Raw genomic sequence first — 57,671 nt, forward strand, 5'->3', positions numbered from 1 at the left:
ACAGCCTTGATGAGATTGCGTCCATGGATACAGCGGAACTTGCCGACTACTTGCAGATAAAGGGTAAGAATCGGTTCAATTCTCCTGAGAAAGTAGCTGCCTGTATCCAAAAAGCGGCTCGTTCATCATACAGACTCTAAGTTACGCGACCTTCGTATTTTGCCCGCAGGGCTTCGTTGCGCTCGTCAGCACCCTCGATATTCTGGCTCATATAAATCGGGGGCTCGTAATTACGCTCCAATAATAATCGCAGGGTCTCGGCATTCAGCGATTGAGCGATAAACACATTGGCCACCGAAGAACCGCCACAGACCTTCACCGGCAGTTCCGGAGAGCTGAGGATGGCGTCACCGTGGGGAACGCAATTGTCGATTACTACATCAGCAACTTCAAACAGACGCTTGCCGCTGGGGTGTCGGGATTGCGACTTGCTGGAATGATCCACCGAAGTGACCGCCGTCAAATGCAGCCCCCGGCGCTTGGCCTCCATGGCGATTTCCACCACGGAACCGTTGATACCGGAATTGGAACAGATGATAAAGCTGTCCTGAGGACGAATGTCATGGAGTTTTAGGAGAGCGAGACCGTTGTCAGGGTTACGCTCGGTGGCCGGATCCTTCAGCTCCTCCGCGGAGATAACGCCGCTCAGGGCCAGTTGATCCAAAAGCACTGCGTTAAAAGGAACCATGCCGCCAGCCCGGTGGGCCAATTCAATTGCAAAGGATTTGGAATGCCCCGGCCCGTATACCTGAACAACGCCGTCATTGGCAATTACATCTGCCATCACCGCGGCCGTTTTCTTGATGTTTTCCATCTGTTCAGTTCGGACCCGCTCAATAATTTTTTGCGCTTCGTCAAAAAACATTTGTGGATTTATACTCATCTTTACACTCCCTCTATAATTTTTTTTATTACCTGTTTATTTTGATACAGACATCTATACCACTAGAGGCAAAAGTAATTGTTGTTGTACTGGATTAGCCAAGTCTTTGACTAATACCGTACTCTCCCCCAGTACTTTCTAATTAACTGTTCATTAGGCGAATCACTGTGATTAAGATTTCCACTCAAGAGCACTGGCGGTTGAATCCCTTTCTCTATAAGCGCTTCAATTGCCCGCACAATAATTAGATGAATAATAAATGTTGCGCTGATATTCGATGTAGGGCCAATCGGTGCCTCCAGACCTTCAAGTTTAACGCTGGCATCACCCAACTCGCCGCAATTGTCAATGACCAAATCCGCCACATCTGTTAACTTTTTTCCACTGGAGTGGCGAGAATCCATTTTGTCGCAATATGCCCTGGACAGGATAGCGATAACAGGCACCTGTCTGCGCTGAGCTTCCCAGGCCACATCAATTGGCGCCGCATTACGTCCTGAATTAGATATTACGATTAAGCAATCTTGGGGGAGCGGTTTGTGGTAGTCGAGAATGATTTTGCCCCACCCTTCCATTCGTTCCGCAAACTTAGCTTTGCTAGCCTGCTCATTACCAGTCAGACTGGGTTCCAGAATTACATTAACCGGAGCCAACCCCCCGGCCCTAAAGGCGATTTCCTCTGCGACCATATGAGAATGTCCGGTCCCAAATGTATGAAGCACACCGTCATCAGCCAGGCGATGTGCAACCAAGTTCCCTGCCTCAATGATTGCCTCCATTTGCGTGTTCCGGACCCTGTTTAGAACTTCATCAACTTTGCTGCTAAAGGCAGCCGTTGCTTTCACTAAGACCTCTCCCTTCTGGAAAACGGATACTCATGTCCTGCTCTACAGCATAGGTCAGATTTCTGCTGAGGCCGACCTGTTTTAAAGCAGCGGGCACTTGCCAGTCCCGGTATTGGGCAAGCCGGAGCAAGCGTGCATCGATGTCGGCGTTTAGCTCCGCAATTGCTTCCGGGTTGGTCCAGAGTCGAAACTTTCCCTCCCGGACTAGGGCGGCCAAATCTCGCTCGTCCTTTGCCGCGCGCTCAAGCTCTATGGCATACAAGCCCAGAGCTCCAGTGTGATGCCCATCGGAAGTGGCCACCAAAGGCAGATTGCAGCGTCGTTGCAGCTCGGCAATCGGTTGCTGCATATATTCCCGAATACTGGTGCTGTATACTTCAATGGCATCAAATCCTGCCGCCAGGATATCCGGGCGGACTTCGGTGGACCAGCGGAAGGGATGGGCAAGAATCGCCGCCCCCTGATGCTCTAGGACAGCCTTGATTAGCTCTGCAGGAGGCATCAGCGGATAAAACAAGCTGGCATCAGGAACTCCCAGGACAACAATATGCTCCTCCCAGCTGATGCTGACCTCTATACCACCGAAGATACGAATCGTCGGATAGCAGCGTTGCAATTCGGCCAACTCTTCCCGGGACCACAGATAATTATGCTCGGCCAGCACAATTGCGTCCAGGCCGGCGTCGATTGCCGATTCCACCATGGCCTCCGGGGTGGCCTTGCCGCAGTCTGAGTACTTGCTGGTGTGAACATGCAAGTCTACACGCATGACATTATATTTCGGTGCGGTACAGATTTGTGGCAGACTTATCGGGTGTTTTATGCCATACTCCCCGCACACAACAATAAGTTACATTGTAGTCTTTATCCAGAACTGTAATATCGGCATCTTTGCCCGGCTCCAGTGTCCCTTTGCGTTCCAAAACACCGGCAACCCGGGCCGGATTGGTGGCCGCAAGACGGGCCGCCAGCACCGGATCGTGCCCCAGGGTTTCGACAATAGTCCGGAACCCCACAGGCATCAGGCAGGTACTGCCGGCAATCGTGCCATCGGGCAATCGGCTGACACCTTTATCATCAATATTGATTTGGCGCCCCAAAAATTGATAATCTCCCGCCGGCAGACCTGCTGCCAAAACAGCATCGGATATCAGATAGAGATTATCTTGACCCTTGCAGCGCAGGGCAATTTCAATCGCCAGCGGATGAACATGGATACCATCGGCGATAATCTCGCATGTTACCCGGTCATCAGTCAGATAACTGCCGGTCACTCCCGGCTCCCGGTGATGGAGAGGAGTCATCGCGTTATACATGTGATTGGCCACAGTGATTCCGGCGTCAATCCCCTCCGTCATTTGTTCAGCAGTGGCGTCAGTATGGCCACCGGCCACCACATAACCCCGCCTGCACAATTCTGCAATCAATTCCAGACCGCCGGGTATCTCGGGAGCAATTGTAACCCGTCGTATTAGTCCCGGCGCCTGCTCTTCAAACAGAGATAATGTTTCCAGACTGGGCGCCAATAAATATTGCTCTGGCATTGCACCTTTTTTGGCTTTATTTAAGAATGGGCCTTCCAAATGCAGCCCCAGCATCTCGGCCCCGGCTTCATTACCGGCTTCAAACATTTCTGTTTGTCTGTCGGTTGCCCCTTTTACCGCGGCAAGGGCAGACAGAAACACTTCCATCTCCGAGGTGGCGGGAGTTGGGTAAAAAGATGTGGTGCCATTATAGGCAAGAATCTTTGCCATCTTCAAGGCCGCTTCCGGCGTGGCGGTATCCCAGCCGCCGGCGCCGTGAATGTGCAAGTCGACAAACCCGGGAACAATCAGATCATCGCCCATATCATAGTTTTCTAAGCCACGCGGCGCCACCCCGGGCTGGATGCTGACAATACGGCCACCTTCAACAACGATATGGCCGGAAATCATCGCCTGGGGTGTGACTATTCTGGCGCCCGAGAGTGCAAATTTTTGTTGTTGCACCAACATGCGCCTCCTTTCATCTTCGCAGGTACGCTGCCAGCTGGGGCAGACGTTCCAGATACTTTTCAATCATTTTTGCGTTATATTCAGCGCTTTCATCTAAATTGCCGCTCATCAGCACAGGCGCCTCTAGACCGGAGTCGGCCAATATTTCTACAGTCTCAGCGATTAATGCCTGGATAATATAAATTCCTGTCAAGCTGGAAGTGGCGCAGAACGGCGCTCCCACTCCCTCCCGACGCAAAATCGCGTCACCGGGAATGCCGCAATTGTCAATCACCACATCCGCCAGCTCATAAAGCTTTTTCCCGCTTTCATGGCGGGAGGACACCGCTTGGGAATGGGCCAGGGATGTGATAGCCACAACATTTAATCCCTGCTCCCGGGCCAGCATCGCCGTCTCTATTGGCACCGGGTTGCGGCCAGAATTTGAAACAATGATTATTGTCTCCCCTTTGTGCAAAGGCTGGTTGACCAGGAGTGCCCGGGCTAGCCCCGGCACTTTTTCCACGGCGCTGCTCTTGGCGCCGCCTTCATGCAACAACAACCCCGGCTCAAGGATGGCATTAATCAGCAGCAGACTGCCGGCACGGCTGTAAGCTTCCTCAGCAACCATCTGAGAGTGACCGGTGCCAAAGACATGGATGAGGCCGCCGCTCTTGATAGACTGGGCGCAAAGCGCCGCTGCCTGACAAATGTTGTCGCTTTGGGTTGCGCGCACTTTGTTGAGAAATTCCAACGACTGCTCCAGATAATTATTGGCGGACATGCTAACCCTCCTGCTCCTGTTTGCTGAGCCCAGTTAGAATTGCGGCGGCCGCGTCAGCAAGTTTTTCTCCAAACCCCTGGGCCAGGGGCGAAGAAAGGGTTTCATAGCCGCCCTGTTCATAGGCAATCGAGTCGGGGATATACCCCAGGTAACCATTACTGTAGCCAGCAATAATATTGTGTCTAAAGGGAGAGTTATCCTCAATCCTCTGCCCCAGCGCTGAAAACAGTTCTCCCGGGACAGTCACCAATCCAATACCCCCCAAACGCCAGGCAACAAGCTCCGCCTCTGTTTCAAGCTGGTCCTGGATCTGCGCACGCTGCATCTGGACCATGGCCCCTTCCATTCCGGTTTGGGCCTGACGGAGTTCAGCTGCTGTAGCGCCCTGGGCCATAAGCTCGTCAAGACGCTGCTTCCATTGGGCCAGCTCCGCTTCGCTATCTTGCTTGCTCACCGGCGGTTTTAGCGTAGCGGGCAGCGTTTGCACTGTTACCGCCAAATCCGCATCAGCGAATTCAAGTTCTGCACTGAGGGCGACCACATGGGCGCCCAGGATCATCCCCAATCGCTCAACTTCCGCATGGTTCTGCCCCCGACGGACAAAGCGAGTGCTGATATCTCCGCAGGCGCCGTTAATAAAGCCAACGGTGGTCCGGGGATAGATTTTCTTGATGAGGGAGGCAGCTGCCCCGGGATACTCGGCAGATACCAACAGGTTGTCCGCACCCAAAACAGTAGGATGGCAGGGAAAGTTGAAGAGCAGCGCTTTTAAATTGCCCGCGGCGTCTTCAAACCCAACCACCGTTAGCTGGGTATCCATCGTGGCCTCAGCTTGACGCCGATTGGCGCCAATCCCCTGGACAGAAGTTGTCGCTGAGCCTGCCCGCACCGGTTCCAGATTTTCTTTGGCCATGAGCAGACTGCCGGCCAACGCTTTTAATAGCCAATTAATATATTCGGGATCGGGCGGGTTGCCGAGACCGGCCCGGGAAAATGTCGCTGGCCCGGAATGGGTGTGACTGCAGGCCACAATTATCTGCTGCTCTGGAATTCCCGTCAGCCGGCTGGCCTCCGCCTGTATCATTTCGACCTGCTCCCGATTCAACATGAGAATATCGGCAGTGATCAAACCAGTCATAACATCTCCATGGGCAAATACAAAGCCGCGGGCAAACAGATTCGTTGCGACTCCGTTGCCCGGCAGCTTGCGTGCGCCGTAACCACCCATATGCACGGGTATATTCGGCGTAATGTCTATCTCACTACAACCAAGCTTCATTACAAACCCTTCTTTTTCATAAGTTCGAGAAAATCCTGAGGTGTGTCGGAAGTCATCATTTGGGAGGACAGTTTCCCTGCTTTTTCGGCAATAGCCCGATAAACAGAGGCCTGTTCTTCAGTTACAGCCACCGAGCGGGTGACATGCACCGGTTTGGTACCGGGTAGCATCGCCTGGTTGCCTACATTTACCTCCTGGGGCTCGACGCCCGCCTCCAAAAGCGCTAAAGCGTCTTCAGGGAACTTGGCGATGATCATTATTTTCTCTTTTGCAGCTTTTTCGCTTTTGACGTATTCTACCGTTTCCGCTATCGAGAGCACCGAGGTCTTAATCCCCCGGGCAGCCTGGGGCAGAAGCATCTTCTGCACAGGGTCGTTGGCAACTTTATCATTGGTGCAAATCATGTGGTCGGCACCAACCCTGCTTACCCAGGAAGTGGTAACCTGTCCGTGAATCAATCTGTTGTCAATCCGCAAATGTACGACCGGCATCTTTCCAACCTCCTATTTAATTGTTCCCGGAAAATACATCCGAGAGTTTCTGCACGCCCTGTCCGGCAGCTGTGGCACATAAATCGGCGACATCGGCCAAATCCTTGCCCATGCGTGCAGTCAGCACTTCCAGCAGCATCGGCAGACTGACACCAGTGACAACGTCCACATTAAACTCCTCATGGAGCAGATAAGCCGCAGTGTTGGCCGGACTGCCGCCAAAAAGATCGGCAAGCACCAGCACACCGTCACCGCTGTCCAGCTCCTTGACTGCCGCCCGAAGCGTTTCGCCGAAACTTTCCGGACTCATCTCCGGCTGCAATCCTTCCGCCCGCACCTGCTCTTGTGCACCCATGATCATTTCAGCGGCGTTGAGCAGTCCGGCTGCCAAGTCACCATGACTGATAATCAGCACTCCTAACATAATAAAACACCATCCCAACAGTTACAGTTTATTAATAAATGGGGTGGGATATACCCACCCCACTATAGGTTAACCATCTTTGTTTAGAAGAAACCGACTGCGCTGCCGACGAAGGCAATGACAACCAGAGCGAGCAGCACCTGGAGCGGCTTCCAGTTGCGGCCCTTGAGCAGCCAGTAGGCAAGGCCAACCAGGGCGAGGGGGATCATGTATGGCAGAATCTGGTCGAGAACTTCCTGCAGCCGGACAACGTTCTCGGTCAATTCGCCTTCGATTTCAACTTCTTGGGTCCACTCCAGGGCGGAGGTAATTCCCAAGATACTGGGGATGAAACCGCCGATAACGGTGATACCCATGATAGTTGCCCCTTCGGTCAGGCGGGCCAGACGGCCGCTGCCGGAGACCTCAGTGACTACGTTCATACCCTGCTGATAGCCGAGTTTGAACAAGCCAAGCTGGGCGAAAATACCCCAAGCGATACCAAAGGCCACCACAAGCCAGAAACCGAGGATATTGCCTCTGAGGGCGAAGTCCGCTGCAAAGATGAAGATCAACGGACGGGTAAGGATGGCATAGAGGGTGTCGCCAATACCGGCGAAGGGGCCCATCAAACCAACCTTCAAACTGTCGACAGCATCGCCGTCTGCGCCCTCTTCTTCCATCGCCACAGCTGCGCCCATGATTGCGGCGCCCATTGGCGGGTGGGTGTTGAAGAAGTTAAGGTGACGTTGCACTGCGCCAATCAAATCATCTTTGGACTTGTTGACTTTCTGAAGGATCGGCAGAATACCCCAGGCAAAACCCAAGGCCTGCATCCGCTCATAGTTCCAAGACCATTGCAGCGTAAGGATATAACGCCACATTGAGCTCCGTGCTTCTTTGGATAAACGCTTTTTATCGTTATTAGGCATTCTCAGTTCCTCCCTTCACCTGCATAAAGAGAGCTGCCAAGGCGGTGGCGGCAATCGCGATACCAATAACGGGCACGCCCAGGTACGCAAACAGTACAAAGCCGATTGCCAGGAAAGGCAGGTACTTCTTAACGGGTAACTGAGCTAACAATAGCGCAAAACCAAGGGCCGGCAGGATAGCGCCGGTGGTGCGCATGCCATTCATGAACCACTCAGGCATCCATTCCATGAAAGAGGTGACAGCGCCTTCGCCCAGCCAGATGGCCAGGAACACGGGGATCGCCCGGGTCAGGCCCCAGGGAATGTGCCCCAGAAGGTGCATCATGGTCATGCCACGGAAATTGCCCTTTTCTACGTGCTTGTCAGCAGCGTGGATAAAACCGGTGGTAACGGCGCGGCCGAAAACGTCCAACTGAATCATCAACATGGCCGCGGCGACAGCAATTGTCAAACCGGTTTCAATGCTACCGGTGGAGACACCAAAGGCGGTGCCAAGAATCGCGCCGACTTGGAAGTCTGGGATTGAAGTTCCCCCATAGGTGTGCATACCCAAGGACATCAGAGTCAGAGTTCCACCGACGTACAAACCAACACTTACATCACCAACAATAATTCCTGTAATCGTTCCAGCAACAAGCGGTTCTTGCCAGCTGATACCGGGGGACAAGTTGATAACGATACCAACATACGCCCAAATCGCCAGTATTAACGCAATACCAATGCCTAAGGTTTCGACGTCCAAATTTACTCCTCCCTTATTCAAGAATTTTGTCCTGACAGCAGATAGGTCCTAGCTTACCCTGAGAATCACCTCCCCAAGATTAACGTAACAGGTGGACATGAAACTTGTATCGGTCAGCCCGATACAGGGATTTAACAAACTCGATGACTCTGCCATTCTGATCTAGGGTTGAGCGCTCTAACAGCAAAAGCGGGGCGCCCCGGGTCACGTTGAGCATTGCCGCCTCCCGCTTGGTGGCGACAGTTGCTTCCAGACTTTGCTTGGCGCTTTCGAAAGAAATATTGTATTTGGTTGTCAAAAGAGCATACAGGGACTGCCCTTTTAAATCGTCTTCAGTTAGTTCAGGGAATCGTCCCTGGGGTAGATGACAGCGCTCATAGGCCATGGGTTCGCCATCTGCCAAACGCAAACGTTCCAGCAAGATGATTCCTTCCCCTTCAGCAATCCCCAATTTGCGAGCAGTATTCTCGCTTGCCTGCTCCTGTTTCATTGCCAAAATCCGGGTCGAAGGCACCATGCCCCGTTGCCGCATATCCTCCGTAAAGCCGGTAAGCTTCAACAACCCCTGCTCCACCTTGGGCGGGGACACGAATGTTCCCATCCCCCGTTTACGGACCAAAAAGCCGTCGTTGACCAAGGCAATCGTCGCTTGCCGCACAGTCATGCGACTGAGTCCGTATTTTTCCGCCAACTCCCGCTCAGAAGGTAATTTATATTCCGGGCCATACTGACCGCCTTTAATTGTATCGGCAATCAGTTCCCGCAACTGATAGTAAAGGGGCGTCGGGCTGGATTCATCTAGTTTTTGGTCTGGCAGTTCAATCAGCGGCATGCCCACACCTCCAGCCAGTCATCTAGTGGTCTATACCTCTCACATATACTATTCGTGAATTATTACCGATTTCCTGCTTGCAACAAAAATTTTTTTATGTTTTTTTAGCTGAGTCATAAGCGGCCTGTACAAGCAATTGCGTCTTCACGCCTTCAGCCAAATCCGGGGTGCCCACAGGCGCTGACCCCGTCTGCACAGAGCGCAAAAACCAGGCCAGACTGGCAAAATGACTGTCCAGCATCCACCCCATCGACAATTTGGCAGGCGGCACAAGCGGTTGCAAATGTCGCTCAAACTCATCAGCTTCGCCTTCAGGGATAAATTCCCGTCCGGATACATCATAACAATGGGGAACAGGTTTGTCGGGAGTGATGTGAACTGCACCATTGCTTCCGTAAATCTCAAGCCGTAATCCTTCACCGCCCACAGCAACCCGGGATACTTCAACTGTCCCCCGGGAGCCGTTTTTCAAACCCAAAACCACCAAAGCATGATCGTCCACATCCACCTTCTCCATGCCTTGGGGCCACTTGCGTTCCTTAACTACAGTCTCGGTCCAAGCCTGCACCGATTCGGCCTCCGCCAACATAAACCGCACCAGGTCCAGGAGATGGCAGCCCAAATCCATCAATGCTCCGCCCCCGGACATTTCGGCCTGTAAACGCCAGCTCCCCGGTCTGGCCGGATTGAGATACCCGGCATGGTAGAGCTGAAATCGAAATGAGTGAATACGCCCCAGCAATCCCTGGGCAATCAGCGTCCGGGCCCGGGCCACCGCCGGCAAAAATCGCAGCACAAAGGCCCCTTGCAATAATTGCTCTGTGCCCACCAGCTCCTGCTCCAGGGCGGCAGCCTCCTGACCGTCGGCGGTTAGGGGCTTTTCATAATAAATGTGCTTTCCCGCTTTTGCCACAGCTATAACTTGCTCTTTATGCAGCCTGTTTGGCGTGCAAATATCTACCACATCCAGCTCCGGAAGCCCCAGAAAGCGGTCCAAGTCTTGTTCCACGTGCTTAAAACCAAGCTTATGTCCAAAATCTGTTTTGCCAGGATCGGTGGTGAGAAGCGCCGCCAAATTGAGGGGTGGCACCGGCGGTGACAAAACAGGCATACAACTGATTGCCTGAAGATGGGTGCGGGCAATTCCCCCCAAACCAATCAAACCGTAGTTAATCTGCATTGTTTGCCTCCCCGGCCGTCAATTGGGCGAGAATTTGTGGTCCGGCACTGGTGCCAATCCGATTGGCGCCAGCTGTAAGAAATTCTTGAACCTGTTCCAATGTCTTAATTCCGCCCGAGGCCTTAACTTGTATGCGCCCCTCGGCAAGCTGCGAAAACAGCCGCACATCTTCAACCTGGGCACCGGCAGGGCCAAAGCCCGTTGACGTCTTAATAAAATCGGCGCCGGCAGCAATTACCTGCTGGCAGGCCTGGCGTTTTTGTTCGGCGCTGAGATAACAAGTCTCCACAATTACCTTGACCGGCGCTTTACCCTGGGCGGTCGCCACCACCGCCTCGATATCCCGGCGGTAAAAATCTAGATCGCCGGACACCAGGGCGCCGATTTGCGCGACCATGTCAATTTCCCGGGCTCCGTCGGCCAAGGCCTGCTTAGTTTCCGCCACCTTGGCGGCAGTGGACGCCCCCAAAGGGAAACCGATTGCAGCGCCCGGCGCCACCCCGGTGCCCTGTAAACAGTCTGCGACCACTGGCAGCCACTGGCTGAGGGCCGATACGAGAGCGAAGTTATGTTCAACAGCCCGGGCACAAATCTCTTTAACTTGCTGGGCGGTGTATTCGGGCCGCAAGACGACCACGTCAATCTTCCTGGCCAGCGTATTCGCATCGAGGATCATGTGTTTTGCCTCCTACTTATGTATTATTCTCTTACCGGCCAACAACGTTGCCAAGACCTGATATTCACTGTCTAAAATCACAATGTCCGCAACCTGGCCCGGGGCGAGACTACCCCTGTCATCGAGACCGGCTATTCGGGCGGGCGTGGCGGAGGCCATTGTAATAACATCTTGCTCACCATAACCCAATGCCAACATATTCCGAACGGCCTGATCCATAGTCAAAATCGAGCCCGCCAGCGTATTGGCCCCAATCACGGCCTTGCCATTTCGGACCACGGCAATCTGTTCCGAAATTATGTATTCTCCCGGAGGGCATCCGGTTGCCCGCATCGCGTCGGTAATCAGACAAACCCTCCCTGGCCCCAGGCAGCACATCAGCACATCAATTGCCAGGGGATGGACGTGATGGTAATCGCAAACCAATTCGGCGCTGACATCAGCCCCCGCCAGAACGCCGCCAACCACCCCAGGGTCCCGATGGAGGAACGGGCGCATGCCGTTGTAAAAATGTGTAATGTGGCTTGCACCCAAATCAACCGCCCGGGACAAATCCCGGTGGCTGGCATCGGTGTGGCAGATGCAAACGCTAATCCCCGCTGCCCGCAAACGTTCGATTACTATATCCGCCCCGGGCAACTCTGGCGCCAGCCCGACAAAGCGAAACAGGCCGGGGAAACGCTCCACCCAGGACGCCAGCAGCTGCCAGTCGGGCATCCGCAAATACTCAGGCCGAAAAGTACCCCTGCGGGCCTCGCTGACAAAGGGACCTTCGAGATAAACTCCCGGCATCCAACTGCCCTCAGGGTTAGGGTCACTGCTATACGCCGCGAGAGCGGTAACTGCCCGTTCCATCTGCGCCAAATCACCGGTGGTAATAGTGGCTAGTAAAGTGGTGGTGCCATGTCTGGCAAAAAAAGCCGTGACTTCACCGATGCGCCCAGGCGGGCAATCATAAAAGTCCAGGCCTAGGGCTCCATGGACATGTAAATCGACAAACCCGGGCGCAAGCGTCGCGTCGGGGAAATCAAATTGCTCCGCTCTTGGCACCAATTTCCGGGCCTGCTCCGCATCAGGGCCACAGTAGATAATCCGCCCGTCCCGGACGGCAAGGGCCGCAGGACTGACTTTTTCGTTAGGCGTAAGCGCCCGCTTTGCCGTCAGCAAAAATTCTGTCATATGTCCCTCTCCTGCAATAATCCGGTGGTCTATACCTCTATACTAATTTTTATTCTACGCACATTCATATATTCCTGCCGCCAAATTAAAAATATGTAGAACCCCGTCGAATTATGTAGAGCGCCTGCCTTTCAGCAGACGCTCTGTCTTTTTCCCATGTCTATCGTGTTTAACTTAGCAATTTTGAAATCTTTTCCGGAGACAAGACCTTGCCGCTAGCCTTTACAACGCCATCAACCACCAGACCAGGGGTCATTAAAATACTCCATTATCTCCTTAACATCAGTTACTTTCTTGACCTCCGCCTCAATGCTCAGTTTTTCCAGGGCTTTACGGACATTTTGCTCCAAAGTAACACAGCTTGGGCAACCAGAGCCTAAAATTTCAATCTTCATTTTTACTCACTCCTTGCATTTTTTTAGACTATATGACCGTAGACCATTCCGGCAATCGTGGCCATTATCACTACCAGACCGACAAATGTCGCAGTTTTTTTGGTGCCAAGCACACTGCGAATCACCAGGATGTTGGGCAGACTCAGTGCGGGACCCGCCAACAATAGGGCCAGCGCCGGACCATCGCCCATGCCGGAGCCCAGTAAGCCTTGGAGAATCGGCACCTCGGTCAGCGTAGCAAAGTACATAAACGCGCCCACCACCGAAGCAAACAGGTTGGCCTGCAGAGAATTGCCGCCTACCAAAGTGGCAATCCACTCACCGGGGATGATGCCGGCATCGGCTTCCGGCCGCCCCATTAAGAAACCGGCCATCAACACACCGACAAAGAGCAACGGCAGAATTTGCTTGGAGAATCCCCAGGTGGTGTCCACCCAAGATGACAACTCCTCCCTGTTAAACCACCTAATCAACATTAGCGCGAGTACTGCCAGCAAACCTGCAGTCAGATACCATTTAATTGACCAAATAGCATTGAAAAAACCCACCGGTTCGGCCGGGCGCCCCCAGGCGGCGAAGACTAGAATCAAGACCATGGTTAGGAAATAAAGCCCGTTTTGAAGCCCAGAGCGTTTTGCCGCATCTGCCTCCAAAAGGTCGGCTGCAGAGGATGTGCCACGCTCCGCTTCTTCACGCCTAAAGATCATAGCCATCAACAGGCCAATAATAATCGAGAACACAATCGCGCCAATTGCCCGGGCCACCCCCAGCTGCCAACCGAGAATGCGCGCGGTGAGAATAATTGCCAGCAAGTTGATTGCCGGGCCGGAGTACAGAAAAGCGATGGCCGGACCAATCCCCGCCCCCCGTCGGTAAATTCCGGCAAACAGCGGTAAAACTGTACAAGAGCACACCGCCAGGACAATCCCTGAAACCGAGGCCACCGAGTAGGACACCCACTTCTTGGCCTGGGCCCCAAAATACTTAATCACTGCCCCCTGACTGAGAAAATTGGCAATTGCGCCGGCGATAAACAGGGCCGGCACCAGGCAATGGAGCACATGTTCCCGTGCGTATTCCTGGAGCATGTGGAACGCTTCCAGTATCGATGCCGAAACCCGGGGATTGCCAAAGGGCACATAATAGGCGGCCAAAAACACCGCCACCATCAAACCCAGTCGTTTCCACTCAATTTTCACTTGTTGCTCTCCCCTTCCAGTTCAATCCGTTTCGCCTCCAGATCGGCCTTTAGCACCTGATCAAGACAGGTGAGAAATCCGCGCACGCAGGTGGTACGCAGGCTATAGAAAACCATCAAACCTTCCTTGCGGCTCTCGACAATGCCTGCTTCTTTTAGCACCGCCAGATGTTTGGACACTGAAGACTGACTCTCCTCAAGGCGGGCAACAAGATCGCAAACACAAACCGCTTCACCCGGCACCAACATGTCAAGAATACGCAAACGAGTGGGATGGCTGAGGGCCTTAGCAACAGCGGCCCGTAGCTCAAAGATATCGGACATAGTTCACCTCCATATATTCCATTATAGGAATATAGTAATATAGTTCCCTGGGAGTTGCAAGCAAAAATGCCCCGCCAGAGGCAGGGCATTTCCATTACATGTCCAGTTTGTCCCGCAGCGCTGGCAGCAGCTGGTCGATTGCCACCCGCTCTTGCTCCATGCTGTCCCGCTCCCGGATAGTCACAGCCTGATCGTCAAGGGTATCAAAGTCCACGGTCACACAATATGGTGTGCCGATTTCATCCTGTCGGCGATAGCGCTTGCCGATACTACCGGTTTCATCATAATCCACGGCCATGTGCTTTGCTAGCAGCGCGAACACCCGCTGGCTGACTTCCGCCAGCTGTGGCTTTTTCGATAGGGGTAAAACTGCTGCCTTGATGGGAGCGATATCGGGATGAAACTTCAGCACCACCCGCTCCGGTTCCTGGGTATAAGCATCCACAAGGAAAGTGAGCAGGGCCCGGTCCACGCCCGCCGAGGACTCAATACATATAGGCACATAACGCTGGTTGGTGGCGGTGTCAAAATAACTCAAATCTTTGCCGCTGTGGTTTATATGCTGATCCAGGTCGAAGGTGCCCCGGTGGGCAATTCCCTCCAACTCCTGCCAGCCAAAGGGGAATTTATATTCCACATCTTCGCAACTGCGGGCGTAATGGGCCAATTCGTCCGCTTCATGGGGACGCAGGCGCAGATTTTCCGGATTCACACCCAAATCCTTATACCATTGGAAGCGCTCTTCTACCCAGTATTTATAATACTCATCCGCCTGGTCATGGGGCACAAAATATTCCAGTTCCATCTGCTCAAACTCCCGGGTGCGGAAGATAAAGTTTCCTGGAGTAACTTCGTTGCGGAAACTCTTGCCGATCTGGGCAATACCGAAGGGCGGTTTTTTGCGACTGGTGTTTTGAGTGAGGGCAAAATTCACAAAGATGCCCTGGGCAGTTTCCGGGCGTAAAAACACCTCTGCCGCGCTGTCTTCCACCGGCCCGGCATGGGTTTTGAACATCAGATTAAATTTACGGGCAGGGGTGAGCTCGCCGCCACAGTCGGGACAGGTTTCAGTCTGCTCAAGGTGATCGGCCCGATACCGGCGCCGGCATTCACGACAATCCACCAGCGGGTCGGTAAAATTATCCACATGGCCAGAAGCCCGCCAGACATCGGGATGCATCAATATGCTGGTGTCGCTGCCCACCACATCCGAGCGCATCTGCACAACCGCCTTCCACCAGGCCTGTTTCACGTTTCGCTTGAGTTCTGCCCCCAGCGGACCATAATCCCAGCAACTACTAAAGCCGCCATAAATCTCACTGCTTTGAAACACAAAGCCCCTCCGCTTTGCTAATGATACAATTTCGTCCATTTTCTTTTCTGACATCTAATTGCCTCCTTTCATATAAAAAACCGTCCCTGAATCAGGGACGGGTCCTTTGCCCGCGGTGCCACCCTGGTTGGTCGCTATGGACCCACCTCACCTGACCCGTTATCGGGGGTCAACCGGCCGCTGTTAACGGCAGCTCCAGAGCGCCTTCTCCTGTAACTTCGGGCTTGCACCGTCCCCGAATCGCTGAGTGGCCAGGATACTCTTCTCCTTCTACGCCTTGGCAATATTTTACCCCTTGGCGCGGTAATTAGTCAAGGAACAAAAAAGAGCGGATCAACCGCTCTGATTTGTCAACTCTCGCCGTTTTGCAGCCGCATCAGGATCTCGCCGTAGCCACCTTCACCATATTCAAGACAACGTTTGACTCGACTGATGGTTGCGGTGCTGGCGCCGGTAGATTCCTCAATCTTGTGATAGGTAAACCCTTCTTTGAGCATACGCGCCACTTCCAGACGCTGGGCCAGAGATTTGACCTCATTGACTGTACATAAATCCTCAAAGAAACGATAACATTCATCCATATCCTGCAGAACCAAAACCGCGTTGAACAGTTGCTTGATGTGACGCTCCTCTAATTTTTCCAGTTGCACACTTGACACCCCCGTAGGATGTGAATTATTTCTTTAAGATTATATTCGTTTTAAAGCGTTAAACTCCTGCTGCATGCAAAGATTTTTCCGGACTTTTTTCTCCACTTGCATTTATATATCAATATAAGGCAAATGTCAAACTCGTCACCTAAATGTAAAGATTGTCCTGCAAGTTTTGCAACTTTTCGAAGCTGGCGGTAAGATTGTCCGAATCACCTTTGACTTCCAGCGCGGCACAAATGTCCGACGACGAAAACTCAGCCACGAGCGGCGCAAAGGCAATCTCGCCGCTGCCCACAGGCAAATGCGTCCCCTGATCAAACGGCAAATCAGATCGTGCGTCGCTGAGGTGCAGGCCGGTTATCCGCAGACCGGCACTAAACGAGATTATCTCATCGACACCATAACCGTCATAGACATTATGGGATACATCAATCAGCACCCCCAGCTCCGGGAATCTCTGAACAAACCTCCGAAAGTCCGCAAGTCCGTCGAAGATAAAAATATCCCCGCTGACGTGGGTCTCCAGGGAGAACGTCACACCCCGGGCAGCAAATCGGGGCAACCAGCGCTCCACCAAACCTGCCAGTTGTTCCTTTGAATGCTTGCGACCCACCTCGGTCAGACGTGGCGGATGGAAGGAAACATCCTCAAACCCTGATTTAACAGCCCGGTCCAGTCCCAGCGCCAACCGCTTATCCAGGCGACGACAATCTCGCGCATCTACCAGCGGCCGAACACCGCCAATATGATAGGTTAGGCGAAAATCAGTAAAAGCTGCCGGTATAGCGTCCAAATCTAAACCCAGCTTCTGCTCATAAAGCCAGGGTGTTATTTGGATGCCCGGGCAACCAAACTCTTGCGCAAGGCGGGCGAGAAACTGCCACTTTTCCTGGGCATCCCCCAGGCTGATTAGGTTTTCGAGATTGTCATCGCCAAAATCATCCATGGCAAGATACATTAATCCTTCCCCCCGAAAAAAAGTCCGGACGCTTTAAAACCAGCGCCGGACCCGAATAGTTGTCCCCTTGCCGGGCACGCTCTTAACCTCCGCCTCATCCACCAACATACCGACAATGGTAAGCCCGGAACCATATCCCGACACTCCGGCCAGGTCACCATAATATTCTTCCAATTCCTCCCTGCGCGGTTGCTGCAGCAGCCCCTCCACCTGTCGGACAGTTTCACGGTCCATACCAACACCATCGTCATCAACCTTGATTTCGATATTGTCCGCCCGGGCCCTGACCTGAACATCAATTTTTCCCGCTCCAGCGTTAAAAGAGTTGCTGACTAATTCGTCAAGAATTCCCCGTGCCCATCTGCGTTCACTTGCCTTGATCTTAGTCATCCCTTCTCAACCCCCTGTATATTGCTACAATTGCAGTGGCGATCAAGCCGCCCGAGAAACCATTATTATAGAGGTTAAGCCCGCCATGAACCGCCCCAACGTTATGCACAACAATCATGTGTAAAAACCCTGCTGCGACCGCTGTCAGATTGCCAAATTGCAGGGTCAACGGCGCCATGGTCGTGGCAAACAAACCGGCCAGCTGGGCACCCGGACTATCAACCGGGAAGTGAAACACCCAGGAAGCCAACCACACCCCGAACATCAGGGGCACAATATTCCGCGGATGCTTGCCAAAGGCGCCAAAGCCAATCATCGTCAGGACACCGCCGGCGGTGGGACCGTTCACATCACCGCCAATCAACAACAAGTAACCAAGACCGACAAGACCGACCAACCCCATATTAATCAAAGCCGGACCAAACCCCGCCAGACTGATAAAATCCGTGACCAAAGTGCCGGGGTGGGCAAGGATTTCCCGATACCCGCTGAATCGGCCCCGGTTAAAAATCAAGCCCAGGATAATCAAGCTTAGGCAAAGTCCCAGCACCAAAAAGGAATAGGTGGTCGTGCCCTCGGTGTCCCACAATAGCTTGGCCGGCACTTCGCTGCCCAGTCCCCGCAGGAATGAGACAACAAACAGGCCGACAAACCCGGCGGTAAAGCCCAAGTTATATAGGTTGAAACCCTGATGGTTTCGCAGCAGATGGGCCGCCAACGGTGAAAGGATAAACCCAGCCACTATTCCAATAATAATTCCCGCGGGCAACCCAAGGCCAGAGCCAAAAGCGGTCTGGGACACCACCGGCCCCAAGGCAGTGCCAAACAGAGCCGGCAGGATGTGCCTCCGTAACCCGCCCCCCTCTACTTTTGCATATAACCAAACCCCGAAGAAGATGGGGAAGATGTTAAATATATTCTTGCCAAATAGACCAAAGCCCACCATAGTCATAATCGCTGCCATAGTTGGCCCCGTAATATCGACATGGAGCACAGTAAGGAGCAGCAGGCCAATCAGGCCGACAAGAGCCGCATTAACCAGAGCCGGGCCGGGCCCGGCCAGCGCCACATAATCACTGAGCAAACGACTGGGATGGGTAATTATCTGGTTAAGCCCGGAAATCGTTGTCCCCCGACCCCAGACAAGACCGACAACCAGCATCGCCACCAGCAACCCTAACAAAACCAGGCGCCTTAAGTCATCTTGGATTAACGGGCCAAAACGTTCTTTCCACAATTTTCGCATTCAAAGGACCCCTTATTTCTGTCTGGTCCAATTTTTCCCCCTGGCCATGGGAATTATGAATCCTGTTCTTTTTCTTGCTTCAATGCCGAAAAGCCTGCGGTCAGAAACAGCATTGCCGATGGGAAGAAATAAAGCGGGGCAGTAATCAGACCGCCAGCAGCTGTGGCAATGAGCAATTTTCCGCTGCGTCCGGGTTTGCTTTCCCGGCTCAGCGTCGCCCAGAGGGCAATGGCGCTGAACGCACTGAGCATAATTACCTGATAATAGTTAGTACTTACACCATCAACTGTCCCGGGTTCTCCATAGCCCGCCAAAGTAATTAGGGCAACCACAAAACCCAATCCGGCGCCAACAAAACCCTGCCAATTTTGTTTAAAGTTCATGCCTGCTCTCCTTTCGCGTTTCATACATAAAGAGACTCGCCACAAGCGCTATAAGCGCCAATATAATATAGATACTGAATGCCGACTGAAAATCCTGCTGGGTGTAGATAGGGACACCATCGCGAATTGTACCATCCCACAAATTGTCCAGACGCCAGCCAATCAGTACGTTGGCTAGGGCAGTGGCCAGAAACCCGGCAATATTGACAATGCCTGTGGCGGTTCCGGAAAGCTCAGGATGGTTGACCTGCTTGGTGTTGGCGAAGCAAAGCATAAACGAGATTCCCAGCATGCCAACTATAAAGTATAAGGGACCGACCAATACCAACGGCGGCATGCCCCCGGCGAAAACCACCAAGTACAGCCAAAACCCGCTTACCGCTGCCGCCGCACCGACAATCGGCAGCTTTGTGCTGCCCAGCTTGTCCGCCGCCCACCCCACCAAGGGAGAGCCGGCAAGAATCCCGAGATTGAGCAAGAGCACATAGCGTGAAGCTTGCGCAGTGTCGATGCCGTAGACCTGGGTCAGATATGGCACCCCCCAAAGTCCTGAAAAGGACATCACCCCGCTCATCAAACCAGCGATAACGAAAAAATTAATCCAGGTACCGGGAGTGGAGACGACAATCTTGACACTTTTTAACAAGCCAAATCTGGGTCGGGCTGAGCCGTTACCCTGCCCGACAAAACCTGCACAGGCCGGGCTATCCACCACAAACAACCAAATCGCGGCAACCAGTAGCAGGGTAATGGCGCCAATGAGGATGAAAGAGTGACGCCAGCCAATCGCCAGTACCAACAAGACCAAAGGTGTAGTCGCCAATATGCCGCCCAGGTTGCCAACAAACGAGGACATACCGGTCATAGTTGCATAGCGATTTGGAGTAAACCACACCGCTTGGATTTTCAGAAGCGATAGGAAGATAACTGAAACACCCAACCCCACCAAGAGTCGGGCGGCATAGGCCATACCCACTCCCGGAGCGAGACCAAAGATGATTGAACCCACCCCGGCCAAAAGCATCCCCCAGAACGTGGTCATCCGGGGACCGACAAAATCGCTGAACAATCCTGATGGCAATTGCATCAGGCCATAGGCGAAAAAATACATCGAGGCGAGATTGCTGAGCTGGGTACCAGTAAGTCCCAGGTCCCGGGTCAAGTCGTCGGCGACAACTGCCGTGGAATAACGATGAAAGAATACAATCAAGAAGGCAAACGCCAGAATGCCCCAGTTCATCCAACGGCACATTTCGAAACTTCTGTTCTTCATCCTCTACCACCTTCCAAAGGAAAGACCCCTAGCTGGGGTCTATAATTTCAGCAAACTCTTTCCGCAGCAGCTCTTCTATCTGTTTGCCATCGGTATAATTTTGGACTTCTTTCCAGATTTCCTGACACCGTTTGCTGTCTAAGGAGCGGATCAGGTTTTTAACCACCGGAATGCTGCTGGCGCTCATACTAAACTCATCCATTCCCATGGCCACCAACAAAGGCGCGGCAAGGGGTTCGCCAGCCATCTCCCCGCACATACCGACAAAAATCCCGTGCTTATGGCCGGCCTGAATAACATTGTCAATTAGGCGCAGGACCGCCGGATTGAATGGGTCATACAGATACGATACTTGTTCGTTCATCCGGTCAGCGGCACAGGTGTACTGAATAAGATCGTTGGTGCCGATACTAAAGAAATCCACCTCTTTGGCAAACTGATCGGCCACCACGGCAGCAGCCGGGATTTCAATCATAATCCCCAGCTTATAATCCTTGGAGAATTCTACACCTTCGCTGGTCAAATCAGCCTCAACCGCTTGCAAAATGGCTTTCGCCCGGCGGACTTCATCCAAAGTCGCGACCATCGGCAGCATGATCCAAGCATTCCCATAGACTGCTGCCCGGACAATTGCCCTGAGCTGAGTTTTAAAGAGCTCCGGGTTATTAAGGCAGAGGCGAATCGCCCTGTTGCCCAGGAAGGGGTTGAGCTCCTCCTCCATTTGCAAATAAGGCAATTGCTTGTCGCCACCAATATCCAGGGTGCGAATAATTACCGGCATATCGCCGAAGGACTCCAAGACTGTGCGGTATGCGTCATACTGTTCCGCTTCCGAGGGCATGTCTTTGCGGTCCATATATAGAAACTCTGTGCGGTAGAGGCCGACGCCCTGGGCACCGTTGGCCAGTGCACCCTCGACATCGTTGGGAGTTCCGATGTTGGCAGCCAGTTCAAAAACTTTGCCGTCGGCGGTTTCGGCTGGCAGATCCTTCAACTTTGCCAATTCCGCCTTGCGGGCCAGTTCTTTCTCCCGCTGCTGGGAGTATTTATCTAAAGTGGCCTGGTCGGGGTTAACTATAACCTCGCCCTTATTACCATCAACAATTACCATGTCTCCATCTTTCACCTGGTCGGTGAACTTCCCGGCGCCGACAACGGCCGGAATTTCTAGCGACCGAGCCATGATTGCGCTGTGGGAGGTGCGGCCGCCAATTTCAGTGACAAACGCCAAGACGTAACGCTTATCCATTTGTGCTGTATCTGATGGCGCTAAATCCCGGGCGAAGACCACCACCGGTTTGGAAAGTTGACCGAGAGCGCCTGTTTCTACACCCAAAAGGTTATTTACCCAGCGCCGGCCAATGTCGCGGACATCGGCTGCACGTTCGCGCATGTATTCGTCGTCCATGGCTGCAAACATCTCTACATACTTTTCTGCGGTATCCGCCACTGCAGCTTCGGCGTTGCTGCCATTGGCGATTGCTTCGTTTATTCCTTCTGTAAGCATCGGGTCTTCCAGCAGCATCAAATGGGCGTCAAAAATAGCCGCTTCTTCAGCGCCGGCTTTGGCAGCCAACCCATCCCTGATTTGCTCCAGCTGTTCCCGGGTCTGGGTCCTGGCAGCAAGCAGACGCTTTGCTTCCGCTTCCTGTTGTTCCGGAGCCACCTGGTGACGGGGGATTTCCACGTCTCCTTCTGTCAGGCAGTAAGCTTTGCCAATCACTATTCCGTTGGATGCAGCGATACCTTGTAACATAATTAATTCTCCTCTCGATTAAATAACTTCGTACATTATAGCATAATCATTTGCTTGTTCATAACATAAAAACGCCGGGACATCAATAGTCCCGACGTTAAACATCGTTATTTACTTCTTTACAACCCAGACAATTGCTGCCGCCAAACCAACCGCCAAAGTGCCCCAGAGCCAATAATTGCTCTTTTCTTGCTCTTCGCCGTCTGTATCATCCATGGCAGCCAAATCCACAGCTGCTTCTGCTGTCCGCTCACCGGTTGGCAAAATCGCGGCATCTTCTTCCGCATAATAGTTGCCGATATACTCTACATCATCGTTGTCACGCAGGAATTCTGCCTGCTCAAGGGTCAGCTGGGCAACAATCATGTTACCCTCAACCTCGAACTCGATGTCTTCGGCACTCAGGTAATCAATAATCCGTTCCAAAGAAGCCTGATAACCTTCTGCATACAATTCATTCAGGGCAACGTAGAATTCTTCGAGGCGTGGGTCCTGATCGGTTGCCGGCCTGATCACATCGCTGGCGACCGGTTCATCTCCATCGACGGCATCCGAACCGTTACCGTCAACGATGGTCTTTTCAGCAAGATCGGGCTCAACGGCCGGCCCAATCGCCGGTTCTCTGGCCCCAGTGGCGTCGTCCGCAGGCTCCGGAGTATCTGCAGGCTCAGTTTTGTCGGCGGGCAAGGGCAATAATTGTGGTTGCCGGCCTTCTTCAGTAGGTTGCCCGGGCTCACGTCCATCATCATAACCCTGGAATCCCGACTGACCTCCCCCGTCATAAGTCGGAAGATCCCTGGCTCCGCCCGGTTGCAACTGGGTGGGTGCCTCCATGTCATATTCTTCATACAGTGCCCTGATGCGCGCTTCCAAATCGGCGCTCAACTGGAAACGGGGCATGATGAGCACAGAAATCATTTCTCCCTGCACATCGGTCTCCACAGGTAGGATTTCGGCCTCCATCGAAGCGATTTCACTTTCTTCGGCTTGTAATGCCTGCAGTTCCTCGTTGGTTAGCAATTCACCACTCTCTGTATCCATGGCCACCATGCCACGCAGGAAATCTTCGTTTTCGGTGACAAAGTAGGCAACCAGCAGCTGGCGGTCAAGCTCTACAAGTTTCAGTTCACGGATACCGTGAAGTTCAAACTCCTCCACTTCCAACCCATAGGTTTCTGCGAAAAACTCCTCCAGCAGGGCAGAGCTGTCATCTGCTAAGACAGGTGCAGCAAACACTGTCAGGGCCAAAACTAAAGTTAACACAACAGCAAATGTTTTTTTCATAATCCGTACCCCCTTTCGCCTGTAAGACGCAATAACCAGGCAAATGGTTCAAATAAATTTACTCAAATCTGCGGGTGTTAATCGCCTCTTTTTCTAAGAGATAGCTCTCTATATCATCAATACCGGCCATGCCGGCAATCGAAAGCAGAAAAATAAGGCAGTCCACCACCTCATAGGCCAGCTGGCGGCGATTATCTTCCCCAATTTTACCGTCCCGGGTAATCCGCCACACCTCGTGGGCCAACTCCCCCACCTCTTCGCTAAACAAAACAAATTCCTGCTCCAGACTGGTGCCATCAAAACCCCGGCATTTTTTCATCTCAGTTATGTACCCGATGAGCGCATTTAGCTCCATGTTTTGCGGCTGCACTTCAGTCACCCCCATATGGAATTAATAATATCAAATTCAGCGCCAGTAATACAGCCCGGCTCAGCCACCGGGGATGTATCTAGATCAGCACAGGCCGAGGGGGTCCCCATATGCAACTGCTTGGCTTAAAAAGGAAATAAGCCCTAGGTGTCGAAACCTTATTTATCGATATTTTGGAGGATCTTATGCGTAAATTACTAATTTCCTTACTGCTTGCCGGCATGATCCTTATGTCTGGCTGTTTCGATGCCGAATTTCACTTGACTGTAAACCGGGACGGCAGCGGCGATTTCAGCTACCAGCTGGGCTTTGACCGGGACTTCCTGGCGATGATGGAGTCCGAGGGCGAGGATCCCCTGGCAGAAATGGCGATCGAGGCCGAGGCCGACGGTTTCACTGTAACCAGATACGAGGACGATGATTATGTCGGTATCAGGGCCACCCAGCACCTGCCCCAAATTACTGCTGAAGACCTCGATGTCTTTGACGAGGCCTCCACACAGGGCGATGGCCTAGTAGTGGAAGAGAGTTTATTCAGAAGTCATTACCGTTTCCAGGCCGACATGAATATGGAAGGCATGGGAGAAGATGAAGAATTCGGCCAGATGATGCTCAACCAAATGAACTTCCGGTTCACGATTACACTACCGGTTAAACCTGACAGCCATAACGCCGATTCGGTGTCTGAGGACGGAAAAACCCTGACATGGAACCTGCGTCCGGGCCAGGCCAATCCGATTAATCTGGAAGCGTCAGTTCCGAACATTGTCTTTATTGCCATCCTGGGTGCAGGCGCAGCATTGTTACTGATTGGGCTGATAGTTCTAATTGTAGTATTGCGTCGGCGCCGGGAAGCAGACTATTACAGGCCGGTCTAGCCTGAAGCCCCAAGAAAACAGCAATCAATCGCAAAAGCCGCACCCAGACGGATGCGGCTTTTCATTACGTCCCCGAGTGGCATTGCCGAATATGTCTCAGCAAACCTCCGTCCCCGGGTGGGCACCCGAGTGGGCAGCGGTGGAATATTTTGTCCCGGGTATGTTATAATTGCTGGTATAAATTATGGAAACGACCTTTCAGATGAGGAGGATAAAAATATGAGCGCAAAGTTATGGCCTAAGCAGGAGGCAGAAAAAATCGTTCAGCGCTTTCCTGATGCAAAAAAATATCTGCTTCAGACCGGGTTTGGTCCCTCGGGCCACCCCCACATGGGCACTGTCGGCGAGGTGGTGCGCACCCACTTTGTTGCCATGGCCCTACAGGATATGGGCAAGAAAACAGTAATCCAGGTCTTCTCCGATGACATGGACGGGCTGCGCAAGATTCCTGTGAACATTGATGCCCCCTGGTTGGAGGAGCATCTGGGCAAGCCGGTATCAGCGATTCCCGACCCCTATGGCTGCTGCAAGAGCTTCTCAGACCACATGAACAAAGAATTGGTGGAAATGCTCGATGCCACCGGCATTCCCTATAAATTTGTCTCGGCAGCGGCAGAGTATAAAAAGGGAACATACAATGACGTGCTGCAGCTCTGCATGCGCCGGATTGACAAAGTCCTGGGCATCATTCTGCCCACCCTGCGGGAGGAGAACCGGCAGGGCTGGTTTCCAATTATGCCTGTGTGTGAACAGTGCGGCAAGGTCAATACCACCAAGGTCCTGAACCACGATGCGGAAACGGCCACGGTTGAATACAGCTGCTCTGAGGAATTGAAAGGCGCCGTTGGTTGTGGGCATCATGGTAGCCAGTTTGTCGGTGATGGCCGCAGCAAATTTGGCTGGAAGGCCGATTGGGGCGCCCGCTGGGCGGTGTTTGGCATCAACTACGAGATGTACGGCAAGGACCTGATCGAGTCGGCCAAGCTTTCCAAGCAAATCGCCCGGGTGCTGGGCGGCCGCCCGCCGGTGGACATGTTTTATGAGATGTTTTTGGACGAAACCGGCAAAAAGATTTCCAAGTCGGTGGGCCAAGGCCTGAGCGTCGAGAACTGGACTCGCTGGGGCACCCATGAGGCCTTAAATTACCTGATGTTCAAAAATCCCCGGCAACAGAAAAAGCTCTCCCAGGACACCGTCGTCCAGTACATGGACGAAGTTCTGAAAATGGATACCGACAGTCCCGAATATCCCTATATCTACTTTGCCGGCTCAAAACCAAAGCTGCCGATTGTCTACTCGGATTTAATCAACATCGTTTCTGCGGTGGGAGTCACGGAAATCCGGGTGCTCAAGGAATTTATCCTCGATATCTACGGTGACGAATTGAATGCCCAGTGGGACCGGGTAGAAGGTTTGCTGGAGCTGGCAATCAATTTCTACTCCGACTTCATCCTGCCGGAGCGCCATTTCCCCACCCTGAGTGCGGATCAAAATGCCCTGGTGGATAAGTTCCTCGCCCTGATAGCAGAGCAAACCGAAGCGGAGGCAATCCAGACCGGTACTTATACGATAGCCAAAGAGGCCGGGGTGCCCCCGCGGGAATTCTTCAAATTGCTCTATCAAATTATCCTTGGCAAACCCAGCGGCCCCAGGATCGGCAGCTTCGTCAGCCAGCTGGGCGCCGACCGGGTAAGCGAAATTATCGCCAGAAACAGAAAAAACGCGTAAAAAAACACCCTCCCTGCGGATTTTTGCAGGGAGGGTGTTGCAATTTGCGCTATTCAATCGCGATATAAACTTTGCCATCTCGTTCTTCTATCGTAACCACATACTGTTTATCACCGGCATGGGCCTCGAAAACGGCTAGACCTTCGGCAGAGCGAATCTCCGTGAACCGCTCGAACTGACTCTCAACCTCAGCCACAGTCTCGGAAAAAGATGCTCCTGAGACATAACCGTTGCTTGCAGTGCGCAAATCATCGGCGGCAAGGGTAAGATCAGGTATTCCCGCGGTCGCGTCATCGGTTGTGACCCCTTCAGCGGAATCAGTATCCGCCGGTTTTTGGTTATTGAGCATCCCTACAAGGTTATCACTGAGATCACCTTGAAGCAGGGGCAGGATGGTCAGGGCAAGGAGGGCGGCAACGGCAACTGGCGCCAGCCAGCGCTTCCATGGTTGCTTACTCTTGACCGGCCGGACTGGGGCCGCGTTCTCCAGGGCCAGAGACAATTTTTCTCGCAGGTCAGCAGGCGGCTGAATGTCTTTGTACTTGCGGGCATCTTCTTTAAGCCTGTTTTCGATACTCATCTCCCAACCTCCCTTTCAGTTTTTTCAGGCCCTGGTGTAAACGTGATTTCACAGTCCCCACCGGACAGTCCAGAATCTCGCTAATTTCCTCAAAACTGCGGTCATTATAGTAAAAAAGCAGTACCACATCCCGTTGATGTTCCGGCAGGGCATGAACGGCATTGAGTAAATCCATGCGTTCCGCGCTATCGGGATCGTAAACCGAGGACTCGGGTGGCTCTTCGCCAGCGTCCCGTTGACCCTGGCGTAAGCGGCTAAGACAGCAGCGCACCAGAATCTGTTTGGCCCAGGAATAAAAAGCGGAATCTTTTTTCAAAGTATGAATTTTGGTCAGCAAAATGACAATCATGTCCTGCATTACATCCGCTGCATCCTGTTCATTGCGCATATATAGATAACTGAGTCCAAAGAACTCCCGTTCCCGAGCCATGATTAAATCCAGCAAAGCTTCCTTGTCGCCCTGCTTGGCCTTGGCGACGGCGCGGAGGATGTCCACAGGCTTCACTCCCCGGTTTCATTAGTAAGACACATAAACCTTGTCTTTAGTTCATTTCATTTAACATTTTATATCAGATTCACTGAGAAAACAAAAACAAATTATGCAATATAAAAACCGGGGTGGCTTTCCACCCCGGTTAAGACCTTATTCCAGCCAGCCGTCCACTACGTCCCGGTTTGCTTCCATCCAGGCCTGGGCCGCTTCGTTATTGTCATCGTATTCTTCCATCATACCAATCAGGTCGCCCAACTGCTCGGCGCTCAGGTAGTAATTGTCCAGGAAGCTCTGCACAGCTGGGTTGTCGCTGGCAAAATCCATGCGGGTAATGGTGTTAATGGTTTCAGCACCGCCATACACGCCTTTGGGATCCTCCAGGAATTTCAGGTCGAAATCAGCGAATTTCCAGTGGGGAGTCCACCCGGTGACGACAATCCACTCTTCGTTCTGAATCGCAGTTCTCAGTTCGGCAGTCATCGCGGCATCACCGCTGGCCACCAGTTCAAAGTCCAGGCCATATTCATCAAGGGCAGTATCGGTTGCGCTCATGATGCCGGCGCCTGGATCGATGCCAACGATACGACCTTCAAATTGATCAACGTGATCGTTCAACTCTTCGATAGAGTCAATATCCACATAAGTCGGTACTACCAAACCAATCCTGGCGTCATGGTAGTTGGGACCCAAGTCGACAACTTCGTCTTCCAACTCGCCGAAATACTCGGCATGGGTTCCAGGCAGCCAGGCGCAGACAATAAAGTCAACATCGCCGGTGGCTACACTTTGCCACATCGGAGCAGCATCCAGATCATTCAGATTTGCTTCGATACCCAGTTCAGTCTCAATGATATTCGCTGCCAGGTAGCTACTGGCAGTAGCGCAGGCCCAGTTTACATAGCCAATTTCTACTGATTCCTCGCTGCCGGTATCGCAGCCGATTGCAGCGACACTGAGCATCAAGACCAAACCTAAAACACCTAAACCTTTCAAAAACCTCACAAATAACAAACCTCCAGTTAATGTATTTATATCAGGCCCGGACTCTAGTTTTTACCAGAGCCCTGGGTCAGCCTGTCAAGAATAATTGCAATCACGACAACAGCAATTCCACCTTCAAATCCCTTGCCCACATCCAGGCTGGAGATGCCGTCCCGGACAACCGAGCCAAGACCGCCGGCACCAATCATCGAGGCGATAACTACCATAGAAAGGGCCAGCATAATACACTGGTTGACACCGGCCATAATTGTCGGCATTGCCTGGGGCAGTTGAATTTTAAAGAGCAGTTGATGCCAGTTGGAGCCATAAGCTTCACCGGCTTCTATCAGCTCCACGGGCACCTGACGGATACCGAGGCTGGTGAGCCGGATTGCCGGTGGCATAGCAAAGATAATCGTCGCAAACACTGCCGGCACCGAGCCGATCCGGAAAAAGAACACAGCCGGGATCAAATAGACAAAAGCCGGCATCGTCTGCATAAAGTCGAGAATCGGCCGTACGATGCTGTTGACCGTTTTGAATTTGGCGGCCAAAATACCCGTGGGGACACCAATTACCAATGCAATCACTGTCGCAGTGATAATCTGAGCCAGGGTAATCACGGCATAATCCCAGAGCTGGATGTTGGCAATGAACAAAACACCCAACAAACTGAAAATAGCCACACCGCGCCCGGCGATGCGCCAGGCAATCAGGGCAATGATGATTGCAACACCCCAGTAGGGCACAAAGCCAATAATTGCCTCTAATAAATCCACCATCCAGCTGATGCCGGTGCGAATCGCGGCAAACTGGTTGCCGAAGGTATCCATCAGAAAATCGACAAATACATTCACCCACTCGCCTACCGGCAAGCGGAGGGTCGTAACCCATTCGTACGCATCGCTAAAAAAGCTGGCAGCAAAAATGTTAGCTGTCATTCTCATCCTCCCCCCTGTCAGGAATCAGGGCCTCTAGCACAGAACCCCGGACAATGATTCCCAACAAACGCTTCTGCTCGTCAACTACAGCCAGAGGGATGGACGTATTGACCGTTAATTCGATGAGCTCAGAGATGCTGGTCTCTGGAGTGACGGTATTGAGCTCATTTTTAATTATATCGGTCAGGTCTTTTTTGCCGGCCTCAATTGCCGCGTAGACATCATCAATCTGAACAACTCCGATAAGTTTGCGCCGCTCACCGGTAACAAACAAGAAGTCGACACCATATTTCTTCATTTCCTTGAGGGCAAGTCTCGGTCCCTGGTTCTCGTTGACAGTGGTCCAAGGCTTAGTCAGAATGTCCCCGGCAGTTAGGACTTCAGAACGGTTGACTCCCTGGACAAACCGTCTTACATAGTCATCTGCCGGGTTGGTGAGAATCTCCTCGGCGGTTCCTATCTGCACAGTCTTACCGTCTTTCATCAGCATAATCCGGTCGCCTAGCTTCAGAGCCTCGTCCAAATCATGGGTGATAAAAACAATCGTCTTCTGCATCTGGCTCTGCAGATCCAAAAGCTCATCCTGCATGTCGTTTCGAATCAGGGGGTCCAAGGCGCTAAAAGCCTCATCCATTAAGAGAATTTCCGGATCATTGGCCAGCGCCCGGGCAAGTCCCACCCGCTGCTTCATGCCACCGCTCAATTGGTCGGGATAGCTAGACTCATAGCCCTCGAGACCAACAAGACTGAGGGCGTCCTGGGCCTTTTGCTGCCGCTCTTCCTTGTCAATGCCCTGGATTTCCAAACCGTATTCAGTATTCGCCAGCACAGTCCGATTGGGTAGCAAGGCGAAATTCTGAAACACCATGCTCATGCTGGTGCGTCGGGTTTGCCGCAACTGCTTTTTATCCATCTTTAAAATATCTTCTTCGTCGTTCAGCAGTACCTCGCCCCGAGTCGGTTCAATCAGGCGATTCAAACAACGAATCAATGTAGATTTGCCGCTGCCGGACAAGCCCATGATCACGAAGACTTCCCCTTGCTTAACGCTGAAATTGGCGTTGTCAATACCGACAGTCAATCCCGTCTTATGTAGAATTTCATCCTTTGTCAGCCCTTTAGCCAACAAGTCAAGGCCCCGTTTGGGGTTGGGGCCAAAGATTTTGTACAAGTTTTTAACAGTTAGTTTATTCACAACCGGCCTCCTTCCCAGAAACACAATCTTAAGTTTAACAGTCCAGACAAGCACCGTCAAAATGGACCTGCCGTAGCATATTCCAATCCAGTTAACTGAGCGATGCTCATAACCATATAGGTAGCGTAGACTCAGGATTCGTAGCGTATTATGCTATATTTCTACCCTTATGTTGGCACTGTCAGAATTAGACTAAAAATCGTACATAAAAAAGCGGCACAGCTTGTGCCGCTTTAGCGCTACTCAGGTAGCCATCCATTAACCACTTCACGATTTTCGTCAATCCATTGCTGGACTGCCTCATCGATATCATCGATATCCTCAATCATTCCCATCAAACTTCCCAGTTGTTCGGGAGTCATGAAAAAGTTCTCCAGGAACCTCTGGACGCGAGGATTGTCCTCAGCAAACCCTTCCCGGGTGATAGTAAAAATTGATTCTTCGCCACCATATACATTCTCTGGATCCTCCAGGAACTTGAGCTCAAACTCAGCAAACTTCCAATGCGGGGACCAGCCAGTGACAACAATCCATTCCTCATTATCGATTGCGGTTTGTAGTTCCGCCGCCATTGCTGCATCACTACTATCAACCAAGGTCAAATCCAGTTCATAAACCTCGATCGCCTCTTCGGTGGCGCCCATAATCCCGGCGCCGGCATCGATTCCGACAATCCTCCCCTCAAATTGCTCCGCATTTTCATTGAGCTCAGTGATGGAGTCAATTTCCACATAGGTGGGAACCACCAAACCAATCTGTGCACCCTGGTAATTCTCTCGGACCCGGACCACATCATCTTCCAGCTCCGCGTAATATTCCGAGTGTGTAACCGGAAGCCAGGCGCTGAGAATGAAATCCAAATCCCCGGTGGCCAAGCTCTGCCACATCAGGGCAGCGCCCAGGTCTGTCAATTCAACCGTAACATCTTCCATATCTTCTTCCAGGATTGTTTGCACAAGATGTCCGGTGGCAGTGGCGCAGGCCCAGTTGACGTAACCGATGGTAACGTCTTCCGGCTCCACTTGTTCACCGCCGTTATCCGGGGGTGGCTCGATACCATTATCCTCGGGCGGAGTATCGGCCCTTGGCCACATAAATATCGCCAGTGCCACCAATCCCACTACAATTAAACCAATAAGCCACGACTTGTTCATTGCTCAATATCCTCCTTGAAATTAGTTGCGGTACCCCTTACTACTTCCCTTGCCCTGGGTCAAACGGTCCAGGATAATCGCAATAATCACCACCGCCAACCCTCCCTCAAAGCCCATGCCGACATTGAGACGATCGATACCTGTCAGCACCACCGACCCTAAGCCGCCGGCGCCAATCATTGAAGCGATGACAACCATCGACAATGAAAGCATAATACATTGATTGATTCCTGCCATGATTGTCGGCAACGCCTGGGGCAGCTGCACTTTAAACAATAGCTGGTACCAGTTGGAGCCGAAGGCCTCACCGGCCTCAATCAGTTCCTGGGGAACCTGACGGATACCGAGACTGGTGAGCCGAATCGCCGGCGGCATCGCAAAAATAATCGTCGCGAATACGGCCGGCACCGCCCCAATTCGAAAGAAGAACACCGCCGGTATCAGGTAGACAAAGGCCGGCATCGTTTGCATCAAATCCAGTAGCGGTCGCAGCACAGTATTTACTGGCCCAAATTTGGCGCCCAGAATCCCCAGGGGAACTCCAATTAACAAGGCAATCAGGGTGGCGGTAATAATCAGCGCCAAGGTGCTGACTGTCGCCGGCCAGAGACCGATATTTGCAATCAACAGCACTCCCAAAAACGCAAATATAGCTTCTCCCCTGCCTGCCAGCCGCCAGGCCAGCACAGCGATTACAAGCGCCAGTGCCCAGAAGGGAAATAACCCCAAAACGTCAGCCAGCAATTCCACCAGCCAGGAGATGCCAGAACGGATGGCATCGAACTGGGCGTTGAAGGTATCCGTTAACCAGTCGATGAACGCAGCAAACCAATCGCCGATGGGAACCTGGTATTCCTGGAATCGCTCCAAAAAAGTTGTCTGCAAGAATATGTTACTCATCTTCATCTGGCTCACCCCTTTCCGGGATCAGGGCTTCCAGCACACTGCCCTTGACGATGACCCCTTGCAGACGCTTGTTCTCATCGACAACTGCCACCGGCACAGAGGACCCGACTGTCAGTTCAATCAGTTCTGAGATGCTTGTATTGGGCGCCACCGTGTTCACAACATCCTGCTTGATAATCTGCCTCAGGTTCTTGTCGCCCCTTTCAATTGCCTTAGAAACATCATCAATCAGAACCACCCCAGCCAGCGCCCGGTGCTCTCCCAGCACAAACAGGGATTCTGTTCCATACTTTTTCATTTCTTTGAGGGCAAGCCGCGGCCCCTGCTGAAATGATACTGTAGACCAGGGTTTGACCATGATGTCCCGGGCGCTGAGGACCTCGCTGCGATTCACGCCCTGGACAAAGCGACGCACGTATTCATCAGCAGGGTTGGTAAGGATATCCTCGGCGGTGCCGATCTGCACCGCTCGGCCATCCTTCATCAGCATGATACGATCTCCCAATTTCAAGGCTTCGTCCAGATCATGGGTAATGAAGATAATAGTTTTGTTCATTTCATCCTGAAGCTCCAATAATTCATCCTGCATGTCGCCGCGAATCAATGGATCAAGGGCGCTGAAGGCTTCATCCATCAGAAGAATTTCCGGATCATTGGCCAATGCCCGGGCCAAGCCCACACGCTGTTTCATACCGCCGCTGAGCTGTTCGGGAAAGCTCTCTTCATAGCCCGCAAGGCTAACCAGTTCCAGAGATTTCATCGCTTTTTCCTGGCGAGTGCTTTTATCCACACCCTGAATTTCCAAACCATACTCCACATTTGCCAGCACCGTCCGGTTGGGCAGGAGCGCAAAGTTCTGAAACACCATGCTCATTTTGGTGCGGCGCATCTCCAGTAATTCCTTTTTGCTCATCTTAAGAATATCAATATCATCCAGGATGATTTCGCCGGCAGTTGGCATAATCAGACGGTTGAGGCAACGCACCATTGTGGACTTGCCACTGCCGGAAAGTCCCATGATTACAAAAACTTCACCCTGCTCAACCTCAAAACTGGCATCATTAATACCCACTGTCAGCCCAGTTTTCTTAAGAATCTCTTCCTTTCCCAATCCCTTTTTTAACAGATCGAGTCCGCGCTGGGGATTGGGTCCAAAAATCTTATATAGGTTTTTTACTGCCAATTTGACCATGGCCAGTCCTCCATCAACTGCTCTTATGGTTCAATAGGTATTTTACCCAAGGAAGGAAACAGCTAAACAACTAATTAAGCAAAGGGCGCCCTGCGATTATAATCCTAATCATTTAACTCTTTGCGTTCCCCTGTAACCATGTAAATCAGCCACTCGCCCAAATTTGTGGCGTGGTCCCCAATCCGCTCCAAATAACTGCTGACAAATAACAATTGGGTGGCCTGTCTGATATTACGTGGCTCCTCCATCATATAAGTCAGGAGTTCCCGGATAATCTGGTTGTGCAACTGATCAACTTCGTCGTCATCTTTGCATACCTCATATGCCATTTCAACATCCGCGTTAATAAAACAGTCCAAAGCATTAGCTACCATCGTGCAGACCATTCCAGACATTCGAGGGATATCCACCAAGGGTTTAATTAGAGGCTCATCACCAATGCGGAGAGTTATTTTCGCAATATCGCTCGCATGGTCGGCAATCCGCTCCAAGTCGGTAATTATTTTGAGGACGGTTGCTATTTTTCGTAAATCTACCGCCAGCGGTTGCTGACGGGCTATAAGCGTCAAACAACGTTCCTCTATTGCCAGCTCCATGTCATCAATCTTCTGATCTTCATCGATAACTGTCTGGGCCAGTTCCAGATTCTGCTCTCTTAAGGATCTTACGGACTTCGAGATACTTTGCTCGACGAGGCCGCCCATTAACATTAGTTCTTCAACCAATTGCTTGAGATCATCCCTAAAACTTGACCGCGCATTCATTATGATTCCCTCCTGATTAACCGAAACGACCGGTGATGTAGTCTTCGGTTTTTTTGTGTTGGGGGTTTGTGAATAAAGTTGATGTGTCCCCATACTCCACAACCTGCCCATTGAGAAAAAAGGCAGTCTTCCCCGAAACACGAGCGGCTTGCTGCATGTTATGGGTGACGATTATTATTGTATATTGATGTTTCAACTCGCCAATCAGATCCTCCACCTTAGCCGTTGCAACCGGATCCAGCGCCGAGCACGGTTCATCCATAAGAATCACATCGGGTTTTACAGCCAGCGCCCGGGCGATACATAGCCGTTGTTGCTGCCCGCCAGACAACGAAAAAGCCGATGAATGCAACCTATCTTTCACTTCATCCCACAAAGCGGTCGCCTGTAATGAACGTTCGACAATCTGGCTCAATTCTTTTTTGTCCCTCAAGCCTTGGATTTTCGGACCAAAAGCAATATTTTCATGTATAGATTTGGGAAAAGGATTGGGCTTTTGGAAGACCATGCCAACCTGTTGTCGTAAGCTGACAACGTTGGCCTCCGAGGCATAAATATCCTGGCCCCGATAGAGAAATTCACCGCTGACCCTGGCGTTAGGCACTGTGTCTATCATCCTGTTAAGCGCTTTCAGAAATGTTGACTTTCCACAACCTGAAGGGCCAATGATTGCAGTCACATCTCGTTCTGCAAACTCCAGGTCAATTCCCCTAAGCACCTCAAGATTGCCATACTTAATCTTGGCGTTTCGCACTGAAAAAACAGTTTCCTCCATTGTTTTATCCCCCTTGTCACCATTGTTTTGACTTGCGGTAATACATGCGTATGCCAATTGCAACTGCATTCAAGACCAATACCAGGCTCAATAGAACCAACGCTGTTCCATAGGCCAGTGGTCGAACATCAGCAATCCGGTTATGCTGGGTGGAAAGAATATACAGATGGTAAGGTAAGGCCATAAACTGATCACTGAGATTTTGCGGGAGCCGGGGCAAAAAGTACGCTGCGCCGGTGAGAATTATTGGCGCTGTTTCACCAGCGGCTCTTCCCAGGCCAAGAATTGCCCCGGTGGCAATACCAGGCAATGCGGCCGGAAGCACCTGATAACGAATTGCCTGCCAGCGTGTTGCACCAACGGCAAGGGCTGCATCGCGAAAACTTTGAGGAACCGCCTTCAAAGCCTCTTCTGCTGTAGTTACAAGTACAGGATAAGTCATTAAAGCTAAAGTCATGGCCGCGGCTAATAAGGAATGGCCCATCCCCAGAGTCGCCACAAACAGCCCCAAACCAAACAATCCAAATACGATCGAGGGAATTCCGGCAATATTGCGGATGCTGAGTCGGATTATCCTGTTCAGCTTCCCCTGTCTGGAACATTCATTGAGGTAAATTGCCGACCCTACCCCCAGGGGGACAGAAATCACTAAAGTAAGCAGCGAGACATAGATTGTGCCTATAATCGCCGGTTTAATGCCGCCAGCAGTCATCCCTGCCCGGGGAACCTGGGACAAAAACTCCAGACTTATTGATCCGATGCCCCTGAAGATAATTGTCCCGACCAGATAAACCAAAACTAGTACTGCACCAAGAGAGGCTAGCCTTAAAAACATAAACCCGGCTGTTTCACTAAAAGAGTGTTTGTTAAGTTTAGTCCTCATTCTATTCCCTCCCGATCACGCTTCTGTTAAGAAACAAATCAGCTAGCAAATTGACACTGAAAGTAATCAGGAATAACAAAGCGCCAAGCACAAACAATGAATGATAATGCAAGCTGCCCCAAGCCACTTCCAGCCCCTCGATGGCGATTGTTGCCGTCAACGTTCGGACTGATGTGAGATAGTCCGGCAACTGGATGCCCCAGATTGACTTCAAAGGAACAGCTAGCGCATTTCCAGTTGCCATCAAAACTGTCATTGTCTCACCAATTGCCCGTCCGAAACCAAGCATAACAGCTGCAATGATTCCTGACCGGGCTGCCGGAAGGGTAACCCTGATCATGGTTTGCCAGGGGCTTGCCCCCAAGGCCAGTGCCGCCTGACGATAATCGTTGGCCACGGCCTTTAGGGCATCCTCGGAGATACTTACAATCGTAGGTAACGCCATTATTCCTAACATTATCGCTCCAGTGAGGCCAGTCAGGCCGTTGGAGAGACCGAAGGTTCGGGCAACCAGCGGCGCCACAACCACCAGAGCTAGAAAGCCAATGACCACCGAGGGCACACTGGCGATAATCTCCAAAACCGGCTTAACAATTTCCCTGACCTTTGGTGACGCCACTTCTGCCAAATAAAGCGCAGTAGCAATACCCCAGGGAACAGCCAGCACCAGAGCCGCCAACGAGACAAATAGCGAACCGAGAATCATTGGCAACGCACCATAGCCCGGGTTAGGTGAGTAAGGCATCCAACGACTGCCAGTAAGAAACTCAACAATACCAAGTTCCCGCAAAGCTGGATAACCTTGACGGAGTAAATATCCAAAAATCAGGGCAACTACAATAACTGCCAGCAAACCATTCAATGTCAATAGAGCGGAAATTGCGTTTTCCCGCCACTTTTGACGTTTTCTTCTTTGAACATGTCCGGCGCCCTCTGGCAAAATACTCTGTTCATTCACCCGCCTCATCTCCTTTAACGTAGGTACATCTTCACTATAGCCAAGGCCTGTTAGCTGTGCTTAAACAGAATGTAAAGATAATGTAAAGCTGGAAAAGGCAAGGAGACCGCAGGCATTCCAGCCAGCGGTCTCCTTTGTAAGCTCACATGTTATTTAAGATCAAGCGCCTGAAACAGGTTTGCGTTTGCCTGCTCATACTCAGGTGAATTTCTATAGAAGCCTACTGTTTCTAGGACATCTATTCCTTCTGCAGACAAAACCCATTGCAAATAGTCGAGCACTGCCCCTTCCGGCTTTCCATTGACATAGAAGTACAGTGGCCTGGCAATTGGATACTTTCCACTATCCACATTTGCCCGAATTGTTGGGTCAATAAAAGGACCGGTTTTATCAAGACCTACATTAACAGCGTGCACACCGTGGTTTACGTACGCCACACCAACATAACCAATAGCGTCTCGGTCGGCAGCAACGCCCTCATAGATAGAGGAAGTTCCAGGCATAAACATGGTGTTCGTGGCCCAGTCGGCCTGGTTCAAGACAGTTTCCCAGAAGAACACGTGGGTGCCGGAATTACTCTGTCGAGAATAAAGGGATATTGCCCCGCCTTCTTCCCATCCCAGTTGAGCCCACTGGGTTATCTCGCCGGTAAAAATCTGCTTCAATTCGTCCATTGTCAACTCTGCAACTGGATTAGCGTCGTTGACAATCACTGAAATGGCATCTTGTCCGACGACGAACTCGTACACATCAAGGTTTTTTTGGGCCGCCGCGTCCAGTTCCTCTTGGGTTATCTTCCGGGAAGATTGGGCAATGTCCAAATTATCATTTAGCAGTCCTGCAATGCCTGTACCTGAACCACCACCGGTTACCGCCAATGACACTTCGGAATTAGCATCCATGTACGTGTCAGCCCATTGCTGACCAAGGTTGACCATGGTATCAGAGCCCTTGATTTCTAAATAGCCATCCCCATTGTTGTTACCACAACCGGATAAAACTACCACAACCACAGCAACCATCAAAATTACGATTTTCTTACCCATGCATATCCTCCTTTTGTTAGTGATTAACTACAGGATAGCTCTTGTCTGTTAGCAGAGATTAATCGCTATTTTAAGAAAAAGTAAAAACCAGCAAACGCTGGTTTAAGAATGTTTTTTTGCTAAGGGCAAAGTTGCCCAAAAGCTGGTGCCTGTTATTTGATTGCTTATCACGCCGACCTGACCGCCAACACCGTCGACAATATGCTTGACAATCGCCAAACCGAGGCCGGTTCCACCACTTTGACGTTGCCGGGACTTTTCCACCCGGAAAAAACGTTCAAAGAGCCGGTGCTGCTCTTCAGGAGGAATTCCCGGACCCGAGTCAATCACGGCCACCCGGACAAAATTATTGTCCAATACATCTGCTTCGATTTTAATAACCGTGTTTTCTGGCGTATACTTAATTGCGTTCTCCAGATAATTCATAATTATTTGCTCAAGATAGTCCGCATCCAAAGCAACAAAAATTCCCGACCTCACCGCCACTTGCAGTGTCTGATTTCTCGCATCTGCCTGGCTGCTAAGAAGATTGACAACTGAATCGGCGACAGATTTAATCTCCACCTCTCCAGACTTGCGTCTATGCCCAGACTCAAGACGGGAAAGATTCAGTAAATCGTTAATTAAGCGGCTCAAACGAACTGACTCATCTCGGATAATCTCCAGAAACCGGGTGTTTCTGGCCAAATCATCATCCGATTCCAGTAAAGTTTCGGCAAATCCCTGGATAGCAGTCAGAGGAGTTCTCAATTCATGTGATACATTGGCAACTAAATCCCGACGTTGCTGTTCCAGGCGCCGTAGATCTGTAATATCCTGCAAAACAATTACAACTTCCTCGTTTTTCCCCTGGGAATCCCTAATCACACCAGCGCCGTGCAGTCTGATGAAAAGCTTGCCTCCCTGGGGGCGTTCCAAGATAAGTTCAGTTTGCTGTGGACGCTCGCCACCCAATACCTGATTGACAAACTGATTAATCTGACTTTCCCTGGTCAACTGGAAAAATGGTTTATTAACCCCGCCGAGTCCGGTGTCGAGCATGTTTTGGGCAATAACATTGACTGCCAACACAACCCCTTGCTGATTAAGAACAATAATCCCCACCGGCAAATTCGTTATAATCTCCTCTAACCGAGTTCTTTCCCGGTTGGCAGCTGTAATCATCTTCTGGATATTTATGCTCATTTCATTAAACACCAAATCCAGTTCCGCCACTTCATCACCGGAGATAACTGTTTTTTGGTCAGAGAAAACACCCTTGCCAATTTCCCGCGCCTTCTGGCGTAACCGGGCGAGGGAGCTGGTAATTCTTCCGGCAAGCAAACTGCCCACTAACCAGAACAAAAGGCCGCCGACGACTATGGCGCCAAGCAATCCATTCCGAATTGCACTTAGGGTGTTCTTGATAGTTGTCAGAGGGGTGGCTAGGCGAAAAACACCGACAATTTCATTCCCGGCGTTATAGATTGGAGCTGCAGCGTACAACACCTCACTTGCAAGTGTACTGCTGTAACGGGTTGATGTAGCCGCCTCTCCCGCCAGCGCACGCTGCATCTCTGGCCGAGAGAGATGGTTCTCCAACTCATCAACCGGCTTATAGGTTTCAGCAACAGGATTTCCCTCTGAGTCAATCACTGTGACACGTAGTTCCAGAGTCTCCGACACCTCAGAGGAAAAGTCCGTTAAACCTTCCCATATGAGTGAGCTACTTATTCTGGCCATCAACTGCGCTTCATTAAGCAGCGTCTGTTCCAGATTTGTCTGGTAGACGCGAAAGAAATACCCGGACAACAATGCGCCCAGCAGCCCGAACAGAAACACAAAAAGCAATATATAGCTTACCGTAATTTTTCGACGGATACTGGAAGCCACTACTGGTCACCTCGAAGCCTGTATCCAATCCCCCGCAAAGTTTGAATCGGCACAGCTCCCTCGCCGGCAACAGCGGCAAAAATATGGCGGAGTTGGCTAATGTGAACATCTACTGTCCGGCTGTCACCAAAAAAATCATAGCCCCAAACCGCCGTTAGCAATTCATCCCGGGAGCACACCTTGCCGGGATTTTCAGCCAAATAAAGCAGCAGACCAAACTGCTTGGGGGTCAGTTCTAGAGAATGTCCCATGAAATTCACAGTATATTGCTCTTTATTTATGCGCAAATCCCCTCGTACTACGAGAGCAGCGTCTGTGGTAACATACTGATCACGGCGGAAGGTGGCTTTGATGCGAGAAACCAGTTCGCGGGGACTGAAAGGCTTGGTAATGTAGTCATCGGCGCCAACTTCCAGGCCGACAATTCGATCAATTTCTTCACTGCGTGCGGTAAGCATAATTATGTAAACAGTGTAATTATAGCGTTGACGAATGAACTTGCAAACTTCTAAACCATCTACTTCCGGTAGCATCAGGTCTAGAATAACCAAATCGAACTTGGATTCAGCCAATTTTTCCATGGCCTCACGACCGTCAACAGCTACTGTGACGTCATAACCAGCTTTGACGATATTGAACTCCAACAACTCAATAATTGGCTGATCATCTTCTACAATCAATATCTTTTTGGTCAATGCAAGTCCTCCTTTATCGAACTTAAGCTCAGCATAACAAAAAAATGTAAAACCTCTGTAAAGCTACGGTAAAACGTTGTTTACAGTGAAACCCTGACAAAGACGACTTAGCCTAGTTAATCTTACCATAAAGCATATTTTTTTACCTATATGCAAATAAAAACCCGGCCAAAAGGCCGGGCATACTCTACGATTGCAAACTGACGGGCTCTCTCTGTTTTTCGGTTCCCCACAAACCCCGGAGAAAATTGATTACCGCTGGCAGCCACTGTTTGCGGGTGGCATATTGGGCAAACTTAACGGCAGCAATGCCAACTGCTGCGCCGGCAATAGCGTCGATTGTCCAGTGGATTCGCAAATAAAAAGTTGCAAAAATGACCAAAGGGCAGAAGATGCTGTACAGCACCCGTATCAGTTTATTGGGCTGTTTCCAGGCCAAAAGCAGATAGGTCACTGAAATCGATGTATGCATGCTGGGGAAAACATGGTTTAGGGGTGAAATAGTGCGGAATAAAGGCGGAAATTCTCCTTTGACCATCCAGACCTGATGACCCTGGGTCAGTGTATAGAAGGGAAAATGCACCAGATAGTGAAACGCAAATGTGCCAAAGGCAAGCAGTGAGAGGGCCCGGAAATCCCGTTTGGCGACCGCCCGAATCAAAAGGCCGAAAAAGGGAACATAGAAGCCGTAATTATAGATGGCCCGGAAGGTGTCCACCAAAACCTCGCTGGGGTAATTGAAGTAGATTGAAAGATCATTGTAGGGAATCGAGTTTAACCAGCCATTAATGAAAAACACATGGGTTTGAAAAGTATATTCAAACCACTGCTGGAATCGGTCAATTCCGCCAATTACCAAACAGAGCATCATCAGCCCCACGGCGATCTTCAGGGCCATACGGTCGTTATTGCTCCGCAAAGAAAGGGTTCTCAGTTCCCCCAACTCCCGGTGTAATGCCAGGGCAAAGATAGCAATGACAATGATAAGATCCATATTCTCCATCTCCCGGTTACTTTAATGTGGGTCCATATTGAAGTATAGCAATGTATTGACTCGGCTAGTCCAGTTGTAAGTCAACTGTAAGGGTTGTTTAATTATTAAACATTATTTCACCGTTCGAATCCTGATTACAGTTTAATGAAAAACTATTAGTTGCCGTTTCTGGACGATTGCAAGGCCAGCATGAGGTAATCGGCGCTGGCACGGTTGGTGGCAACTGGTATATTCTTAAGGGTCGCCACCCGAAGCAGGGCCTTAACATCGGGGTCATGTGGCTGAGCGGTCAGCGGATCCCAAAAGAACACCAGCATGTCGATAGCCCCATCCACAATTCGGGCGCCAATCTGTAAATCACCGCCTAGGGGGCCGCTCTTCAGGGCAGTTACCGCCAATCCAGTCTCTTTGCTCACTTTGTTGCCGGTGGTTCCGGTGGCAAAAAGAGAGTGCGCGCTAAGCAAATCATAATGCTCCCGGCACCATTCCACCATCTCCTCCTTGCATTTATCATGGGCAATCAGAGCAATCTGCTTTTTCTCCATGCCGCCACCTCGCTTATCGCTATTTTACACGGCCAAAACGACCATCGCAACCCGCAAATTCACGCTAAACAACTGAAAGTCAATAAAAAGAGGCCTTACGGCCTCATTAGCGCTTAGATTTTCTGGTCAACTGCCGCATGATTGAGGAAAAACACTGCCACGCCACCGATGCCAATATGACAGCCGAGAACGCTGCCCACCTTGTTCACGATAAAATCCTTGTAGCCCAAAGTCTCTTCAATCAGCTGCTGCAGTCGTGAAGCCGCCTCGGGATCGTCGGCATGGCTGATGGCGATGGTTTGTTCAACCTTGGCACAACGTTCCTGCATCAAGGTAAGTAAACGGCGGATGGCCTTATTCTTGCCCCGCACCTTTTCTAAGGGTAGCATTAAGCCTTCCTTAACATGTAAAATTGGTTTGATACTCAGCAGACTGCCGATGAAAGCGCTGGTCCGGCTCACCCGGCCACCCCGGAACAGGTATTCCAAATCGTCCACTGTGAATAGATGTTCGGTATGACGCCCCCAGTGCTTTACGGCAGCGGTAATCGTTGTCATATCACTGCCAGCCCGGGCCATCTCAGCCGCTTTTTGCACCACCAGCCCCTGCCCCAGGGAACCGCAGCCACTGTCAATCACCTCAATCTGAAAATCAGGAAAGCGCTCCTTCACTGCCCTTGCGGTTAGCATTCCCGTCTGACAAGTGCCGGACATCTTAGAAGAAAAGCCAATGTATATGCATTTCCTGCCCGCCTTTGCATAGCGGGTAAACACTTCCTCAAAAATCGCCTGGGTTGTCTGCCCGGTTCGGGGCAATTTCCCTGCCCGCATCGCTGCATAAACATCGTCAGGACTGATATCCTGGCCATCCACGTATTCTTTGCCGTCGAGAAGCACAAGTAATGGAATCACTTCGATATCGTAAGTCTGCAAAACTTCTGCCGGTAAATCGCAACCGCTGTCGGTGAGAATCTTCACTGTCATCTAATTCGTTCGCCCCCTTGTGTTCCTTTTCATTATAACATATTACTACACTAACCTAAAAAAATCCTTCCCGAGAATCAAAAAAGTCCGGAAACCCGGACTTCTTCGGTAAACTAGTCTTCATCCACTAAAACCGGTTTCTGCCATGTCCCTTTACTCAACCGGCTGAGCAGAGAATAAAGAAGCGGAATGACCAAAAGCAAAAGCAATGTTCCCACCAGCTGGCCGCCAATAATTGTAATCGCCATTGGCGCCTGCAGCTGGCTGCCGGAACCCAGCCCCAATGCCAGGGGAAACAGGCCCAGCACAGTGGTTATGGTGGTCATCATGATTGGACGCAGCCGGGAAGTGGCGCCTTCGGTCACAGCTTCGAGCAAGGGGCTGCCGGCCAACCGCTTCTGGTTTATCAGATCCACCATAATAATCCCGTCATTGACCAAGATGCCGGTCAGAACCACGGCGCCAATCAGGGCAGGGATGCTGAGGGTGTTGCCGGTAATCAATAGCGCCAGAATTGATCCGGCCAGAGCCAGGGGAATGCTGCAGATAATGATAAATGGATTGAGGAAAGACTCAAATTGAGCTGCCATCACCAGGTATACAAGAATCGCGGAAACAATTAAAATCGTCTCCAGCTCGGAAAAGGCATCATCCATCATATCAAAAGCACCGGCGGACTTAATGCTGTATCCAGGCGGCAGCACGAGGGAATCCAGGGCCTCCAGGGCCGCATCAGTGGCAGCGCCCAGGTCAATACCGGAGTAGTGAGCAGAAATCTGACCCACCATCTGCCGGTCCTCCCGGGGTAAAGTAGCGGGACCCCATGCCTCGGAGAACTGGGCAACCTCGCCCAATTCAAGCCACCCGCCGGCGGCGCTATGAATGGGAAGGGTGTGAAAGTCCTCAACGGAACTAAGCTCATCCCGGTTATAGCTCAACATCAATTGATAGAGACCGTCTCCATCTTCAACCCGGGCCACGGGGATCCCTTCCATGGCCATGCGCAGCGTGTTGGCAACCTGGTAGATGCTGATACCCTTTTGCAGGGCCAGGGGATGATTAACTTCGACATGCATCTCCGGACGCACTTCATCCCGGTTAGACTGGATATCTGACAGGAAGTCCAGTTCCGCCAGCACTGCCATCGCCTCATCGGTCAGGTGGTCGATTATTTCCGCGTCTTCGCCCTGGATTACCAGCTCCAGCCGGGATTCCAACCCGGCTGTTTCCAGCAACGAGTCACGATTGAAGGTCACCGCTGCTTCCGGGTTCAGCGCCTCCACCTCGAGGCGTAATTCATCAATCAGACTTTCGATATCCTCCACATGATCTTCAGCAACCACTACCCGCATCCGCGCCTCGTTGGAAACACCGCTTTGCACGGCAAGCCCCAAAAACTGGGGGGCGCCGGCTCGGGCATCGTAAAAATCAACCTCCGGCCGCTGGCCAATCAAATTTTCTACCGACTCCAGGTATTCATTGGTGATGCGTAGACTAGTTCCTGGTGGCAAACGCATGTCGATGGTGAAGGACGGTTCCGGAGGAGCGGGAAACAAATCCATACCCATAAAAGTAAACCCAACACCGCCGACAATTAGAAACACCAAGACCGCTGCTAATGTCGCCCAGGGCCGCCTTAGCACCAGCGCAAGGGCCTGACTATATATCCGGGGCGGCGCCAAGCGGGGCATTTGCCTGCTCTTGCCCAAAAATCTCGAGGCCATCAGGGGAATTAACGTAAACGAAACCAATAGTGAGGCGGCTAGGGCAAAGCTGACGGTCAAGGCAAATTCCTGGAATAACTCACCGGCCAAACCGCTGACAAACACCACCGGGAAAAACACACTCACAGTGGTCAGGGTGGAGGCAAGGATTGCCCCTGCCACCTCCCGGGTTCCGGTGAGGGCGGCCTGGGCAGCAGATTTGCCCATCTGTAAATGGCGATAGATATTCTCGCTGACGACAATCGCGTTGTCCACCAAAAGTCCTGCCGCCAGGGCCATGGCGCCCATGGTCATGATATTAACTGTCAGCTTGGCAAAATAAAGCAGTGTGAAAGTAAACAGCAGCGAAATCGGGATGGCGGCGCCGATGAAGAGCGTGGTTCGAAAATCCTTGAGGAAGAGTATGAGGACAAGAACGGCCAACACAGCTCCTCCCAAGAGCGATTGAACCAGGTCCCGGAGCGCGTCCTCAATATCCGCGGCCTGGTCGTATACATAATAGAAACTGAAAGTAGTGCCGCCCACCGAGAACTCCTCGGATATCCGATCCAGTTCTGCCCGCACCTGACGGGCGACAGCGACCGTGTTGGCAGACCCCTCTTTTTGCACGCTGAGCCCGATGCTGGGAGTGCCGTTAAGCCGGGATATTGTCTGGGTGGCATGGACATCCTTTTTGATTTCGGCGATGCTGCTGAGCCGGATTGGCGTCAAGGGGAAATCGTCGTCGAGGCCGGGAATCTGGCCGCTTTGGGAGGAGACTATCATTGCCATCGCCATCTCCACCAGGGCAGCTTCCAACTCCCGGGAGGCCTGATCAAGTTCCCGTGTCAGCTCCTGCTGCATCCGGGTATACCAGCGGTCGAAATCCGGTACTTCCGCCACCGGCAAAGCCAATAGCTGCTCCCAGTCGATGTCTTCCGGCACAGGCACCCAGTATTCCGGGTCATCATCATCGGCGTTCTCATCATCGTTTTCAGCTTCCTCGTCTTCTTCGTTGGGAAGCTGATCGTCAATCAGGTCATCGATATCTTCCGGAGTGAGGCCGTAGTCCTCAAGAAAATCAGGGTTGAGAATTATGTTCACAATCTCGTTCAATTCATCCCGGTCCAACTCTTCAATTACATCCCGGAGATAAATTGTCTGTGTTGGAATCTCCAAATCTCGCTCGGCGGGCAAGGCCTCTGCCAGAGCCCGGTTCAAGTCCACGTTGAACTCTCCCTGCAACTGTTGCTCCAGGGCGGAATAATCGACATCGAAGCCGACAATCATGTCTGCCAGGGCATGTTGCTCGTGGGAATGGCCCAAAAACCGCAGCCGCAATTGCCGGTCTTCCAGCTCAACAATCCCCGCAGGCAAGTCATGGAGGCTGCCGCCAAGTATGCCAGTTACCTGGTCAAAGGAAATCCCGTATTCCTTCATGGCAGCTGGGGACAGCCGCACAAAATAATCCTCCTCCACCTGCCCCTGGAAATCCACGGTCGCCACTCCTGGTATGCTTTCCAGGCGCGGTCGCACCTGCTGGCTCAACCATTGGGTAAGCTCGGCATTGCTGACATTACCGGTGGCAGAAAGCTCCATCACAGGCAGTAGAGTCGGGTCAAATTCAAGGACAAATGGCTGTTCCACCCCATCGGGCAAAGTCAACAAGCCCAGGTTCATCTCCACCTCTTCCCGGGCCGCCTTCATATCGGCGCCCCATTGAAATTGGAGAATCGCCAGAGACACACTCTCCTGGGATATTGAGCTGAGCTTGGTCAGCCCCCCAACCACCGACAGACGATCCTCCACCGGTTCGGTGACCATATTTAACGTCTCCTGGGGTGAACTGCCGGGAAAGACCGTGATCACCGCCAACACTGGCGGCTGAATATCCGGTAGTAGATCCAAGGGTGTAAAAAGGAGTGAAACGACGCCAATAACCACACACAGACAAATCAGGGTCAGGGTAGCCACGGGACGTTTGATTGCCAGATAAGGTAGTTTCATTATATTTTCCTCCCCGCCCGAGTAGATGCTTCCATTATAACAAATGACCGGACAATGTGTGAATACAGGGCCGGTCACAATCGTTTATTAGCCTGCCCACGGATACATGTCGCACGCAGACGGCAGAATATATAATATACCAGGAAAGGCGGTGCATACATGCGACAAACCTCAGTTATACTTTTGCTCCTACTATTGACCGGGTGCGCCCTCTGGCCGTTCTCCGACAACGCAGACGATAATCTGCTTCCGGAGCAGGGCTTTACCCGGATGGAGGCCGAGGAGTTGCCGGAACCGGTCCGGGAGCAGCTGGAAAATATCCGCACAATGTTCGTTGGTATGGACGTATTCTATGAAGACCGCCGTTATATCCTTGTCAGTTACGGCGAACAGCCCAGTGGTGGCTATAACGCGGAGATAACTGATGTCACAGTGGGGGACAGCGCTGTAACAATTACGGTGCATTTCACCGAACCGGAGCCTGGATCCCAGGTGACAGACCAGATAACCTGGCCTCGGGACAGCGGCTGGATCAGCGAGCGCATGCTGCCGGTGCAGTTTGCGGCAACCGGCATTGATACCCATGTGCCCCATCTGATTGGCATAGACAACTTACCGCCAATTGTCGCCGAGTCTCGGTGGGTCAAACTCTTTGAACCGGCGCCGGTAACCACTATCGGCAATGAATTCACTGTTTCCGGCGTAGCCAATGTCTTTGAAGGCAGCTTGCTCTGGCGCCTGCTGACAGTTGACGGGAACGTCCTGGTAGAAGGAATGGACATCGCAGGCATGGGCGATTGGTATCCCTTTGAGTTTACTGTAGAAGTGCCGGAAACTGAGGTAACGGAACTGGCACTGGAAGTGTTCACTGAGAGCGCCAAGGACGGCAGTGTGGAGAACCTGGTTACAGTTCCCCTGACCTCAGCCCAAGATTAAGGAGACCGCGCTTCAATCAGCGCGGTCTTTTCCTTTACGTTTTAATTTATCCAGCTTGGCCTGAATCTTTTGCTTCTGGGCCAAAGTCTCGTCAGGCTTTGAGAGTGCCCGCACTATTTGGCCGTCCACAATCTCCGCTTCAATTATATCTCCCTCTCCAGTGCCTTTTGGCAAATCAGCTACAGGCACCACGTGCTGAACTTGCTCAGCTTCCCGCAGCAGCAGCCGGGCCAGGCCCTGGGTTATGGAGTCTACAGTATATAGTTTCATGGCAACCTCCTACTGATTGGGCGCTGTAAAGATTTCCTGTTCACTGGCGCTGTATTCGGTGCTGATGCTAAGACCCTCTCCATCACTGTGCATCACCACTGTGCCGTGCAAGTCGGTGCGAAACACTTCCACATCTGCCCCCCGCAACATCTCAAGAGTTTCGCGATGGGGATGGCCGTACTGGTTGCCGGTCCCACATGAGATAACAACATATCTGGGGCGCACAACCTGAAAGAAATCCGGGCCAGTGGACGTGCTGCTGCCGTGGTGGCCAGCTTTAAGCACGGCGCTGCGCACCGGATAACCGGCGCCGAGGATTTCCCGCTCCGAGCCCAGCTCGGCATCTCCGGTGAACATAAAGCTGTCACTGCCAAAGGATAGTCGCACAACAATCGAGGCCTCATTCAAATTCGACCGGGACGGCTCAGCGGGGTGCAACACTGTGAGAGACGCGCCTCCACCAAGTCCAACCGGCGCCATTCCCGCCCTTGCCTCAACAAAATTTATGTCATTCGCTATGATTGCATCCAGATAGTTCTCATAAGTCTGACTGGTATGGGGCACGCCGGGATCCCATACTTCATCGACAGTCAACTCATCAAAGACGGTGAGCAAACCACCGATATGATCCTCATGGGGATGGGTGCCAATCACGATATCCAGACGCGACACACCCTGGCGGCGCAGATAATTGACCACATCGGCCCCCGCTCCCCGGGTGCCACCGTCAATAAGGACATTCGCCTCAGGGGCTTTAATCAGAATCGCATCGCCCTGGCCCACATCGATAAAATGGACGCTCAGCTCACCGGAAGCCGGTTCCCCTTCGAAAAACTCCCATACAGCGTCGGGTATCCAGGCCTTCCAATCAATGCCGGCCTGCTCTACCATTTCAACACTTAGCACAGAGCAGGCAAGGGTCACCACCAGCAAAAACACAGCCAGTGACTGCAGTTTACGCCGGGCCAAACCAGCCACCACCCACAGAGCGGCGCCAGCCAATAATATAACGTTAACAACTAACAGCGGCATCAACAGACCTGCTTCAAAGGCCCCTTCCGCCCGGGAGGAGGCCAGAAGACCATAGACAAAACCACCGTACAAAAGCCCCTGTAAGAAAACAATAAAACTCTTCTGGCCCGCTGAACGCCCTTTTAAGGCCGGTAGAAGTAAAAGAACACCAGCGAGGCAGAGGATCCAGAGCACGCGCGTTGGTTCCATAAAAATCCCCTCCTGATGTTATATTACCACAGTCAGAAGCCAAAATAGACCAATTTTATCAAACTTATCTGCTCACTGGCCGACTGCGTCGATTCAAGCGACGCACCAAAGGCAGGTAAAACAGGTACCACAAGAGCGCTGCGCCGCCGATGCAAATCCAGGCCAAATTTCGTTCCCACCAGGGCAGGCCGCCGACCGCAGCAGTAGTCACCAACGGCGAGTCCACCAAAACTTCTCCGTCTAGAGTGTAGACCACCCGCCCCACCATTTGGCCATGGCGCAGCGGCGCCCGCAGAGCGGGGCCAGCCTCGGTATCCACCAGCAGGTCGGGATTGAGTATTAGCTCTGTTTCTATCAGTTCGAGATTGCTCCGTTCCAACAACATTTGCCGGCCTCTGGCCCCCGCCACCTGTACGCTGGGCGCCTGATCACGCCCTTGATTGGCGACCGGGATTTCGCTAACCACAGCACCTGACTCACAAACCTGATGCCAGCAGAAATTTTCCAAGCCGTAGGTTAACAGCGCCTGGGAATCATGCCAGCGCCCCTCCCGGCTGCCTTTTAAAACCACAGCTAACACCGACATTCCACCATCGGCAGCCGAGGAGACCAGGCAAAACTCCGCCTCGCCGGTGTAGCCCGTCTTAAACCCGGTGGCCTGGGGATAATGCCATTCCGACTCATCCTGCACCAGCTGGTTGGTATTGCGCCAACGGGCTGTAACCTGGCGTCCGCCGCTCTGATAAGAAGCGACATACTCCTGGGCCCGGGCCATAATTCGAAGCAGTTGGTGCTGCAGCGCATCGCGACTAATTACAGCCAAGTCGTAAGCGGTGGTATAATGCTGGGGATGATGGTACCCGTCAGGCACAACAAAATTACTGTTTCCCGCCCCGGCCTCCCAAGCGCGCTCATTCATCATCCCGGCAAACACATCAATTGCCTGTTGAATAGTGAGTGTGGCATCATGGGCCGTACGGGCTATATGAACAGCCACGGTATAAGCAGCGTCATTGCCCGAGCGCAGCATCATTCCCCATAACAGATCCCGGAGGGTAAGCTGGTCGCCGATTTGCAGGTGGACTTTGCTGCCGTCAGCCGGCACCCGGTTAATCTCCGCCCCAACCGTCACCACCGCGTCCAAATCGCCATGCTCCACCGCCACAAGCGCAGTGAGAATTTTCGTTGTGCTGGCCGGATATAGGACCTTGTCGAGATTATGGCCCGCCAGCACCTGACCGCTCTGTTCTTCAATAAGAATATAAGCTTCCGCCTCAATCTCCGGGAGATCAGTGGCAGAAGCAGGAACGGCAAATATTAGTAACATTAACAACATACTCGCCAGTTTTCTCATAGCACGGCTCCTGTTCCTCTTTCTCCTGCCATTTTACACCAATATCACCCTCCCTTCAATCACCACCAGGTGCCCACCCGGGGACGGAGGTTCACTGGGCACTGCCCACCCGGGGACGGAGGTTCACTGGGCACTTTCACTAATCTTGAACAAAGAAAAACCGGGCGAGCAAGATACTCAACCCGGTCCTTGATATTCGTTTTCTCCCGCAGGGGACAATCGCAGCAACACAACAGCCAAAGCTATCATAGCCAGGGCCATAACCTGCGACGGAGAGAAAACCCCTATCCCCGCACCCCGCACATCACCGCGGAAAAATTCCATCAGAAAACGGAACAGCCCGTAAGCGAACAGATACCTGGCCGCATTGGCACCGGGACGCCTGAGCAACCAGCCAACCAACAAAAATAGAAAGCCTGCTTCGAACAATTGAGTGGGCAAGACTGGCCCCCCGTGGTGCAGAAACGGAGGCGAACCCGCCGGAAACAAAACCCCACCCCAAGCGACTGGACTTCCATAACAGCAGCCGGCCAGAAAGCAGCCGATGCGGCCAAACCCATGTGCAATCACCAGACAGGGGGCAATTAGTTCGATATCTTCTAGTAAATACTGGCGGGACAGAAGAAGCAAGTATAAGAAACAGAAGCTAAGCCCGCCAGCCAACAAACCGCCATAGAAAGTCAGGCCACCGAAGGACAGGGGTCTTGCGTGCACTAAGCTGTCAAACACCGCGGCGCCAGCAAACCCGAAGATGATTGCCGCGCCCATGACGAAGGTCAGGCGATCATGATGGCCGGGAGGTCGAAAACTCTTTGCCGTCAACCTTGTCCAAAGCAAAAAGGCGCAGACCATCCCTAACCCGATAAGCAGGTTATACATCGGCACGACTAAAAAGAAATGGCCGAGATTCAGGTTAAGTTCTGGCAGCATCCTCAGACCTCCTTAAGCAGCAACCTCTTCTTTCTTCTGCACCAGGGCAAAGATACCGCCAATCAGGAAGAGTATCGCGACCACCAGCGCAATTAAGTTTCCGATAATCATCGTAATTCCGCACATCAACGCCGCTACAATCATCATGACACCAGAAAGCATCGGCTTTCCTTTGGCCATTAGGCCAAACACAAACCCCAGCAAAGCGCCAATCAGGCCCATCCAGAGATAGAAGTCTCCGACGCCAGTGCCGGCTTCATCTGCCACTGCCGACAAGCCCTCTGCGCAAGCACCGGCACAGACAGCGCCGGGCAGCCCCAAAACACCACCGATGATTCCCATAATCATCGGCACATTGGAAGTACCACGTTTTTTAGCCATAAACAAACCTCCTCTAAAATTTCCCCTGCGCAGACAGTATAGCAAGCGGCAGTGACAAACCCTGTCACCGGCATCAAAGTGCCCACCTGGGGACGGAGGTTTACTGGGCACTTACTGTTCATACAAGGTCCGAGTCAATCGCCGCGAACTCCACCACCATCCAGACATAATATGTACCAGGTGTTGGAGGTGTGTACTGTGGCCAACTTTATGATTGACCCAAACCTTGACGGTAATCTGGTTGTTTACGCGCAACAAACGCAACTACCTGAAATAGTCTACTTTCAATTTGGCCAATTTCATAAACCTCTCAGAGTCATCAGCAGCCCGCTTCTAAATCAGGGCGAGATAATTATTCCGAGACGTATCACTCCAGATATTAGCCTGCCGAATCTAGAATACGAAACTAGGTTAGCAGGGAAAAACTTGTTCCTGGGTCCGGTGATCGGGATAATGGTTGCCGCAAAGCATTATCGGCAGCCAGAATTAATTGCCTCGAGGCTTATCTATTACAGTCAAGACAAGGGCCTTATCTATCTGTTCGGTGAAGAACAGATAGATAAAACACGACAACTGATTGTCGGCAAGTTTTACAACCCTAGGACCTCGGAATTTGAAGAGGGACTCTTGCCATATCCAAATATAATCTACCTGCGAACCAACCCACAACCCAAAATCTATAGGCATTTAGTAGAGCATCTGGGCTCTGCAAACATCTATAACTATCCATTTCGAAGCAATAAATGGACTTTCTGGTCTTATGCCAGCACTGATTCCCTTGTATCTAAACATCTGCCAGAGACCAGAAAATTTACCGTGCCAACAGTCCGTAAAATGCTTGCCAAATATGATTCAGTTTACCTAAAACCAATACTACTGTCCCGGGGCAGGGGTATCTACCGTTTAAGCAAGGTTCGGTCAGGATTCAAGCTAGAGAACAGCCATGGCACCGTTTGGCGTGTCAAAAGCCGGGTTGAACTTAATCGCTTACTGCGTGGCAAAATCAAACGGAAGTATATCGCACAAGCGGAAGCACCCTTTGCATTCAACGGGCAGAAAGTGGACTTTCGCATCTACCTGCATAAAAATCGCGATCAAATCTGGCAACGTAAATATATCGACACAAGAATCGCCAGGCAAAAAAGTATCATTACCAACCGGCGCAACCGACAGTACGCGCTGCCCGGGGATTTAGGCCTTCGGCAGATATATGGCCTGGATGAGCAGACGATTGGCGACAAATTTACCGAGATAACTGACTTAAGCATTCGGGCAGTGAAAACGCTGGAGGCGGCCGGACACAGCTTAGGTGATATTGCGGTAGACTTTATCCTCGATAAAGACCTGCACCCCTGGCTCTTGGAGGCGCAACCGGACTACCTTGCCGATAAATTCACCCCGGATAGGGTGTATATGCGCCGAATTGTCCAACCCGGCGCTCTCGACTATGCCCGGGGGTTATGGGAGCAAATGACACGCTCTGGCGTCTAGGGGACAACTTCAAAGGAGAAGAAAAACCGGCGCCCGCTTAGGTGGCGCCGGTTTCGCGTTGTGTCGAGTTTGCCCATTTAACCTCCGTCCCCAGATGGGCAGGGGAACCTTCGTCCCCGTTAGTGCAGTTTGCCGGGGTTGAGGATGTTTTTGGGGTCAAAGGCCTGCTTGATACCGCGCATCAGCTGCATACTGGTCTCTCCGACGGATTGGCGCAGGAACATGGTCTTGGCATGGCCGATACCGTGCTCGCCTGAGACCTGCCCTTCCAACTCAATTGCCTTGTCGTAGAGCTTTTGCATGATTACCTGGATCTTTGGCTGCCATTCCCGGTCGGGAATATCGTCTTTGAGGGCGTAGACATGGAGGTTGCCGTCGCCAGCGTGGCCAAAGCTACGGATGCGCACGCCGTATTCCGCCTCAAGTTGGTGGGCGAATTTAACAAACTCGGCGACCCTGTCCTTGGGCACAACCACATCGCACTCGTCCAGGCTGGCGGTGGAGCTTTTGATTGCCTCGAGAAAGGCGCCCCGGGCCTCCCAGATTGCTTCTTGCCGTTCGGCGGTGTTGGCGATGAACACATCAATCGCCCCGTGCTCCAGGAGCAACTTGGCCACATCATCGTAGATTTTCTCAATCTCTTCAGTGCTGTCGCCGTCAAAACTGAGCAGCAGATACGCATCGCTGGTCTTGTCGGGGAAGATTTTGCCCAGGTATTCCTCGGCTGCTTCAATGACCTCCCGCTGCATGAATTCTACAGCCGTGGGAATTACCTTGGAACGGAGAATCAGGGGCACGGTGTCAATGGCCTGCTCAAGACTTTCAAAGGGCGCCAACAGGCTGACGGTTTTTGCCGGCAGGGGCAGCAGACGCAGGGTGATCTCGGTGACCACCGCCAGCGTGCCTTCGCTCCCGACCAGCAAATCCTTGAGACTGTAGCCGGAACTGTTTTTGATCACTTTGCCGCCGGTCTCAATTACCTCGCCGTTGGGCAAGACAGCCTTGAGGCCCCGGACATAGTCGCGGGTGACGCCATATTTCACCGCCCGCATGCCGCCGGCGTTGGTCATCACATTGCCGCCGATGGTGGCGCTCTTCTCGCCTGGGTCCGGCGGATAGAGCAAGCCCTGCTCGCTTACGGCCTTGGCCAGTTCCATCAACAACACCCCCGGCTCCACCACCGCCATCAGATTGTCCTGGTCGATTTCGAGAATCCGGTTCATCGCAGTAAACGAGAGGAGGATGCCGCCGATAATCGCCACGGCGCCCCCACAGAGACCGGTTCCCGAACCCCGGGGGGTGACGGGAATGTTTTGCTCATGCGCATAGCGCATGATTCGCGCCACTTCTTCGGTGGTCTGGACTTCCACCACCGCCTCGGGCATGAATTTTCCATACTCGGTCATTTCATCATGGCTGTAATCTTCATTAATCTCCGCTCCGCTGTAAACCCTGCCTGGAGCAACTTGCTCCAAAAACGCCAAGTCCTGCTGGTCCAGTTTTTTATAGGTCATCGGTCTCCACCTCCCTTGACTCAAGTACATCAGCCAGTGTGTCGCCACCGCGTAATTTCATCAGCAACTCTGGCAGAATCTCATAGATATCGCCAACTACGCCATAATGGGCCACATCGAAAATCGGCGCCTGGGAATCTTTGTTGATGGCAATCACCGTCTCGGCACCGCCCATGCCGGCGGTAAACTGCACCGCGCCGGAGATGCCCAGGGTGATCAGCAGTTTGGGCCGCACGGTGCGACCGGAGAGTCCGATTTGCTGGGTGTGGTCACCCCAGCCTGCCTCGATAAGTGGCCGCGTCACCGCCACCTGGCCGCCCAAAAGTTCCGCTAGCTCCTGGACCATGGCCATGTCCTTCTGCTCCTTGATACCCCGCCCGGCTGCCACCAGCACCTCTGCCTCGGCGATGCCCGGGGTCTGCTGCTTTTTGCGCACCTGTAATACCTCAATAGCTGAACGTAGTTTTTCCGGCGGCAGCTGACATTCGACGATTATTCCGGTGGGATTGGGTAGCTTCTGCGCCGCATCCATCACCTTGTAGCGCACCGTGGCCAGCTGGGGCCGATGATTGGGAGTGACAATCTGCGCCATAATATTACCACCAAAAGCGGGACGGATCTGCACCAAGTCACTGTTTTCCTTGACATCTAGCACTGTGCAGTCGGCCGTGAGGCCGGTGCGGAAGCGGGTTGCCACCCGGGGGGCCAGCGAACGCCCCACAGAAGTAGCGCCCACCAGGACAATTGTCGGCTTGTTGTTGTTGATGCAATCCTCAAAGGCGTTGGCAAAAGTATCGACCCGGAAATGCTCCAGCTCAGGATAATCATAAGTGAAGACCTTATCGACTCCGTAGTCCAACAGCTCCCGCCCGGCGGCAGCAAGATTATGCCCCACCAACAGTGCATAGACAGGTTGGCTGATTTTAGCTGCCAGTTCCCGGGCTTTGCCCACCAACTCGTAGGTTACGGGATGAACTTTGCCCTCCACATGCTCTACGAAGACCAGTACTCCCTGCCACTCGGCCTTATCCACCTGGGGTCGCGCCTCTGAAGCCAGGCTAATCGCCTGTTGCGGACAGCTCTTGATACACAGATTGCACATTTTGCAGGCGGCGGTAAAATCCAGCTTGCCTTCCTCAATAATGATTGCGTCAAAGGGACAGACCTGAATACATTCCTGACACAGGTCGCATTTATTGTGATTACATACCAGGGCCATTAACGCTCACCCCCCTGAACAAATTTAAGCTCCCGGAGTTTGGCGAAGATTCGGCCGGCCAATTCTTTGCCCTCTCCATCCCAGATCTCTTTCTCCAAATTGCCCTCAGGGTTAAAGATCCGCTCCACCTGGGTCGGCGAGCCGCTGAGTCCATAGCGGTTCTCGTCCTGATCTTTGAAATCCGCGAAACAGAGCATGGGGATTTCCCGGTCGGCGGTGGCCAGTTTGCGCCGAAAGGAGGGAAGACGGGGCTGGTAAATCCCCTTTTCCACGGTCAACAGGCAGGGAAAAGGCATGCGCACAGTCTCCTCGCTGTCGGCCATATCCATGGTCACAGTTATGCTCTGTTTATTTACCGCTTCAATTGCAGTGACCCAGGCCACATGGGGAAGACCAAGATACTCGGCAATCGCCGGCCCGACCTGGGCAGTATCGCCGTCGGTGGTCTGTTTGCCGCAGATAATCAGGTCCGGTGCGCCCAGGGCACGGATGCCCTGGGAAAGGGTGTAGGCCGTGGCCAGGACATCGGCGCCGGCAAACTTGCGATCGGAAAACACATACCCCCTGTCCGCACCCATCATATATGCTTCCTGAATCACGGCCCGGGCCTGGGGCGGCCCCATTGTCACCACTGTCACTTCGCCGCCCAACTCTTCCCGCAGCCGCATAGCTGTCTCCAAAGCATAGAGATCGTAGGGATTCAGTTTGCTGTCAACACCATCCCGAATCAAAACACCGTTTTCGTCCACCTCCACAGAAGTGGTTTCCGGTACTTGTTTTACACAGACAATAATGTGCATCGCTTCCGTTTGCCCCCTTTTGGTAATATGGTCTGACCAGTTAAAGTCTTTGAACCTCTGTTGCAATGCGCTATTTCCCGGGGAATCATGACTCCGGGGTGGTTTCTGACCGCTCCAGACGCGCTAAGCAATCATTTACATACTCCAAATGCGACTGCATGCGTCTAGATGCTTCTTCAGCATTCCCGGCGGCAATCGCCTCATAGATGCCCCGGTGCTGACTTATCAGGGTTTGCTGATTGGCCGGCTCCATCAGAATCCGGGACCGGGTATATTTGATGCTCTCATCGATGAGGTCGGAGATGGAATTGATGATGCTATAGAGCAGGCGGTTGCCGGTGGCCCGGGCAATTGTATAATGTAGTTCCTTGTCTAGGCGCACATTTTGCTCCTCTTCCAGCTGAAAGCGCTCCAAATTCTCTACAGCTGCGCCGATTGCTTCAATTTGCTCCTGATTGGCGTTTTTTGCTGCCAGAAAGGCGCTGTTTGTCTCTAAAATCATCCGGAATTCCAGAATCTC

Annotated in this window: 58 protein-coding genes and 2 pseudogenes (1 of these 60 running past the window's edge); 5 read left to right on the top strand and 55 right to left on the bottom strand. The window is 52.1% G+C overall.

Annotated elements, in window-relative coordinates; genetic code table 11:
• Window positions 1-137, top strand: a pseudogene (locus tag FH749_03480) (IS110 family transposase).
• On the opposite strand, the gene FH749_03485 reads toward FH749_03480, so the two are convergent.
• The 27 genes and pseudogenes from FH749_03485 to FH749_03615 all read right to left on the bottom strand — a co-directional run bounded on the left by FH749_03485 (window position 137) and on the right by FH749_03615 (window position 23,762).
• Window positions 137-883, bottom strand: coding sequence for an SIS domain-containing protein (locus FH749_03485; GenBank protein ID MTI94538.1), 747 nt, complete (start codon window positions 881-883; stop codon window positions 137-139). The pseudogene FH749_03480 and the gene FH749_03485 sit on opposite strands and share 1 nt — an antisense overlap.
• 110 nt (window positions 884-993) lie before the next feature.
• Window positions 994-1,728 carry an SIS domain-containing protein gene (locus tag FH749_03490; protein ID MTI94539.1) on the bottom strand — a complete coding sequence of 245 codons (735 nt, stop codon included), beginning with the start codon at window positions 1,726-1,728 and terminating at the stop codon, window positions 994-996.
• Window positions 1,706-2,497 carry a PHP domain-containing protein gene (locus tag FH749_03495; GenBank protein ID MTI94540.1) on the bottom strand — a complete coding sequence of 264 codons (792 nt, stop codon included), beginning with the start codon at window positions 2,495-2,497 and terminating at the stop codon, window positions 1,706-1,708. The genes FH749_03490 and FH749_03495 overlap by 23 nt, the downstream gene beginning before the upstream one ends.
• A 4-nt stretch (window positions 2,498-2,501) precedes the next feature.
• On the bottom strand, window positions 2,502-3,722 hold the full coding sequence (nagA, locus tag FH749_03500) for an N-acetylglucosamine-6-phosphate deacetylase (protein ID MTI94541.1): 1,221 nt from the start codon (window positions 3,720-3,722) through the stop codon (window positions 2,502-2,504).
• Between the two features lie 10 nt (window positions 3,723-3,732).
• Window positions 3,733-4,485: an SIS domain-containing protein gene (locus FH749_03505; GenBank protein MTI94542.1), complete on the bottom strand. Its 753-nt coding sequence runs from the start codon at window positions 4,483-4,485 to the stop codon at window positions 3,733-3,735.
• Window position 4,486: 1 nt separating this feature from the next.
• Window positions 4,487-5,764 (bottom strand): hypothetical protein, encoded by a 1,278-nt coding sequence (locus FH749_03510; protein MTI94543.1) that lies wholly within the window; start codon window positions 5,762-5,764, stop codon window positions 4,487-4,489.
• Window positions 5,764-6,255, bottom strand: a complete 492-nt coding sequence (locus FH749_03515; protein ID MTI94544.1) for a PTS sugar transporter subunit IIB — start codon at window positions 6,253-6,255, stop codon at window positions 5,764-5,766. The genes FH749_03510 and FH749_03515 overlap by 1 nt, the downstream gene beginning before the upstream one ends.
• A gap of 16 nt (window positions 6,256-6,271) precedes the next feature.
• A complete protein-coding gene (locus tag FH749_03520) occupies window positions 6,272-6,679 on the bottom strand; it encodes a PTS sugar transporter subunit IIA (GenBank protein MTI94545.1) in 408 nt (135 codons plus the stop codon).
• Between the two features lie 83 nt (window positions 6,680-6,762).
• Complete coding sequence (locus tag FH749_03525; GenBank protein ID MTI94546.1) at window positions 6,763-7,590, bottom strand: PTS system mannose/fructose/sorbose family transporter subunit IID; 828 nt, start codon at window positions 7,588-7,590, stop codon at window positions 6,763-6,765.
• Window positions 7,583-8,353, bottom strand: coding sequence for a PTS sugar transporter subunit IIC (locus FH749_03530; GenBank protein MTI94547.1), 771 nt, complete (start codon window positions 8,351-8,353; stop codon window positions 7,583-7,585). The genes FH749_03525 and FH749_03530 overlap by 8 nt, the downstream gene beginning before the upstream one ends.
• Before the next feature lie 58 nt (window positions 8,354-8,411).
• Complete coding sequence (locus tag FH749_03535; protein ID MTI94548.1) at window positions 8,412-9,164, bottom strand: GntR family transcriptional regulator; 753 nt, start codon at window positions 9,162-9,164, stop codon at window positions 8,412-8,414.
• Window positions 9,165-9,258: 94 nt separating this feature from the next.
• Window positions 9,259-10,344, bottom strand: coding sequence for a Gfo/Idh/MocA family oxidoreductase (locus FH749_03540; protein MTI94549.1), 1,086 nt, complete (start codon window positions 10,342-10,344; stop codon window positions 9,259-9,261).
• The gene (gene deoC, locus FH749_03545) at window positions 10,334-11,020 is read right to left on the bottom strand and encodes a deoxyribose-phosphate aldolase (GenBank protein MTI94550.1); all 687 of its coding nucleotides are present in this window, start codon (window positions 11,018-11,020) and stop codon (window positions 10,334-10,336) included. Before deoC ends, FH749_03540 begins: the two co-directional genes overlap by 11 nt.
• Window positions 11,021-11,032: 12 nt before the next feature.
• On the bottom strand, window positions 11,033-12,199 hold the full coding sequence (gene nagA / locus FH749_03550; GenBank protein ID MTI94551.1) for an N-acetylglucosamine-6-phosphate deacetylase: 1,167 nt from the start codon (window positions 12,197-12,199) through the stop codon (window positions 11,033-11,035).
• Window positions 12,200-12,368: 169 nt separating this feature from the next.
• A pseudogene (locus FH749_03555) lies at window positions 12,369-12,594 on the bottom strand (thioredoxin family protein).
• A 23-nt stretch (window positions 12,595-12,617) separates the two neighbouring features.
• On the bottom strand, window positions 12,618-13,763 hold the full coding sequence (locus tag FH749_03560; protein MTI94552.1) for a permease: 1,146 nt from the start codon (window positions 13,761-13,763) through the stop codon (window positions 12,618-12,620).
• Between the two features lie 26 nt (window positions 13,764-13,789).
• Entirely contained in the window at window positions 13,790-14,116 is a 327-nt protein-coding gene (locus tag FH749_03565; protein MTI94553.1) for a helix-turn-helix transcriptional regulator, read from the bottom strand.
• A 94-nt stretch (window positions 14,117-14,210) separates the two neighbouring features.
• Window positions 14,211-15,488, bottom strand: coding sequence for a glycine--tRNA ligase (locus tag FH749_03570; GenBank protein MTI94554.1), 1,278 nt, complete (start codon window positions 15,486-15,488; stop codon window positions 14,211-14,213).
• 311 nt (window positions 15,489-15,799) lie between these two features.
• Entirely contained in the window at window positions 15,800-16,099 is a 300-nt protein-coding gene (locus FH749_03575; protein MTI94555.1) for a hypothetical protein, read from the bottom strand.
• Between the two features lie 148 nt (window positions 16,100-16,247).
• The gene (locus FH749_03580; GenBank protein MTI94556.1) at window positions 16,248-17,060 is read right to left on the bottom strand and encodes a TIM barrel protein; all 813 of its coding nucleotides are present in this window, start codon (window positions 17,058-17,060) and stop codon (window positions 16,248-16,250) included.
• A gap of 33 nt (window positions 17,061-17,093) precedes the next feature.
• Window positions 17,094-17,450: an ATP-binding protein gene (locus FH749_03585; protein MTI94557.1), complete on the bottom strand. Its 357-nt coding sequence runs from the start codon at window positions 17,448-17,450 to the stop codon at window positions 17,094-17,096.
• Window positions 17,443-18,696 (bottom strand): DUF1576 domain-containing protein, encoded by a 1,254-nt coding sequence (locus tag FH749_03590; GenBank protein ID MTI94558.1) that lies wholly within the window; start codon window positions 18,694-18,696, stop codon window positions 17,443-17,445. The genes FH749_03585 and FH749_03590 overlap by 8 nt, the downstream gene beginning before the upstream one ends.
• A 53-nt stretch (window positions 18,697-18,749) precedes the next feature.
• Window positions 18,750-19,079: a hypothetical protein gene (locus tag FH749_03595; GenBank protein ID MTI94559.1), complete on the bottom strand. Its 330-nt coding sequence runs from the start codon at window positions 19,077-19,079 to the stop codon at window positions 18,750-18,752.
• Window positions 19,069-20,352 (bottom strand): MFS transporter, encoded by a 1,284-nt coding sequence (locus tag FH749_03600; protein ID MTI94560.1) that lies wholly within the window; start codon window positions 20,350-20,352, stop codon window positions 19,069-19,071. The genes FH749_03595 and FH749_03600 overlap by 11 nt, the downstream gene beginning before the upstream one ends.
• A 28-nt stretch (window positions 20,353-20,380) precedes the next feature.
• Window positions 20,381-22,108, bottom strand: a complete 1,728-nt coding sequence (gene ptsP / locus FH749_03605; GenBank protein ID MTI94561.1) for a phosphoenolpyruvate--protein phosphotransferase — start codon at window positions 22,106-22,108, stop codon at window positions 20,381-20,383.
• Window positions 22,109-22,219: 111 nt separating this feature from the next.
• On the bottom strand, window positions 22,220-23,392 hold the full coding sequence (locus tag FH749_03610; GenBank protein MTI94562.1) for a hypothetical protein: 1,173 nt from the start codon (window positions 23,390-23,392) through the stop codon (window positions 22,220-22,222).
• A gap of 58 nt (window positions 23,393-23,450) precedes the next feature.
• The gene (locus tag FH749_03615; GenBank protein ID MTI94563.1) at window positions 23,451-23,762 is read right to left on the bottom strand and encodes a hypothetical protein; all 312 of its coding nucleotides are present in this window, start codon (window positions 23,760-23,762) and stop codon (window positions 23,451-23,453) included.
• 185 nt (window positions 23,763-23,947) lie between these two features.
• On the opposite strand from FH749_03615, the gene FH749_03620 reads away from it, so the two are divergent.
• The gene (locus FH749_03620; protein ID MTI94564.1) at window positions 23,948-24,640 is read left to right on the top strand and encodes a DUF3153 domain-containing protein; all 693 of its coding nucleotides are present in this window, start codon (window positions 23,948-23,950) and stop codon (window positions 24,638-24,640) included.
• A gap of 51 nt (window positions 24,641-24,691) precedes the next feature.
• Window positions 24,692-26,368: a lysine--tRNA ligase gene (gene lysS / locus FH749_03625; GenBank protein ID MTI94565.1), complete on the top strand. Its 1,677-nt coding sequence runs from the start codon at window positions 24,692-24,694 to the stop codon at window positions 26,366-26,368.
• A gap of 49 nt (window positions 26,369-26,417) precedes the next feature.
• On the opposite strand, the gene FH749_03630 is transcribed toward lysS, so the two are convergent.
• The 19 genes from FH749_03630 to FH749_03720 all read right to left on the bottom strand — a co-directional run bounded on the left by FH749_03630 (window position 26,418) and on the right by FH749_03720 (window position 47,035).
• Window positions 26,418-26,948 carry a hypothetical protein gene (locus FH749_03630; protein ID MTI94566.1) on the bottom strand — a complete coding sequence of 177 codons (531 nt, stop codon included), beginning with the start codon at window positions 26,946-26,948 and terminating at the stop codon, window positions 26,418-26,420.
• Window positions 26,926-27,444 carry an RNA polymerase sigma factor gene (locus FH749_03635; protein ID MTI94567.1) on the bottom strand — a complete coding sequence of 173 codons (519 nt, stop codon included), beginning with the start codon at window positions 27,442-27,444 and terminating at the stop codon, window positions 26,926-26,928. The genes FH749_03630 and FH749_03635 overlap by 23 nt, the downstream gene beginning before the upstream one ends.
• A 147-nt stretch (window positions 27,445-27,591) precedes the next feature.
• Window positions 27,592-28,401 carry a glycine betaine ABC transporter substrate-binding protein gene (locus FH749_03640; protein ID MTI94568.1) on the bottom strand — a complete coding sequence of 270 codons (810 nt, stop codon included), beginning with the start codon at window positions 28,399-28,401 and terminating at the stop codon, window positions 27,592-27,594.
• A gap of 86 nt (window positions 28,402-28,487) precedes the next feature.
• Window positions 28,488-29,363, bottom strand: a complete 876-nt coding sequence (locus FH749_03645; protein ID MTI94569.1) for a proline/glycine betaine ABC transporter permease — start codon at window positions 29,361-29,363, stop codon at window positions 28,488-28,490.
• Window positions 29,353-30,558, bottom strand: a complete 1,206-nt coding sequence (locus FH749_03650; GenBank protein ID MTI94570.1) for a glycine betaine/L-proline ABC transporter ATP-binding protein — start codon at window positions 30,556-30,558, stop codon at window positions 29,353-29,355. Before FH749_03650 ends, FH749_03645 begins: the two co-directional genes overlap by 11 nt.
• 239 nt (window positions 30,559-30,797) lie before the next feature.
• Complete coding sequence (locus FH749_03655) at window positions 30,798-31,712, bottom strand: glycine betaine ABC transporter substrate-binding protein (GenBank protein ID MTI94571.1); 915 nt, start codon at window positions 31,710-31,712, stop codon at window positions 30,798-30,800.
• Window positions 31,713-31,733: 21 nt separating this feature from the next.
• Window positions 31,734-32,612 carry a proline/glycine betaine ABC transporter permease gene (locus FH749_03660; protein ID MTI94572.1) on the bottom strand — a complete coding sequence of 293 codons (879 nt, stop codon included), beginning with the start codon at window positions 32,610-32,612 and terminating at the stop codon, window positions 31,734-31,736.
• Window positions 32,605-33,810: a glycine betaine/L-proline ABC transporter ATP-binding protein gene (locus FH749_03665; GenBank protein MTI94573.1), complete on the bottom strand. Its 1,206-nt coding sequence runs from the start codon at window positions 33,808-33,810 to the stop codon at window positions 32,605-32,607. The genes FH749_03660 and FH749_03665 overlap by 8 nt, the downstream gene beginning before the upstream one ends.
• A gap of 104 nt (window positions 33,811-33,914) precedes the next feature.
• Window positions 33,915-34,574, bottom strand: coding sequence for a phosphate signaling complex protein PhoU (phoU, locus tag FH749_03670; GenBank protein ID MTI94574.1), 660 nt, complete (start codon window positions 34,572-34,574; stop codon window positions 33,915-33,917).
• 16 nt (window positions 34,575-34,590) lie between these two features.
• Window positions 34,591-35,418, bottom strand: coding sequence for a phosphate ABC transporter ATP-binding protein (locus FH749_03675; protein MTI94575.1), 828 nt, complete (start codon window positions 35,416-35,418; stop codon window positions 34,591-34,593).
• Window positions 35,366-36,232, bottom strand: a complete 867-nt coding sequence (gene pstA, locus FH749_03680; protein MTI94576.1) for a phosphate ABC transporter permease PstA — start codon at window positions 36,230-36,232, stop codon at window positions 35,366-35,368. Before pstA ends, FH749_03675 begins: the two co-directional genes overlap by 53 nt.
• Before the next feature lies 1 nt (window position 36,233).
• Complete coding sequence (gene pstC / locus FH749_03685) at window positions 36,234-37,199, bottom strand: phosphate ABC transporter permease subunit PstC (GenBank protein MTI94577.1); 966 nt, start codon at window positions 37,197-37,199, stop codon at window positions 36,234-36,236.
• A gap of 140 nt (window positions 37,200-37,339) precedes the next feature.
• Window positions 37,340-38,236: a PstS family phosphate ABC transporter substrate-binding protein gene (locus FH749_03690; protein ID MTI94578.1), complete on the bottom strand. Its 897-nt coding sequence runs from the start codon at window positions 38,234-38,236 to the stop codon at window positions 37,340-37,342.
• Between the two features lie 102 nt (window positions 38,237-38,338).
• Entirely contained in the window at window positions 38,339-40,108 is a 1,770-nt protein-coding gene (locus FH749_03695; protein MTI94579.1) for a PAS domain-containing protein, read from the bottom strand.
• The gene (locus FH749_03700) at window positions 40,108-40,803 is read right to left on the bottom strand and encodes a response regulator transcription factor (protein ID MTI94580.1); all 696 of its coding nucleotides are present in this window, start codon (window positions 40,801-40,803) and stop codon (window positions 40,108-40,110) included. Before FH749_03700 ends, FH749_03695 begins: the two co-directional genes overlap by 1 nt.
• Window positions 40,804-40,990: 187 nt before the next feature.
• Entirely contained in the window at window positions 40,991-41,806 is an 816-nt protein-coding gene (locus tag FH749_03705; protein MTI94581.1) for a phosphatase PAP2 family protein, read from the bottom strand.
• A gap of 146 nt (window positions 41,807-41,952) precedes the next feature.
• The gene (locus FH749_03710; GenBank protein MTI94582.1) at window positions 41,953-42,342 is read right to left on the bottom strand and encodes a methylglyoxal synthase; all 390 of its coding nucleotides are present in this window, start codon (window positions 42,340-42,342) and stop codon (window positions 41,953-41,955) included.
• 113 nt (window positions 42,343-42,455) lie between these two features.
• Window positions 42,456-43,325, bottom strand: a complete 870-nt coding sequence (locus tag FH749_03715) for a DegV family protein (GenBank protein MTI94583.1) — start codon at window positions 43,323-43,325, stop codon at window positions 42,456-42,458.
• A gap of 113 nt (window positions 43,326-43,438) precedes the next feature.
• On the bottom strand, window positions 43,439-47,035 hold the full coding sequence (locus FH749_03720) for an efflux RND transporter permease subunit (GenBank protein ID MTI94584.1): 3,597 nt from the start codon (window positions 47,033-47,035) through the stop codon (window positions 43,439-43,441).
• Between the two features lie 159 nt (window positions 47,036-47,194).
• Here FH749_03720 and FH749_03725 point away from each other — a divergent pair, with 159 nt between their 5' ends.
• Window positions 47,195-47,971 (top strand): protease complex subunit PrcB family protein, encoded by a 777-nt coding sequence (locus FH749_03725; protein MTI94585.1) that lies wholly within the window; start codon window positions 47,195-47,197, stop codon window positions 47,969-47,971.
• A gap of 12 nt (window positions 47,972-47,983) precedes the next feature.
• Here the strand turns inward: FH749_03725 and FH749_03730 are convergent, their stop codons facing one another.
• The 5 genes from FH749_03730 to FH749_03750 form a co-directional block, all read right to left on the bottom strand.
• On the bottom strand, window positions 47,984-48,241 hold the full coding sequence (locus FH749_03730; protein ID MTI94586.1) for a DUF3006 domain-containing protein: 258 nt from the start codon (window positions 48,239-48,241) through the stop codon (window positions 47,984-47,986).
• Between the two features lie 9 nt (window positions 48,242-48,250).
• Window positions 48,251-49,462, bottom strand: a complete 1,212-nt coding sequence (locus FH749_03735; protein MTI94587.1) for an MBL fold metallo-hydrolase — start codon at window positions 49,460-49,462, stop codon at window positions 48,251-48,253.
• A gap of 64 nt (window positions 49,463-49,526) precedes the next feature.
• Window positions 49,527-50,816 (bottom strand): D-alanyl-D-alanine carboxypeptidase, encoded by a 1,290-nt coding sequence (locus FH749_03740; GenBank protein ID MTI94588.1) that lies wholly within the window; start codon window positions 50,814-50,816, stop codon window positions 49,527-49,529.
• A gap of 177 nt (window positions 50,817-50,993) precedes the next feature.
• Window positions 50,994-51,746, bottom strand: a complete 753-nt coding sequence (locus FH749_03745) for a prolipoprotein diacylglyceryl transferase (protein ID MTI94589.1) — start codon at window positions 51,744-51,746, stop codon at window positions 50,994-50,996.
• A 12-nt stretch (window positions 51,747-51,758) separates the two neighbouring features.
• A complete protein-coding gene (locus FH749_03750) occupies window positions 51,759-52,127 on the bottom strand; it encodes a DUF4064 domain-containing protein (GenBank protein MTI94590.1) in 369 nt (122 codons plus the stop codon).
• A 171-nt stretch (window positions 52,128-52,298) separates the two neighbouring features.
• On the opposite strand from FH749_03750, the gene FH749_03755 reads away from it, so the two are divergent.
• A complete protein-coding gene (locus FH749_03755; GenBank protein MTI94591.1) occupies window positions 52,299-53,618 on the top strand; it encodes a hypothetical protein in 1,320 nt (439 codons plus the stop codon).
• A gap of 119 nt (window positions 53,619-53,737) precedes the next feature.
• Here the strand turns inward: FH749_03755 and FH749_03760 are convergent, their stop codons facing one another.
• The 4 genes from FH749_03760 to FH749_03775 form a co-directional block, all read right to left on the bottom strand.
• Complete coding sequence (locus FH749_03760; GenBank protein ID MTI94592.1) at window positions 53,738-55,132, bottom strand: FAD-binding protein; 1,395 nt, start codon at window positions 55,130-55,132, stop codon at window positions 53,738-53,740.
• Entirely contained in the window at window positions 55,122-56,351 is a 1,230-nt protein-coding gene (locus FH749_03765; GenBank protein MTI94593.1) for an electron transfer flavoprotein subunit alpha, read from the bottom strand. The genes FH749_03760 and FH749_03765 overlap by 11 nt, the downstream gene beginning before the upstream one ends.
• Window positions 56,351-57,151: an electron transfer flavoprotein subunit beta/FixA family protein gene (locus tag FH749_03770; GenBank protein MTI94594.1), complete on the bottom strand. Its 801-nt coding sequence runs from the start codon at window positions 57,149-57,151 to the stop codon at window positions 56,351-56,353. Before FH749_03770 ends, FH749_03765 begins: the two co-directional genes overlap by 1 nt.
• Window positions 57,152-57,236: 85 nt before the next feature.
• Window positions 57,237-57,671 carry the 3' portion of a FadR family transcriptional regulator gene (locus FH749_03775; GenBank protein ID MTI94595.1) on the bottom strand. Its footprint extends 291 nt past the window's final position, so only the last 435 of its 726 coding nucleotides appear in the window; the start codon falls outside the window, past its right edge; its stop codon occupies window positions 57,237-57,239.

The organism is Bacillota bacterium (genome assembly GCA_009711825.1).
Classification (GTDB): Bacteria; Bacillota; Proteinivoracia; order UBA4975; family VEMY01; genus VEMY01.

Coding starts and splice junctions, on each gene's coding strand:
- FH749_03570 (MTI94554.1), bottom strand. CDS start 15,488: ATGGACGAAATTGTATCATTAGCAAAGCGGAGGGGCTTTGTGTTTCAA.
- FH749_03515 (MTI94544.1), bottom strand. CDS start 6,255: ATGCCGGTCGTACATTTGCGGATTGACAACAGATTGATTCACGGACAG.
- FH749_03585 (MTI94557.1), bottom strand. CDS start 17,450: ATGACTAAGATCAAGGCAAGTGAACGCAGATGGGCACGGGGAATTCTT.
- pstA (MTI94576.1), bottom strand. CDS start 36,232: ATGAGGACTAAACTTAACAAACACTCTTTTAGTGAAACAGCCGGGTTT.
- FH749_03510 (MTI94543.1), bottom strand. CDS start 5,764: ATGAAGCTTGGTTGTAGTGAGATAGACATTACGCCGAATATACCCGTG.
- FH749_03560 (MTI94552.1), bottom strand. CDS start 13,763: ATGGTGGCGGTGTTTTTGGCCGCCTATTATGTGCCCTTTGGCAATCCC.
- FH749_03590 (MTI94558.1), bottom strand. CDS start 18,696: ATGCGAAAATTGTGGAAAGAACGTTTTGGCCCGTTAATCCAAGATGAC.
- FH749_03660 (MTI94572.1), bottom strand. CDS start 32,612: ATGAGTAACATATTCTTGCAGACAACTTTTTTGGAGCGATTCCAGGAA.
- FH749_03525 (MTI94546.1), bottom strand. CDS start 7,590: ATGCCTAATAACGATAAAAAGCGTTTATCCAAAGAAGCACGGAGCTCA.
- FH749_03640 (MTI94568.1), bottom strand. CDS start 28,401: ATGCTCAGTGTCGCTGCAATCGGCTGCGATACCGGCAGCGAGGAATCA.
- FH749_03495 (MTI94540.1), bottom strand. CDS start 2,497: ATGCGTGTAGACTTGCATGTTCACACCAGCAAGTACTCAGACTGCGGC.
- FH749_03755 (MTI94591.1), top strand. CDS start 52,299: ATGTACCAGGTGTTGGAGGTGTGTACTGTGGCCAACTTTATGATTGAC.
- lysS (MTI94565.1), top strand. CDS start 24,692: ATGCGGCTTTTCATTACGTCCCCGAGTGGCATTGCCGAATATGTCTCA.
- FH749_03655 (MTI94571.1), bottom strand. CDS start 31,712: ATGAACAAGTCGTGGCTTATTGGTTTAATTGTAGTGGGATTGGTGGCA.
- pstC (MTI94577.1), bottom strand. CDS start 37,199: ATGAGGCGGGTGAATGAACAGAGTATTTTGCCAGAGGGCGCCGGACAT.
- FH749_03705 (MTI94581.1), bottom strand. CDS start 41,806: ATGGAGAATATGGATCTTATCATTGTCATTGCTATCTTTGCCCTGGCA.
- FH749_03645 (MTI94569.1), bottom strand. CDS start 29,363: ATGACAGCTAACATTTTTGCTGCCAGCTTTTTTAGCGATGCGTACGAA.
- FH749_03720 (MTI94584.1), bottom strand. CDS start 47,035: ATGAAACTACCTTATCTGGCAATCAAACGTCCCGTGGCTACCCTGACC.
- FH749_03675 (MTI94575.1), bottom strand. CDS start 35,418: ATGCAGTTGCAATTGGCATACGCATGTATTACCGCAAGTCAAAACAAT.
- FH749_03735 (MTI94587.1), bottom strand. CDS start 49,462: ATGGAACCAACGCGCGTGCTCTGGATCCTCTGCCTCGCTGGTGTTCTT.
- FH749_03690 (MTI94578.1), bottom strand. CDS start 38,236: ATGGGTAAGAAAATCGTAATTTTGATGGTTGCTGTGGTTGTGGTAGTT.
- FH749_03730 (MTI94586.1), bottom strand. CDS start 48,241: ATGAAACTATATACTGTAGACTCCATAACCCAGGGCCTGGCCCGGCTG.
- FH749_03595 (MTI94559.1), bottom strand. CDS start 19,079: ATGAACTTTAAACAAAATTGGCAGGGTTTTGTTGGCGCCGGATTGGGT.
- FH749_03630 (MTI94566.1), bottom strand. CDS start 26,948: ATGAGTATCGAAAACAGGCTTAAAGAAGATGCCCGCAAGTACAAAGAC.
- FH749_03745 (MTI94589.1), bottom strand. CDS start 51,746: ATGCTGCCAGAACTTAACCTGAATCTCGGCCATTTCTTTTTAGTCGTG.
- FH749_03725 (MTI94585.1), top strand. CDS start 47,195: ATGCGACAAACCTCAGTTATACTTTTGCTCCTACTATTGACCGGGTGC.
- FH749_03750 (MTI94590.1), bottom strand. CDS start 52,127: ATGGCTAAAAAACGTGGTACTTCCAATGTGCCGATGATTATGGGAATC.
- FH749_03505 (MTI94542.1), bottom strand. CDS start 4,485: ATGTCCGCCAATAATTATCTGGAGCAGTCGTTGGAATTTCTCAACAAA.
- FH749_03580 (MTI94556.1), bottom strand. CDS start 17,060: ATGTATCTTGCCATGGATGATTTTGGCGATGACAATCTCGAAAACCTA.
- nagA (MTI94541.1), bottom strand. CDS start 3,722: ATGTTGGTGCAACAACAAAAATTTGCACTCTCGGGCGCCAGAATAGTC.
- FH749_03610 (MTI94562.1), bottom strand. CDS start 23,392: ATGAAAAAAACATTTGCTGTTGTGTTAACTTTAGTTTTGGCCCTGACA.
- phoU (MTI94574.1), bottom strand. CDS start 34,574: ATGAATGCGCGGTCAAGTTTTAGGGATGATCTCAAGCAATTGGTTGAA.
- FH749_03760 (MTI94592.1), bottom strand. CDS start 55,132: ATGACCTATAAAAAACTGGACCAGCAGGACTTGGCGTTTTTGGAGCAA.
- FH749_03535 (MTI94548.1), bottom strand. CDS start 9,164: ATGCCGCTGATTGAACTGCCAGACCAAAAACTAGATGAATCCAGCCCG.
- FH749_03710 (MTI94582.1), bottom strand. CDS start 42,342: ATGGAGAAAAAGCAGATTGCTCTGATTGCCCATGATAAATGCAAGGAG.
- FH749_03565 (MTI94553.1), bottom strand. CDS start 14,116: ATGTCCGATATCTTTGAGCTACGGGCCGCTGTTGCTAAGGCCCTCAGC.
- ptsP (MTI94561.1), bottom strand. CDS start 22,108: ATGTTACAAGGTATCGCTGCATCCAACGGAATAGTGATTGGCAAAGCT.
- FH749_03520 (MTI94545.1), bottom strand. CDS start 6,679: ATGTTAGGAGTGCTGATTATCAGTCATGGTGACTTGGCAGCCGGACTG.
- FH749_03715 (MTI94583.1), bottom strand. CDS start 43,325: ATGACAGTGAAGATTCTCACCGACAGCGGTTGCGATTTACCGGCAGAA.
- FH749_03600 (MTI94560.1), bottom strand. CDS start 20,352: ATGAAGAACAGAAGTTTCGAAATGTGCCGTTGGATGAACTGGGGCATT.
- FH749_03765 (MTI94593.1), bottom strand. CDS start 56,351: ATGGCCCTGGTATGTAATCACAATAAATGCGACCTGTGTCAGGAATGT.
- nagA (MTI94551.1), bottom strand. CDS start 12,199: ATGACAGAATTTTTGCTGACGGCAAAGCGGGCGCTTACGCCTAACGAA.
- FH749_03620 (MTI94564.1), top strand. CDS start 23,948: ATGCGTAAATTACTAATTTCCTTACTGCTTGCCGGCATGATCCTTATG.
- FH749_03740 (MTI94588.1), bottom strand. CDS start 50,816: ATGAGAAAACTGGCGAGTATGTTGTTAATGTTACTAATATTTGCCGTT.
- FH749_03770 (MTI94594.1), bottom strand. CDS start 57,151: ATGCACATTATTGTCTGTGTAAAACAAGTACCGGAAACCACTTCTGTG.
- deoC (MTI94550.1), bottom strand. CDS start 11,020: ATGATCCTCGATGCGAATACGCTGGCCAGGAAGATTGACGTGGTCGTC.
- FH749_03665 (MTI94573.1), bottom strand. CDS start 33,810: ATGGTCAAATTGGCAGTAAAAAACCTATATAAGATTTTTGGACCCAAT.
- FH749_03485 (MTI94538.1), bottom strand. CDS start 883: ATGAGTATAAATCCACAAATGTTTTTTGACGAAGCGCAAAAAATTATT.
- FH749_03540 (MTI94549.1), bottom strand. CDS start 10,344: ATGCAGATTAACTACGGTTTGATTGGTTTGGGGGGAATTGCCCGCACC.